This is a genomic window from Kluyvera ascorbata (assembly GCF_023195735.1).
GTDB lineage: Bacteria > Pseudomonadota > Gammaproteobacteria > Enterobacterales > Enterobacteriaceae > Kluyvera > Kluyvera ascorbata.
Window position 1 is genome coordinate 918,842 of record NZ_CP096201.1, and the last position, 57,671, is coordinate 976,512.

At 54.9% G+C, this 57,671-nt stretch carries 47 protein-coding genes and 1 pseudogene (2 of these 48 running past the window's edge); 27 read left to right on the forward strand and 21 right to left on the reverse strand.

Annotated elements, in window-relative coordinates; translation table 11 throughout:
- A protein-coding gene (gene mqo / locus MY052_RS04445) for a malate dehydrogenase (quinone) (protein WP_123650665.1) crosses the window boundary here: on the forward strand, positions 1-267 show its final stretch. 1,389 nt of this gene lie to the left of the window's left edge; 267 of the gene's 1,656 nt are visible here — the last part of the coding sequence; its start codon lies off the left edge, out of view; the stop codon is at positions 265-267.
- Positions 268-410: 143 nt separating this feature from the next.
- Here mqo and MY052_RS04450 read toward each other — a convergent pair whose 3' ends face one another.
- Positions 411-1,640, reverse strand: coding sequence for an amino acid permease (locus tag MY052_RS04450; RefSeq protein ID WP_035897649.1), 1,230 nt, complete (start codon positions 1,638-1,640; stop codon positions 411-413).
- A gap of 111 nt (positions 1,641-1,751) precedes the next feature.
- Positions 1,752-2,213, reverse strand: coding sequence for a multidrug/biocide efflux PACE transporter (locus tag MY052_RS04455; protein WP_248538270.1), 462 nt, complete (start codon positions 2,211-2,213; stop codon positions 1,752-1,754).
- A 94-nt stretch (positions 2,214-2,307) separates the two neighbouring features.
- Here MY052_RS04455 and MY052_RS04460 point away from each other — a divergent pair, with 94 nt between their 5' ends.
- The 3 genes from MY052_RS04460 (at position 2,308) to MY052_RS04470 (ending at position 5,644) form a co-directional block, all read left to right on the forward strand.
- On the forward strand, positions 2,308-3,177 hold the full coding sequence (locus MY052_RS04460) for a LysR family transcriptional regulator (protein ID WP_248538271.1): 870 nt from the start codon (positions 2,308-2,310) through the stop codon (positions 3,175-3,177).
- 111 nt (positions 3,178-3,288) lie between these two features.
- Positions 3,289-4,473, forward strand: coding sequence for an acetyl-CoA C-acetyltransferase (locus tag MY052_RS04465; protein ID WP_035897652.1), 1,185 nt, complete (start codon positions 3,289-3,291; stop codon positions 4,471-4,473).
- A gap of 466 nt (positions 4,474-4,939) precedes the next feature.
- Positions 4,940-5,644, forward strand: coding sequence for an oligogalacturonate-specific porin KdgM family protein (locus MY052_RS04470; RefSeq protein WP_248538272.1), 705 nt, complete (start codon positions 4,940-4,942; stop codon positions 5,642-5,644).
- Between the two features lie 324 nt (positions 5,645-5,968).
- Here MY052_RS04470 and MY052_RS04475 read toward each other — a convergent pair whose 3' ends face one another.
- The gene (locus MY052_RS04475; protein WP_202217225.1) at positions 5,969-7,144 is read right to left on the reverse strand and encodes an oligogalacturonate lyase family protein; all 1,176 of its coding nucleotides are present in this window, start codon (positions 7,142-7,144) and stop codon (positions 5,969-5,971) included.
- Positions 7,145-7,617: 473 nt separating this feature from the next.
- On the opposite strand from MY052_RS04475, the gene kduI reads away from it, so the two are divergent.
- The 3 genes from kduI to araE all read left to right on the forward strand — a co-directional run bounded on the left by kduI (position 7,618) and on the right by araE (position 11,033).
- Positions 7,618-8,454: a 5-dehydro-4-deoxy-D-glucuronate isomerase gene (kduI, locus tag MY052_RS04480; RefSeq protein ID WP_115073724.1), complete on the forward strand. Its 837-nt coding sequence runs from the start codon at positions 7,618-7,620 to the stop codon at positions 8,452-8,454.
- A gap of 64 nt (positions 8,455-8,518) precedes the next feature.
- Complete coding sequence (kduD, locus tag MY052_RS04485; RefSeq protein ID WP_115073725.1) at positions 8,519-9,280, forward strand: 2-dehydro-3-deoxy-D-gluconate 5-dehydrogenase KduD; 762 nt, start codon at positions 8,519-8,521, stop codon at positions 9,278-9,280.
- 334 nt (positions 9,281-9,614) lie between these two features.
- Positions 9,615-11,033: an arabinose-proton symporter AraE gene (gene araE / locus MY052_RS04490; protein WP_202217226.1), complete on the forward strand. Its 1,419-nt coding sequence runs from the start codon at positions 9,615-9,617 to the stop codon at positions 11,031-11,033.
- 85 nt (positions 11,034-11,118) lie between these two features.
- On the opposite strand, the gene MY052_RS04495 is transcribed toward araE, so the two are convergent.
- The 9 genes from MY052_RS04495 to MY052_RS04535 form a co-directional block, all read right to left on the reverse strand.
- Positions 11,119-12,246, reverse strand: coding sequence for an oligogalacturonate lyase family protein (locus MY052_RS04495; protein WP_248538273.1), 1,128 nt, complete (start codon positions 12,244-12,246; stop codon positions 11,119-11,121).
- A gap of 69 nt (positions 12,247-12,315) precedes the next feature.
- On the reverse strand, positions 12,316-13,602 hold the full coding sequence (locus MY052_RS04500; protein ID WP_035897630.1) for an ABC transporter substrate-binding protein: 1,287 nt from the start codon (positions 13,600-13,602) through the stop codon (positions 12,316-12,318).
- A 14-nt stretch (positions 13,603-13,616) separates the two neighbouring features.
- Positions 13,617-14,744 (reverse strand): ABC transporter ATP-binding protein, encoded by a 1,128-nt coding sequence (locus tag MY052_RS04505; RefSeq protein ID WP_248538274.1) that lies wholly within the window; start codon positions 14,742-14,744, stop codon positions 13,617-13,619.
- A gap of 12 nt (positions 14,745-14,756) precedes the next feature.
- Complete coding sequence (locus MY052_RS04510; protein WP_035893992.1) at positions 14,757-15,659, reverse strand: carbohydrate ABC transporter permease; 903 nt, start codon at positions 15,657-15,659, stop codon at positions 14,757-14,759.
- Positions 15,652-16,542: a carbohydrate ABC transporter permease gene (locus tag MY052_RS04515; protein WP_035893990.1), complete on the reverse strand. Its 891-nt coding sequence runs from the start codon at positions 16,540-16,542 to the stop codon at positions 15,652-15,654. Before MY052_RS04515 ends, MY052_RS04510 begins: the two co-directional genes overlap by 8 nt.
- Before the next feature lie 501 nt (positions 16,543-17,043).
- Positions 17,044-17,685: an N-acetylmuramidase family protein gene (locus MY052_RS04520; protein ID WP_202217228.1), complete on the reverse strand. Its 642-nt coding sequence runs from the start codon at positions 17,683-17,685 to the stop codon at positions 17,044-17,046.
- 12 nt (positions 17,686-17,697) lie between these two features.
- Entirely contained in the window at positions 17,698-19,995 is a 2,298-nt protein-coding gene (locus MY052_RS04525) for a hypothetical protein (protein ID WP_156105148.1), read from the reverse strand.
- A gap of 67 nt (positions 19,996-20,062) precedes the next feature.
- Positions 20,063-20,971 carry a hypothetical protein gene (locus tag MY052_RS04530; RefSeq protein WP_248538275.1) on the reverse strand — a complete coding sequence of 303 codons (909 nt, stop codon included), beginning with the start codon at positions 20,969-20,971 and terminating at the stop codon, positions 20,063-20,065.
- Between the two features lie 198 nt (positions 20,972-21,169).
- The gene (locus tag MY052_RS04535) at positions 21,170-21,496 is read right to left on the reverse strand and encodes a cupin domain-containing protein (RefSeq protein WP_035893987.1); all 327 of its coding nucleotides are present in this window, start codon (positions 21,494-21,496) and stop codon (positions 21,170-21,172) included.
- A 143-nt stretch (positions 21,497-21,639) separates the two neighbouring features.
- On the opposite strand from MY052_RS04535, the gene MY052_RS04540 reads away from it, so the two are divergent.
- On the forward strand, positions 21,640-22,332 hold the full coding sequence (locus MY052_RS04540) for an aspartate/glutamate racemase (RefSeq protein ID WP_035893986.1): 693 nt from the start codon (positions 21,640-21,642) through the stop codon (positions 22,330-22,332).
- Here the strand turns inward: MY052_RS04540 and MY052_RS04545 are convergent.
- Complete coding sequence (locus MY052_RS04545; protein WP_248538276.1) at positions 22,329-23,255, reverse strand: LysR family transcriptional regulator; 927 nt, start codon at positions 23,253-23,255, stop codon at positions 22,329-22,331. The two genes, MY052_RS04540 and MY052_RS04545, sit on opposite strands and share 4 nt — an antisense overlap.
- 118 nt (positions 23,256-23,373) lie before the next feature.
- On the opposite strand from MY052_RS04545, the gene lysA reads away from it, so the two are divergent.
- A complete protein-coding gene (gene lysA, locus MY052_RS04550) occupies positions 23,374-24,630 on the forward strand; it encodes a diaminopimelate decarboxylase (RefSeq protein WP_248538277.1) in 1,257 nt (418 codons plus the stop codon).
- Positions 24,631-24,665: 35 nt separating this feature from the next.
- On the opposite strand, the gene MY052_RS04555 is transcribed toward lysA, so the two are convergent.
- Positions 24,666-25,676 (reverse strand): LacI family DNA-binding transcriptional regulator, encoded by a 1,011-nt coding sequence (locus tag MY052_RS04555; RefSeq protein WP_035893980.1) that lies wholly within the window; start codon positions 25,674-25,676, stop codon positions 24,666-24,668.
- Positions 25,677-25,979: 303 nt separating this feature from the next.
- Here MY052_RS04555 and MY052_RS04560 point away from each other — a divergent pair, with 303 nt between their 5' ends.
- The 4 genes from MY052_RS04560 to MY052_RS04575 are packed head-to-tail and all read left to right on the forward strand — an operon-like array spanning position 25,980 to position 30,049.
- The gene (locus MY052_RS04560) at positions 25,980-27,317 is read left to right on the forward strand and encodes a PTS sugar transporter subunit IIC (protein ID WP_248538278.1); all 1,338 of its coding nucleotides are present in this window, start codon (positions 25,980-25,982) and stop codon (positions 27,315-27,317) included.
- A gap of 7 nt (positions 27,318-27,324) precedes the next feature.
- The gene (locus MY052_RS04565) at positions 27,325-28,752 is read left to right on the forward strand and encodes a glycoside hydrolase family 1 protein (RefSeq protein WP_248538279.1); all 1,428 of its coding nucleotides are present in this window, start codon (positions 27,325-27,327) and stop codon (positions 28,750-28,752) included.
- Positions 28,753-28,799: 47 nt separating this feature from the next.
- Positions 28,800-29,573: a GntR family transcriptional regulator gene (locus MY052_RS04570; RefSeq protein WP_035893976.1), complete on the forward strand. Its 774-nt coding sequence runs from the start codon at positions 28,800-28,802 to the stop codon at positions 29,571-29,573.
- Positions 29,570-30,049, forward strand: coding sequence for a GNAT family N-acetyltransferase (locus MY052_RS04575; protein WP_248538280.1), 480 nt, complete (start codon positions 29,570-29,572; stop codon positions 30,047-30,049). The genes MY052_RS04570 and MY052_RS04575 overlap by 4 nt, the downstream gene beginning before the upstream one ends.
- Here MY052_RS04575 and galR read toward each other — a convergent pair.
- Positions 30,010-31,026: an HTH-type transcriptional regulator GalR gene (gene galR, locus MY052_RS04580; RefSeq protein WP_035893974.1), complete on the reverse strand. Its 1,017-nt coding sequence runs from the start codon at positions 31,024-31,026 to the stop codon at positions 30,010-30,012. The two genes, MY052_RS04575 and galR, sit on opposite strands and share 40 nt — an antisense overlap.
- Before the next feature lie 627 nt (positions 31,027-31,653).
- Here galR and aas point away from each other — a divergent pair.
- Both aas and lplT read left to right on the forward strand, forming a co-directional pair.
- Positions 31,654-33,813, forward strand: coding sequence for a bifunctional acyl-ACP--phospholipid O-acyltransferase/long-chain-fatty-acid--ACP ligase (gene aas, locus MY052_RS04585; protein ID WP_035893973.1), 2,160 nt, complete (start codon positions 31,654-31,656; stop codon positions 33,811-33,813).
- Complete coding sequence (gene lplT / locus MY052_RS04590; RefSeq protein ID WP_035893971.1) at positions 33,806-34,999, forward strand: lysophospholipid transporter LplT; 1,194 nt, start codon at positions 33,806-33,808, stop codon at positions 34,997-34,999. Before aas ends, lplT begins: the two co-directional genes overlap by 8 nt.
- Before the next feature lie 137 nt (positions 35,000-35,136).
- Here the strand turns inward: lplT and MY052_RS04595 are convergent, their stop codons facing one another.
- From MY052_RS04595 to MY052_RS04615, 5 genes and pseudogenes are all read right to left on the reverse strand, one after another.
- Positions 35,137-36,177 carry an NADP(H)-dependent aldo-keto reductase gene (locus tag MY052_RS04595; protein WP_035893970.1) on the reverse strand — a complete coding sequence of 347 codons (1,041 nt, stop codon included), beginning with the start codon at positions 36,175-36,177 and terminating at the stop codon, positions 35,137-35,139.
- Positions 36,178-36,303: 126 nt separating this feature from the next.
- Positions 36,304-36,522 (reverse strand): YgdI/YgdR family lipoprotein, encoded by a 219-nt coding sequence (locus tag MY052_RS04600; RefSeq protein WP_035893968.1) that lies wholly within the window; start codon positions 36,520-36,522, stop codon positions 36,304-36,306.
- A gap of 123 nt (positions 36,523-36,645) precedes the next feature.
- Positions 36,646-37,359: a TerC family protein gene (locus tag MY052_RS04605; RefSeq protein ID WP_035893966.1), complete on the reverse strand. Its 714-nt coding sequence runs from the start codon at positions 37,357-37,359 to the stop codon at positions 36,646-36,648.
- Positions 37,360-37,536: 177 nt separating this feature from the next.
- Positions 37,537-38,232 (reverse strand): DNA mismatch repair endonuclease MutH, encoded by a 696-nt coding sequence (gene mutH, locus MY052_RS04610; protein ID WP_035893964.1) that lies wholly within the window; start codon positions 38,230-38,232, stop codon positions 37,537-37,539.
- A 143-nt stretch (positions 38,233-38,375) separates the two neighbouring features.
- A pseudogene (locus MY052_RS04615) lies at positions 38,376-38,474 on the reverse strand (hypothetical protein); the annotation flags it as partial.
- Positions 38,475-38,915: 441 nt separating this feature from the next.
- On the opposite strand from MY052_RS04615, the gene rppH reads away from it, so the two are divergent.
- From rppH to recD, 12 genes are all read left to right on the forward strand, one after another.
- A complete protein-coding gene (gene rppH, locus MY052_RS04620; RefSeq protein WP_035893962.1) occupies positions 38,916-39,446 on the forward strand; it encodes an RNA pyrophosphohydrolase in 531 nt (176 codons plus the stop codon).
- Positions 39,447-39,458: 12 nt separating this feature from the next.
- Entirely contained in the window at positions 39,459-41,705 is a 2,247-nt protein-coding gene (gene ptsP, locus MY052_RS04625) for a phosphoenolpyruvate--protein phosphotransferase (protein ID WP_202217239.1), read from the forward strand.
- Positions 41,706-41,958: 253 nt separating this feature from the next.
- A complete protein-coding gene (gene lgt, locus MY052_RS04630; RefSeq protein WP_115073731.1) occupies positions 41,959-42,831 on the forward strand; it encodes a prolipoprotein diacylglyceryl transferase in 873 nt (290 codons plus the stop codon).
- 6 nt (positions 42,832-42,837) lie between these two features.
- Entirely contained in the window at positions 42,838-43,632 is a 795-nt protein-coding gene (gene thyA, locus MY052_RS04635) for a thymidylate synthase (RefSeq protein ID WP_123650647.1), read from the forward strand.
- A gap of 208 nt (positions 43,633-43,840) precedes the next feature.
- Positions 43,841-44,305 carry a prepilin peptidase-dependent protein gene (locus tag MY052_RS04640; protein WP_248538281.1) on the forward strand — a complete coding sequence of 155 codons (465 nt, stop codon included), beginning with the start codon at positions 43,841-43,843 and terminating at the stop codon, positions 44,303-44,305.
- Positions 44,299-44,853 carry a prepilin peptidase-dependent protein gene (locus MY052_RS04645; protein WP_248538282.1) on the forward strand — a complete coding sequence of 185 codons (555 nt, stop codon included), beginning with the start codon at positions 44,299-44,301 and terminating at the stop codon, positions 44,851-44,853. The genes MY052_RS04640 and MY052_RS04645 overlap by 7 nt, the downstream gene beginning before the upstream one ends.
- Positions 44,850-45,254: a DUF2509 family protein gene (locus MY052_RS04650; RefSeq protein ID WP_248538283.1), complete on the forward strand. Its 405-nt coding sequence runs from the start codon at positions 44,850-44,852 to the stop codon at positions 45,252-45,254. The genes MY052_RS04645 and MY052_RS04650 overlap by 4 nt, the downstream gene beginning before the upstream one ends.
- Positions 45,239-45,559, forward strand: a complete 321-nt coding sequence (locus tag MY052_RS04655; RefSeq protein ID WP_248538284.1) for a prepilin-type N-terminal cleavage/methylation domain-containing protein — start codon at positions 45,239-45,241, stop codon at positions 45,557-45,559. Before MY052_RS04650 ends, MY052_RS04655 begins: the two co-directional genes overlap by 16 nt.
- A gap of 12 nt (positions 45,560-45,571) precedes the next feature.
- On the forward strand, positions 45,572-48,943 hold the full coding sequence (gene recC / locus MY052_RS04660; RefSeq protein ID WP_248538285.1) for an exodeoxyribonuclease V subunit gamma: 3,372 nt from the start codon (positions 45,572-45,574) through the stop codon (positions 48,941-48,943).
- 153 nt (positions 48,944-49,096) lie between these two features.
- Entirely contained in the window at positions 49,097-51,982 is a 2,886-nt protein-coding gene (ptrA, locus tag MY052_RS04665; protein WP_248538286.1) for a pitrilysin, read from the forward strand.
- Positions 51,979-55,518 carry an exodeoxyribonuclease V subunit beta gene (recB, locus tag MY052_RS04670; RefSeq protein ID WP_248538287.1) on the forward strand — a complete coding sequence of 1,180 codons (3,540 nt, stop codon included), beginning with the start codon at positions 51,979-51,981 and terminating at the stop codon, positions 55,516-55,518. The genes ptrA and recB overlap by 4 nt, the downstream gene beginning before the upstream one ends.
- On the forward strand, positions 55,515-57,353 hold the full coding sequence (recD, locus tag MY052_RS04675; RefSeq protein WP_248538288.1) for an exodeoxyribonuclease V subunit alpha: 1,839 nt from the start codon (positions 55,515-55,517) through the stop codon (positions 57,351-57,353). Before recB ends, recD begins: the two co-directional genes overlap by 4 nt.
- An 89-nt stretch (positions 57,354-57,442) precedes the next feature.
- Here the strand turns inward: recD and argA are convergent, their stop codons facing one another.
- Positions 57,443-57,671: the 3' portion of an amino-acid N-acetyltransferase gene (gene argA / locus MY052_RS04680; RefSeq protein ID WP_035895350.1), read on the reverse strand. The gene runs 1,103 nt beyond the window's last position; 229 of the gene's 1,332 nt are visible here — the last part of the coding sequence; its start codon lies beyond the right edge, outside the window; the stop codon is at positions 57,443-57,445.

A 57,671-nucleotide genomic window follows, 5' to 3' on the forward strand; every position in this document is an offset into this window, starting at 1 on the left:
CCAATCACCCTGAACGTGATTAAGAAGCTGTTCCCGGAGCAGTTCAACTCACCGGAATGGCAGAGCAAAATTCGCAATATCGTACCGAGCTTTGGCCAGAACCTGAACGGCAACGTCGCGCTGACCCAGCAGGTTTGGGATGACACCGCCGCCACGCTGGAGCTGACCAAACCGCCGGTTATTCAGATGCCAGCGGCACCGGTTGCTCAGGCAAAACCGGCAGAACAGCCAGCGAGCGCGTCACCGCAGCACGACATGGCGCTGTAATCGCATCATGATTGCCGGATGGCGGCTCCGCCTTATTCGGCCTACAAAAAAGCCTGCCAGGTTACCCTGGCAGGCTTTTTTACATCCGCAATTACTAAACCGTAGCCCGTCCAGGCGGAGCGCCGCCGGGAACCGGAATTACCTTACCCGAAGAACATCACCGACACGCACAGCAGACCGACAATCAGCGTAATCAGGCTACCAATAGAACGGTAAGGCTTGAGCGACGGAATCAGGTAGGTCGACAGCGTCGGCATGATAAACAGAATCATGGCAATCAGCGGGCCGCTGATGGCGTAGATCATTGAGATAGCGTTCGGGTTAATGCAGCAGACGATAAAGGTCACCGCCGACACCAGCAGGATAGATAGCCCGCGGTTAAAGGAACGGCTTTTGCGAACGCCAACCTGGTTCAGCGAGGATTTCACCATCTCGCTCGCCCCTTCAATTACCCCAAAATAGGTGCCGAGGAACGATTTCGACATCGCCACCACGGCGACCACAATCCCGGAAATCGACAGCCAGCTCGGTGAGTTCGGCATCATCGACAGCGCAGAAAGAATGGTTACGCCTTCGGCCTTCGCCGTGTTGATATAGGACGGCGGAATCGACATCAGGCAACTGAACACGAAGAACAGCACGCTCAGGCAGATGACAAGATATGCCACCTTCATGATTTTTTTGCATTTACCCATGGCCTGCTCGCCATATTTCTCCCGCCGGTCAATAGCGAAGGTGGAGATAATCGGCGTATGGCTAAAAGCGAAAACCATCACGGGAATGGATAACCACACCTGGTGCAGCGTATGCGTGCTGACTTCCATCTGCGTGGTCAGCAGCGACGGCTGCCAGCTTCCGGTCAGGTAGATAGACAGGAACAGGAAGTAGGCAATCAGCGGGAAGACTAGCATGCCCATCACTTTGATGGTCGTCTGACGACCCGTCAGGAAGATCAGGTTCAGCAACAGTACAACGCCAAGACTCACTAACGCTCGCGTGGTGAGGTCGACCGGCATGTGGTGACCAATTTGCTCGGTGAGCGAGTTGGTAATGGCGACCGCGTAAATCAATACCACCACGAAGAAGGCCACGAAGTAGAGCGTGGTAATCAGGTTACCGATCTTCTTGCCGTAATAGTGGCTGACGGCACCGGTAATACCAACGCTTGCCGGGGTGTTAGCAGACAGGATGAACTGACATAGGGCGCGATGCGGCCAGTAGGTCAGGGGCCAGGCGACGAGGGCGGTAATAAACAGCACCACGGCACCGGCGGCGCCAAGCTGGATGGGCAGGAAAAGGGTCCCCGCGCCGACGGCTGTGCCATATAGGGCAAAGCTCCATAGCGTCTCTTCTTTAGACCAAATTTTAGACATTATCTGAATATATCAACCATAAAACCAAAAAAATGGCGGATAATTTACCATAATTAGCTTTTCGTGTGGCTGAACATTTTCAGACCGATTGTTATCGGCCTGAAAAGCAGATTAATTTTGCGCGTAAAGGTTCTGTTGACGGCGCTTGATAATGCGCTCGCGCAGCATGTCGTACACCCAGTTGTAGAGCATGGTGTAGGGCAGGAAGAACAGGAAGAAACCAATCTCCAGCGTGAGGGCCTGCAGAAGCGTTACCCCCAGCACCCACGACACGATGCTTACCCCGATAACGATAAACCCGAACTCAAAGCCGAGCGCGTGCAGCGCACGAACCTTAGCGGTACGGATAACACGGGTTACCGGCCAGAAGCGGTCGAATCCGGCGTTATAGATGATGTTCCAGATCATCGCGGTGGTAGCCAGAATCACCGTTAGCCCGCCCATTTCAAGTACGGAGCGCTGCATCAGGTAGGCCGCGGTAGGGGCGAGGATCGCGGTGGCGATCCCCTCGAAGCACACGGCATGGAAGATACGCTCCGGAAGTTTTCTGCGATGTAATGAATCGTTTTGCATTTTGTGACCTTTGATTTATGGAAGGCAATAGTGCGCATTTTATGGATAAATATGATAAGTAAAAGATAGAAACCATCGATAAAGTAGATACATCATGCGCTATTCTCCCGAAGCCCTGACGGCGTTTGTCGAAACCGTCTCCTGCGGCTCTTTCTCAGCGGCGGCGCGTCGTCTGCGAAAGAGTCAATCGACCATCAGCACCGCCATCGCGCATCTGGAGGCGGATCTCGGCGTGTCGCTGTTCGATCGCTCCACGCGCCAGCCGCTGCTCACCGCCGAAGGACAGCGGGTGCTGAGCTACGTGCAGGCCATTCTGAGCGCCAGCGAACGGTTGGATGAGCTGGCGGTGTCGCTGAGTGGCGAGACCGAGGCGCGGCTCACCTTCGTGCTTTCCGATACGCTGCATCCGGATGTGCTTGAAGATCTGCTGGCCCAGTTTGACCGCCGCTTCCCGCATACGGAGTTTGAGTGCCTGGTAGGGGAAGATGACGACGTTGTCGATCTCCTGCAAAAAGGGCGCGCGCAGGTGGGGTTGATTGAAGCGCGGGATAGCTATCCTACCGATATTGGCCATACCCGATTGCCGATGCAGACGCGCATGGCGATTTACGTGTCGCCTACGCATCCCCTGGCCGCCGAGCGGGGGCTGGAGTGGGAGCAGTTGAGCACCTGGCGTGAGCTGCGGCTCAACACCTATCTGGAAAACCACACCACGCCAGCGCGCGGGCCTGTGTGGTCTGCGCCAAACTATCTGATGCTGCTGAGCATGGCAGCACAGGGGCTTGGCTGGTGCGCGTTGCCCTGTGCGCTGGTGGACGAATTTGCGCGGTCCGCAGAGCTGACTATGCTGGATATTGTGGGCTGGCCAATTTCGGTATCAACCGATCTGCTTTGGCATAAGGCCTCACCGCTGGGCGCTGCGGGAAGCTGGTTGCGACAGTATCTACAGCAGGTTTCCGCCTAGCGGATTTGATATGAATTTCCTTTGTGATAAAACTCACTTTTTTTAAACAATTACGAAAATAGTTGATAACAATCATCTACTATACGCGGATAAATTTGCGCTGAGGTCGAGATGAAAGACGTCGTTATCGTAGGTGCTGTCCGCACGCCCATAGGCTGTTTTCAAGGGGCGCTTGCCCGTCATTCTGCCGTGGAGTTGGGGAGCCTGGTGATTAATGCTCTGGTTGAGCGTAGCGGCATTTCTGCTGCGACGATTGACGAGGTGATCATTGGTCAGGTGTTGACAGCGGGGACCGGACAAAACCCGGCACGACAGTCTGCGATTAAAGGCGGTCTACCCAATACCGTTTCGGCTATCACCATCAATGACGTTTGCGGCTCGGGGTTGAAGGCGCTGCACCTGGCGACACAGGCGATTCAGTGCGGTGAAGCCGACGTGGTGATTGCCGGTGGGCAAGAAAACATGAGCCGTGCTCCGCACGTGCTAACCGACAGCCGTACCGGCGCTCAGCTTGGCAACAGCCAGCTTATTGACAGCCTGGTGCACGACGGACTGTGGGATGCTTTCAACGACTACCATATGGGCGTGACGGCAGAGAATCTGGCGCGGGAATACGGTATCAGCCGCGAACAGCAGGATGCCTGGGCGCTCAGTTCCCAGCATAAAGCCCGCAGAGCTATCGACTCCGGACGTTTTCGCGATGAAATTGTGCCGGTGGTGAATCCGCAGCCGGGCGGCCCGCGAATTGTCGACACCGACGAGCAACCGCAAACTGATGCCAGCGCCGAAGCGCTGGCTCGCCTTGTTCCCTCTTTTGATCATGCAGGGTCGGTAACCGCGGGCAATGCGTCATCGATTAATGATGGCGCGGCGGCGGTGCTGATGATGAGCGAAAGCAAAGCGCTGGAGCTCGGGCTGCCGATCCTGGCGCGGATCCGCGCGTTTGCCAGCGTCGGTGTCGATCCTGCATTGATGGGGATTGCACCGGTTTATGCCACTCGTCGCTGTCTTGAACGTGCTGGCTGGCAGTTGAGCGATGTGGATTTAATTGAAGCCAATGAAGCTTTTGCAGCGCAGGCCATTTCGGTGGGCAAAATGCTGGAGTGGAACGAACAGAAGGTGAACGTGAACGGCGGAGCGATTGCATTGGGGCACCCTATCGGTGCTTCAGGCTGCCGTATCCTGGTTTCACTGGTTCACGAAATGGTGAAACGTGATGCCCGCAAAGGGCTTGCCACGTTGTGCATTGGTGGTGGTCAGGGCGTTGCGCTGGCCGTGGAACGAGATATTCAGTAATAACGCTTTAGCTTCCTCGTAATTACCCTATCCCAGAAAGGCCTCAACAGAGGCCTTTTTTGTTTCTCTGCACTGAGTTACGCGAACATCGCTGTGATTTTGTCTAGTTCATTCCTTTATGAATTTATGTTTATTTGTGTCGGTTGTAAATCTTATGCATGAGAAGATGCTTAGTCGAATTATTAGTTAAACATAAATTATTACTATTGCTAAGAATAACGTACGTTATTTTTATTCGAATAACTCATTGAAAATATTGTTTTTTATTTTTATAAAAATAAAAGTATGTGATCCATATTATATTTTTTGAGGCTGGTTTCTATTTTTTGTTGAGCTTTATCACGTCCTCTTTGTGCCACTTTTTCTGAAACAAATAATTACGATCCTGATCACTAAAATGCATATCCGGAAAAAATAAAATCAAATTTCATAAAAAAGAAACATAATTTTAATTGAGGGATGGCAAATGTTTAAGAAAACTCTGGCCCTGGCCGTATTAGCTGGCATGTCTTTCGCTGCTTCGGCGGTTACCGTTGACCTGCGTCATGAATATATTGACAGCGGATCTAACGCGGACCGTGTTGCGGTGTCTCATCGCTTTGATAATGGTCTTGGTTTTGGCGTGGAAGCAAAGTGGAAGACGGGCGGTGATACTGATAAGCAGGATCGTCCGTTTAACGAAATCGTCGGTAATGGTCATGAAGAGTCCATTAACTGGCGCTGGAAGGCGACGGATAATTTTGCCTTGAACCCAGGCTTTAACATTGAAAGTAAAGACAGCTTCTCAATCTACAAACCTTATCTGCATGCGCAGTACAGCTTTGATAACGGTTTCTATGTTGCGGCTCGTTACCGTTATGAATATACCCGCGTACCGGCAAGCGGTGGCGTTGACGATAAAGTCAATAAAGTGGATACCTGGGTTGGTTGGGCGATGGGCGACTGGCGCGTTGAGCTGAACTATGTGTACGCGCGTAGTACGGTGGCCGACGATCAGCATAAGAGCCTGTATCGTAACGACAACAAACCGTACAGCACCGAATATAACGGCAAGCTGGCGTATAAATGGGATAAGAACTGGTCCCCGTACTTTGAAGTGGGCAACGTGGGCGTGAAATCTACCGATGAGCGTCAGACCCGTTTACGTGTCGGTGTGGCTTATTCCTTCTAAATAAATTCGGACCCTCATCCGTTATCCCCCCGGAGCATTTGGCCGGGGGTTTTCGTTTTTGTGGGGGCTCTTATCTAAAAGGCGTGAATGCTCAGAAAGGCACAATGTATCCCCTCGCCCCTTTGGGGAGAGGGTTAGGGTGAGGGGAATGTACGCACGGAGTAAAACCCTCACCCCAACCCTCTCCCTTAAAAAGGGAGAGGGGGCAGTCCGTGCGAGGGAATAATATTGTGCGCTCTTTCTTCTTTCCTGAACAACAGGCAAAAAAAGGCCCTCCGAAAGGAGGGCAAGGCCAGTTACAGAAACACAAAACTCAGAAGGTAATTATGCTTTCACTAATACACGTTCAGAGGGCAGCTTAGCGATGTACAGCGCCGGCTTGCCGTCCTTGTCAGAGCTGAACAGCACCGCGCTATCATCCGGGGTAAAGGACGGATGCGGGTGAGTCACCTGACGGCTGTTTTGTACCGTTGCCCACGACGTATCGTGACGAGCAACGCGGAAGTAGGCCTGTTTCGCCACGTCAAAGGCGTACAGATATGGATCGTTATCGATGGTGTAGCCGCTGGTGTCTTTCACATCAACCGGCGTACCGGAACCGTCACCAACCAGCATGGTGCCGTCGAAGTTACTCATCAGGTGTGAGCAGGCAGGCATCTGCATCAGCGCTTCGTTAACGTTGGTATCCGGGTTGAAGCGGTAGATAGTGCGGCCCTGTTTCCCTTTCAGGTAGGAGACGTACACCAGCGCGGAGCCGTTTGGTACCCAGAATTCGTGCGTGCAGCTTTCGCCTTCCGCATGTTCTTTTACTTTGCGAACGTTAGTGCCGTCTTCGTTGACCAGCCACATGCGCGCGTCCACCAGGTCATGCGGGCCTTCATGGCAGAATGCGACGGTGCTGTCGTCAAACGGACGGTAAATTGGGTGACCAAGCCAGATTTTTTCTTCGTGGATCACCGCGCTTTCGCCGGTTTTCAGGTCAACGCGCAGCAGGCGGCAGTGCGGACCTTTATGGAAGAAATCGTGGAACAGCTGCCAGTCGTTCAGCGGCGTCCAGTCGCTTTTCGCAATCTCAATGCCAACCAGCTTGGTGCAGTCGCTGTTAGAGACCCAGGTGCCGTAGCCAACCCACTCTTCCGGCACGCGGTACACTTCGCGCTCGGCCAGGGTTTTCAGGTTCACTTCCAGCAGGGTGCGGTCGTTCTTCACGTAATAGAGTGATTTATCATCTGGAGAGAGGAAACCACCAAACGTATTGTCGCCCGCGCCTTCGGTAAGCTGTACCGCTTCGGCGTTAGCCACGTCCAATAAGTAGTAGTTCCAATGGCCATCGAACTCGCCGGCAAATAACAGATGACTGCCATCATTAAAGAAACACTTCTGATAGAAGTAGTTACGATGACAAGTTACCTCCGGTGGCGTTAAGCGGGTGACCTCCGCGCCGGTATCTGGGTCGCGGCTGACCTCATAGTTCAATTTAACCCGCATGCCTTTAGCCATGATGCTCTCCTTTTACTCAAGCGGTCTCGGGGTGCTATCTCCCTCACAGGCCGATTTAGATGTTATTTTAAAAACTGAGTGTCAATTTATCAAAACAGCGTTTCATTGTTTGTGATGTCAGACTCACTTTATACGAAAAATCATCATCTCTGCTACTTTTTTGAGTAGCCACTCAGCGCGTTGTCAAGCCCACCTTTGTTTTCACGTCGTCCTTTCCACTAAAGTGGTAATTTTTCAAAGAAACATGTAACTGAATGAATAATATTGTTTTTTATTTTTTCGCAACGCGGCTGAAGTGCGTATTCGTGATCGGTTTTGCATTTTTGAGAATATTACCCAGGAAAAATGAAACGATGTTTTATTTGCAATTGAAAACCCATTTCATCAGGGATAAGATACAAGCATTAAACAAATCGGAACGTAGTTTCGTTTCAATAAATAGAACATAAGACCACATTATCCTGGAGGTTCAGGTGGAAGTACGACAGAGCATTCATAGCGCTCATGCTAAAACGCTGGATACGCAGGGTCTTCGCGATGAGTTTTTAGTTGAGCAGGTTTTCAAGGCTGATGAATACACCATGGTGTATAGCCATATCGACCGCATTATCGTTGGCGGCATTATGCCGGTAGCGAAAACAGTCTCCGTCGGCGGTGAAGTCGGTAAACAGCTTGGCGTCAGCTATTTCCTTGAGCGTCGCGAGCTTGGCGTTATCAACATTGGCGGCGCGGGTACGATTACCGTCGACGGCCAGTGCTACGAAATTGGTCATCGCGATGCGCTTTACGTAGGTAAAGGCGCGAAAGAGGTGGTGTTTGCAAGCGTCGATGCGGCGAAACCGGCGAAGTTTTACTACAACTGCGCACCGGCCCATACGACTTATCCGACGAAAAAGGTCACGCCTGCGGACGTTGCGCCAGTGACGCTTGGGGATAACCTCACCAGCAACCGACGCACCATCAATAAATACTTTGTTCCTGATGTGCTGGAAACCTGCCAGCTCAGCATGGGCCTGACCGAACTGGCGCCGGGCAACCTGTGGAACACCATGCCGTGCCATACCCATGAGCGCCGCATGGAAGTGTACTTCTACTTCAACATGGATGAAGACAGCTGCGTGTTCCATATGATGGGGCAGCCGCAGGAGACGCGTCATATCGTCATGCATAACGAACAGGCGGTGATTTCACCGAGCTGGTCAATTCATTCCGGTGTCGGTACCAAAGCGTATACCTTCATCTGGGGTATGGTCGGCGAGAACCAGGTCTTTGATGACATGGATCACGTCGCAGTGAGGGATCTGCGCTAGTCGCGGACAGCATTAGATTAACAATGCCTGTCCGGTACAGGCGCAAAACGACAAGGAATTAAAAATGATTTTGGATTCATTCTCTCTGCAGGGCAAAGTTGCCGTAGTGACGGGTTGCGATACCGGTCTTGGTCAAGGTATGGCGTTAGGTCTGGCGGAAGCGGGCTGTGATATCGTCGGTATCAACATCGTTGAACCAACCGAAACCATCGAACGTGTTACCGCGCTGGGTCGTCGCTTCCTGAGCCTGACCGCTGACCTGCGTAAAATCGATGGCATCCCAGCGTTGCTGGAGCGTGCGGTGGCTGAATTCGGCCATATCGATATCCTGGTGAACAACGCGGGCCTGATTCGTCGTGAAGACGCGATCGACTTCAGCGAAAAAGACTGGGACGACGTTATGAACCTGAACATCAAGAGCGTGTTCTTCATGTCTCAGGCGGCGGCTAAGCATTTCATTGCACAGGGTAACGGCGGCAAAATCATCAACATCGCGTCCATGCTCTCCTTCCAGGGCGGTATCCGCGTGCCGTCTTACACCGCTTCCAAAAGCGGCGTTATGGGCGTTACCCGCCTGATGGCGAACGAGTGGGCGAAACACGGTATCAACGTGAACGCGATTGCGCCGGGCTACATGGCTACCAACAACACCCAGCAGCTGCGTGCGGACGAAGAGCGCAGCGCGGCTATCCTTGACCGTATCCCGGCGGGTCGTTGGGGTCTGCCAAGTGACCTGATGGGGCCAATTGTCTTCCTGGCGTCTCCGGCATCTGACTATATCAACGGTTATACCGTTGCGGTTGATGGCGGCTGGCTGGCGCGTTAAGTTCGCGTTTGGATGATAAAAAACCTGCTTCGGCAGGTTTTTTTATGTCTGCGGGATTCCCGGCGTCGCTTTGCTCGACCGGGCTCTTTAATCATCCATATCCATATATTCATTTAGTCCATGCTGTTCTGCCCGTCAGGAAATAGTAACGCATGTGTAATAGGGTTTTTTGCCGATGTGTAACGGGTTTCCCTTCCATGCGAAAGTCTAATGTCCATCACAAAACGGACCTGTGCAGCAATATAGTCCATATTAATAACGTTTCTCGCCTGACAGCCTGGCGTGGCTATCTCGTATTTTCATCTCATGTTTTATTTTGTCAGGCGGGAAAAAAATGACTTCAATCAGTAACGATTCAACGCTAGTACCGGGCGCGCAACGCGATACCCGGCGTATGAATATGTTTGTTTCCTTTGCTGCTGCGGTGGCGGGTCTGCTTTTTGGTCTGGATATCGGGGTCATTGCCGGGGCGCTGCCCTTTATCACCGACCACTTCGTGTTAACCAACCGCCTGCAAGAGTGGGTGGTGAGCAGCATGATGCTGGGTGCGGCGATTGGCGCACTCTTTAACGGCTGGTTGTCATTCCGCCTGGGACGTAAATACAGCCTGATGGTGGGTGCCGTACTGTTCGTTGCGGGTTCTCTTGGCTCTGGGTTTGCCGTCAATGTCGAAATGCTGCTGGCCGCCAGGGTTATCCTCGGGGTGGCCGTCGGGATTGCTTCGTATACCGCACCGCTGTATCTATCTGAAATGGCGAGCGAAAATGTGCGTGGCAAAATGATCAGCATGTATCAATTGATGGTTACGCTGGGCATTGTGATGGCATTCCTCTCCGACACCGCGTTTAGCTACAGCGGCAACTGGCGAGCGATGCTCGCCGTACTGGCGCTGCCTGCTCTGGTGCTGATTGTGCTGGTGGTCTTCCTGCCGAACAGCCCGCGCTGGCTGGCGGAAAAAGGCCGTCATATTGAAGCGGAAGAGGTGCTGCGCATGCTGCGCGACACTTCTGAAAAAGCACGTGACGAGCTGAATGAAATTCGTGAAAGCCTGAAGCTCAAGCAGGGCGGTTGGGCGCTGTTTAAGGTGAACCGCAACGTGCGCCGCGCGGTGTTCCTCGGCATGCTGTTACAGGCGATGCAGCAGTTTACCGGCATGAACATCATCATGTACTACGCGCCGCGCATCTTCAAAATGGCGGGCTTCACCACCACTGAGCAGCAGATGATTGCGACCCTGGTGGTCGGCTTAACCTTTATGTTCGCCACCTTTATTGCGGTGTTTACCGTCGATAAAGCCGGACGTAAACCGGCGCTGAAAATTGGCTTTACGGTGATGGCTATCGGTACGCTGGTACTGGGCTACTGCCTGATGCAGTTTGATAACGGTACCGCGACCAGCGGGCTCTCCTGGCTCTCCGTCGGCATGACCATGATGTGCATTGCGGGCTATGCGATGAGCGCCGCACCGGTGGTGTGGATCCTCTGCTCTGAAATTCAGCCGTTGAAATGCCGCGACTTCGGTATCACCTGTTCGACCACCACCAACTGGGTGTCGAACATGATTATCGGCGCGACCTTCCTGACGCTGCTGGATTCCATCGGTGCGGCGGGAACGTTCTGGCTGTATACCGCGCTGAATATCGCCTTTATCGGCGTGACCTTCTGGCTGATTCCGGAAACCAAAGGGGTTACGCTGGAGCACATTGAACGTAAGCTGATGAAAGGCGAGAAATTGCGGGATATCGGCGTCTGATTGAGTGCCCGGTGGCGCTACGCTTACCGGGCCTACAGGTAGCGCCAAATGCAGACCGGGTAAGGCGTAGCCCCACCCGGCTTTTTTACACCCTCGCTAGATACAGCGCCGGCATTCCCTCAGCGTCCGAGGTATACAGCACCCACTCACCGTCCGGTGAAAACGACGGATGCGGATGCGTCACCTGACGGTCGCCGTCCAGTACTTTCCAACTGCTGTTGTGCTGGCAAATCGCTTTTTTCTCACCGGTTTTCAAATCAAACACCCAAATAAACGGATCGTTCAGGCTGATATCACCGGTATTATGCGGCGCGCCGTCTCCGACCACCCGCGAGCCGTCGTGGTTGCTCATCAGGTGGGAGCAGGGCGGAATCTCCATCAACTGGCGGTTTTCCAGCGTTGCCGGGTCAGCGCTGTAGAGATAACGGTGTGGGCTGTTCTCCTGATGCGCCACGTAGTAAAGCGCAGAGCCGTCCGGCACCCAGAATTCATGGGTGAAGCTTTCCCCTTGTTGATGCTGGCGCACGCAGCGCATGTCGCTGCCATCTTCATTTATCAGCCACATACGTGCATCGATAGCGTCGCGCGGGCCCTCGTGGCAAAACGCGACGGTCTTATCGTCAAACGGACGGTAGATAGGGTGCCCAAGCCAACGTTTTTCTTGCAGGATGGTCCGCTGCTCCCCGGTTTTCAGGTCGATGTTAATCAGGCGGCATTCCGGGTTGGTAAAGTAGTAGGCGCGGAACTTCGACCAGTCGGTCAGCGGCTGCCAGTCGCTTTTTTTAATTTCGATGCCGACGAGCTTCGTGCAGTCTGCGTTCGCCACCCACGTGCCGTAGGCGACCCACTCATCGTCCACTTCGTAGACCACGTACTCTTCGAGCGTGGTGAGATCAACGCGTCGAAGCTGGCGCGTATCTTTGACATACCATAAGGATTTATCGTCGTCGGACAGGAAACCGCCGAAGGTGTTATCCCCTGCGCCATCGGTAAGCTGGGTTGCCTGTTGAGCGGCAATATCCAGTAAATAGTAGTTCCAGTGCCCCTCAAATGCGCCGCCAAAAATCAGCTTGCCGCCGTCGCGGGTAAAGCATTTTTGGTAGAAGTAGTTTCGGTGGCAAATAATGTGCGGTGGCGTCATCCGGATCACCTCGTGACCGGTTTCGCTGTCTTTCCGCGTGCGGAAATTCAGCGGGATGATTTTGCCTTTCATGTGCTTTCTCCTTGAATAAAAAAATACCCCGCAACCGGAAGTTGCAGGGTATCAATAGGTCAATCGCGATTAGCGCATGGCGCGTTTCAGAATACGCTCGCCCTGACGCTGGAAGTCAGTTGCCGCTTCTTCTACGGATTTCTGGCCGTAGTCGATGTACTGCAGCGTGGTACCGAACTGGGCAACGATCTGCGGGTCATCAAAGTAAGGAGAGACGCTCAACTTCGCTGGCAGAGACTGCGCCAGACGAAGGCCCGCAACAGAAGGATCGCTCTCTTTCAGGATGCCGTCTTCGGTCAGGTATTTCACCGCGACTTTGCTCAGCGGCACGCCACGCTCCAGACCCAACGTATCGACCCCTTCTTTGCTGTTCAGCAGGAAGTTGATCACTTTCGCCGCGGCTTCTGGGTTCTTGGTAGATTTGCCGATAGAGAGCATTTGCGCTGGTTTGAAGAACAGACCCGCGTCGGTAGCGCCCGGCAGCATTGGGTAGCTACCCAGTTCCAGCTTCGCAGGTGGCTTCAGGTTATCGGAGTACTTGTTAATGGTGGAGTTCCACATGTAAGTACCGCCCCATTCGCCCTGAATCCATGGCTTCATTTCATACATGTTGCTCTTACCGAAGGACGCGTAGTACTTGGTATCCGGCATCACGTGGCTGTCGACCAGCTTTTTATACATCTGGAAGAACTCAACCCACTGCTCTTTGCTGTAGGAGAATTTCTTGGTTTCCGGGTTGATGGCCGGAATGTTGTATTTCTGGGTCATGTAGGAGTTCAGCAGCGCCAGGGTATCCTGGTGCTCCAGCACGACCGGATAGTACTGTTTGCCCAGCTTGCTTTCGAAGGTTTTACCCGCGGCCATCAGGTCGTCCCAGGTTTTCGGGTATTCAACGCCAGCCTGTTTCCAGGTTTCATCGTTGAAGTAGAACACGCGCGCGGTAACGGAGATTGGGATCCCGTTCAGCTTGCCGTTGACGGTGGTGGACTGCAGTTCTTTCGCATCGAACTGGCTTAAGTCAATCACGTCTTTCATTTTGTTCAGATCGTAGAAGCCGTCGCCGTTTTTCGAGAAGATCGGCAGCCAGTTCCAGTTAGTCTGCATCACGTCTGGCTCGGTGCCACCGGCAATCTGGGTAGTCAGACGGGATAAGTGACCGTCCCAACCGGTGTATTCGGCTTTAACGTTAATATCTGGGTTCTGCTTATGGAACTCTTCCAGCGCCTTCAGAGTGACCTGGTGACGACCGTTACCGCCCCACCAGGACATACGAAGATCGACATCCTTTGCCATAGAAGGGAGGGCCGTGAGGCCCAGGGTGGCGGAGATTGCTGCGCTTAAAAGCACTTTTTTCATTTTAATACTCCAGATTAAAGGGAGAGGTTCTGTTCAGTTTTAGCATCAAAAATATGGCATTTATTCATATCAAACTTGAAGTACACCTTGCGATGAAGCCCCTTATCAATCATTGGCTTAGCTTCATCTGAAGGGATTCGCGCCGTCAGCTCGTAGTTCGCGACTTTCAGGTAAACGAAGAACTCGTGGCCCATGTTTTCCACGCGAACCATTTCACCGCTGCAGCCGCCTTCGGCAAACGGCTCGTCGGACAGCGAGACGAATTCAGGGCGAATACCGTAGAACACCTCTTCGTTGTCGTGACCGGCGAGCTTCTGGTTCAGCCCTTCGCTGAGCGGCATGAACTCATCGCCAATCGCCAGGTTTAAGGTGCCGTCTTTGTTCACCAGCTTGCAGGAGCGGATGTTCATTTCCGGCGCGCCGATAAAGCCCGCGACGAACATGTTTTTCGGTTTGTGGTACAGATTGTCCGGGGTGTCCACCTGCATGATGTGACCCAGTTTCATCACGCAGATACGGTCGCCCATGGTCATCGCTTCGGTCTGATCGTGGGTAACGTAGACGGTGGTCGCTGGCTTACCAGATTTTTTGAGCTGCTTGTGCAGGTCGGAAATACGGATACGCATCGATGCACGCAGCTTGGCGTCAAGGTTAGACAGCGGTTCATCGAACAGGAACACGTCTGGTTTTTTCACAATCGCACGGCCTACGGCCACACGCTGTGCCTGGCCGCCGGAGAGCTGACGCGGCAGACGGTCCAGCAGTTCTTCCAGTTCGAGGATTTTCGCTGCTTCATTCACCTGCGCTTCAATCTGGTCTTTCGGCAGCTTGCTAAGCTTCAGGCCGAACGCCAGGTTTTCACGAACGGTCATGTGTGGATAGAGCGCGTAGTTCTGGAACACCATCGCAATCCCACGCTCTTTTGGCGCGAGGTTGTTGACGATTTTCTCACCGATACGAACTTCACCGCCGCTGATGGTTTCAAGTCCTGCCAGCATACGCAGGGTGGTGGACTTGGCGCAGCCGGAAGGACCGACGATAACCATGAACTCACCTTCTGCGATTGAAAGGTCGATACCATGTACCGCTTTGAAGCCGTTGGAGTACACTTTTTCCAGTTTGTTGAAAATAACTTCAGCCATGATATATCCCTCTTAACCTTTAATTCCGCTGCTGGTAACGCCCTGTACGAAGTAGCGCTGTGCCAGGAAGAACACAATGATAGATGGCAGAATGGAGATGCTCGCCATTGCCAGAATTTCGTTCCACGGCGCGCCTTCGGTCACGTCGATGGACATTTTCAGTGCCAGTGCAATCGGATACTTATCAACGCTATAGACGTAGATCAGTGGGCCGATAAAGTCGTTCATAGACCACATGAACTGGAACAGTGCGACGGAGATAATCGCCGGCTTCAGAATCGGTACGACCACGTACCACAGCACCTGGATGGAGTTACAGCCGTCAATCTGCGCTGCTTCTTCCATGTCACGCGGCACACCGCGCAGGAACTGAATCAGCATGAAGACGAAGAACCCTTGCGTGGCGAAGGCCAGCGGCAGGTACAGCGGCATGTAGCTGTTCAGCATGCCCATTTCGCGGAACATCAGGTACTGAGGAATCAGCAGTACGGTGCTCGGCAGCAGCATGGTGGTGATGAGCGTGGCGAACCAGAATTTCTTCCATGGAATCTCGAAGCGGGCAAAGCCGTACGCCACGATAGTGGAGGAGATAATGGTCAGGATCACCTTAGGAATGACATACTTGAAGGTGTTCAGCATGTAATGACCGAAGGTGTACTCGGTACCGGTTTTCCAGCCGTTAATGAAACCGTCCCAGGTGGCATGTGCTGGCCACAGGCTCAGCGTGGTGAAGATCTCATGGTTCGGTTTGAACGACGCCGAGAACATCCACGCCAGCGGGTAAAGCATTAACAGACCGACGATCAGCAGGATGGTGTAGCGAATCCATGCGTTGATCTTCTCGCGACGAAGGGTGCGGGCAACCTCACGCTCTGCGATGGTTCTTGCGTCAGAGATTTGTTGGATATCAGCCATTTTTGCCTCCCTTATCGGCGGAGTAGAACACCCAGTATTTTGAAGACTTAAAGGCGATGCCGGCGAAGACCGCAACGACCAGGAACAGAACCCATGCCAACGCAGCGCCATAGCCCATATCGAAGTACTTGAACGCCGTGTCATAGATGTACAGCGAGAACAGATACGTCGAGTAGGTTGGGCCGCCACCGGTGATGACGTACGGTCCGGTGAACTCCTGGAATGCCTGGGTGGTCTGCATGATGAAGTTGAAGAAGATAACCGGCGTAATCAGCGGCACGGTCACTTTCATAAACATCTGCCATTTAGAGGCGCCATCGATCATGGCGGCTTCGTACTGAGACTGCGGAACGTTTTGCAGGGCCGCCAGGAAAATAACCATCGCGGAGCCGAACTGCCATACGCGCAGCAGGGTAACGGACATCAGCGCCAGTGAAGGCTCGCCCAGCCAGTTGACCGGGTCGAAGCCCAGTACGCCGATAAAGCTATTCAGCAGGCCGTCGATGGCGAACAGCGCACGCCATAAAACGGCGATAGCCACGGAGCTACCGAGGATTGACGGAATATAATAAGCGGTACGGAAGAAGCCGATACCGCGTAATTTAAAGTTAAGAACAAACGCAATCCCTAACGCAAAAGCGAGTTTTAAAGGGATGGTCAAAAATACGTAGGCGAACGTTACACCCATGGATTTCCAGAAGAGTGTGTCTTCTGTAAACATGTAGCGATAGTTTTCAATGCCGTTAAATACCGGCGGGCTCATCAAGTCATACTCAGTAAAACTGAGGAAGAAAGATGAAACGAACGGGAAGGCCGTGAAGATTATCAACCCAATGATATAGGGTGAAATCCAGGCCAATCCCAACATTCTGTTTTCATTCATACATACCTACCTGGCGAACAAGTGTGTCAAACGGATTGGGTGTCTGTTACATCCCCTGCGCCTGCTGGCGCCCGGGCGTTAAAGTCTTAGCTTGTTATAAGTCATGCAGCCTTTCCCTGTAAGTAGATATAATTCAGTGTCTTAAGTGCTATCCGTCGTTGGTTTTTGTTGCGTTTTAAAAACACACTCTCTAGAAGGTCTTTTTTATAAAACGCCGTTTTAAATTTATTTTATTGCGATTTGTTTCTGCGTCATTCGATTAATCATGAAAGTGTGATCGGAGTCGAAACGATGTTTCATTATAGTGATGTTGATGGCGTTTTTGCCGGTAGAGCGGGGGTTTTACGACGATCTGGTATGGAAGTTGGTGACCTGGTTGGTATAAAAAATATATAATTAACTATTAAAATGATTAACGAACTAATCTTTTGATATGTATGTAAAATATAAAGCCTCAACTAAAAAGATGAGGCTTCAGGTAGGGGCGAATTAATTATTCCATCAGCTTGCTTGCTGTATTCTCAGGCATTGCTGATAGGCGTTAGCCATTTTTATATCATAGTGATTTTGTGCGTATCCGGGGCCGTTGTAGCGTCTGGCAAAGCTGACCCAGTCTTTATTTTGCAAATAAAGATGAAGATTATTCGCCACCATTAATTGGCAAAGGGCTTCCAACTGCTCGTGGTTACCGCGGCTTTGCGCCGTGACAAAATCCTCCACTGAGCGAAATCCGCATAAGGCAAAATTAAACCCCATGATCTGGAATGCTCCCCATGACGTGGAGCATAGCGCCGCTTCACGGTGGAGGCTCATTGCCGTCTCGAGCCGGGCATGTTCTTTCTCTCCCCCCAGATAGTGCATTGCCGTCCATTGCCGATAAAGAATGGTGGGAAAACTGGCTGCCAGAATCTCGGGTTGATAGCGACGTTTTGCTAGCTCGCGCCAGAAAATATGTCCTTCAAATAAGATCTTTGGCTTTCCGGAAGGGAGAAACCCCTGTCCTGACGACTCCACGGTACAAACTGCCTGTAGCGCACAGGGCTCGATCTGTAGCCGTTTGGCGGCAGCGACAATCTCCTTCCAGCCAATCTTTTCCCGGTTAGACCCGTGGTCCAGAGAGGCTGATTCTTCATCTAACATCATGCTATTCCTCCGTTACTCGCTGGTTTCGGTCCTCGGGAGGTGCATTTGTAAGGCATCCCGGTTATAGGTTTTGTTGTAGTCGTCGAGCATAGACTGGAAGTTTTTAATAAAATCCAGGATGGAAATGTAGTCGTTGTTGGCGTTGCGTCCTTCGCTGAGGGTCCTGCTTTCGTCCGGCGGCGTCGCCTCCAGGTAATAGCCAAGAATTTGCGGGCTGGTAAAGCGCACGGTGACGCTGTTGGCCGTAGAGCTGGCGCGCGAGTTGCTGCGCGCGGAACTGGACGATGATGATGAACTGCCGCCAAAGATAAAGAAGCCACCGCCGCTTGCGGAGTGATCTTCAACGCTCTGGGCAAAGCTGCTCGACATTGCATTGTTAGATGAAAATTTGATGGTAACGTCGCGAGCGATGATAAATGCCACTGGGAAGCACGGGAATACACATTCGTTCATGGCATTAAAACGCGCGTCCTGGAACGGCTTACCTTTTTGGTCCGGGGCGATTTTTTTGCTGGACGTGTTGTACATATCTTTGGTGAGCAGGAATACGCCGGGGTTAAACCATTCCCGGCTGATGCTAACCTTCGCAATCGACATCCCTATCTGAATTTTGACATCCTGGGACTTCATTGTGCTGTTGTCCACAGACTCCCGGTGCGACCGACTGCTGCTGTAGCCGCCAAAGAAGAAGGATGAACGACATGAGGATGCGGAGGCCGAGCTGGCACTACTGGAGCTTTGCTCAACGGAAGCCATCGTTGATTGGATAATGACCTGGGTAAAGCGCTCGGGAACGGCGTTTGGCGTGACGTCACTGTCAATAGCGCCTTCCGCTTTGATGTTCTTCTGCATGACTGATGCCAGAGCAATATGTTGCCGTACTTCGGTAATATCGTTCTCGGTTCGGGCGAGCTGCGTTTGCAGCGGTAACAGCATTTGCTTGTACTGGAGCAAGTTATTTTGCTGGAAATACTCCAGCGCGCTGTCCGTTGCGCTTTGGGCTGCCGCGATTAAGTTATCCTGGGCCTCCATGCATTTGTTGGCGCTATTTATTAATGCGCCGATGATTTTGCCTGCGTCGTCAGGCTTGATGCCGGGGACTCTGGAAAGGGTGTTTTCCCCTTTATCCTTTTCATTGGATCGACCGACAATATCGACAACCAGCTTGAGCGTGTCATTGGTGATATTTTTATAGGTATCACCGAGAGCCGTCCTGGCCGCAGCAAGTGCATCGTCTGCCGCCTTCTGTTTCTCCTTGAGGTTAGCGAGTATCGCCTGGTCAGGAAGAATTTTTAGGAACGAGTCTAGCGTCATGGAGATATTGCTGCGCTGCACCAACAGCACGGACAGCTGCTGCGCCAGCGCTGCTGGGCTTTCTAACAGGTCGATAGGAGTGAACGACGTATCGAGTAGGTCGAACCAGTTTTCCGGATACAGCGTGACCGGGTAGACATAGCCACCGTCGGGGTTGAGCTTTTGTACATTGGCCAGCGTTTGCCGGGCCTCGGCGATTTCGCGCCCTGAGCCGCTATCGAGGATCCCGGTGATAATCTCCATATCGCCCGGTGAGAAAACGTTGAGCACTTTACCCAGCTTCTCCTGTACCTTCAGTAGCTGAGATTCGGCGGTGGTCTCATACCAGTCGAGATAGTCGTTTTGTTTGCTGCGATTATTTTCCTTCGTATCACCGGGATATCTGGCCTCCAGTTCCGCCTTTTTATCTAGTTGAACTTTAGCCCAGGCCTGCTTGGCATCAACGTATTCGCTGTACAGGCGGTAGAAGACCTGTTGTAGCGTGAAGCCGGTGGTTAACCCGTCGCCAAAATTATACGGATAGGGAGTCATCAGGACTTTACGCAGCTTGGATTTTGCGTCGAACAACTTGCCGTTAAGCTGCGGTGTCAGCATATCCAGCGCGCTTTTATACTGGGTTTGCAGGTGACGACCATTGTCAGAACCGGTCATCGTGCAGGCATCAAATAGGCGGTTAACCAGCTTTGATTCGTTAGCTTCTACTAGCGGTGGCTTCGGTTGATTTTCCTCAATATTGTAACTGTAGAGATTTTTATCAATCTGCATACCGGGAAGGCTCATGCAGAAAAATTGATTGGGGTTATTTCCGCCGATGACTGAGGTGATTTTTTCATAAAGCTGATCGGCAAAACTTGGTATCGTTTCGGCATTATCCAGCGCTGCACTTAACCTTGGGGTAGTTTCGGTTATTGAGATAGTCGTGTTGGTGGTAGTGACCTGTTGGCTTGATTCACTAATATGTGATTGTTGATCATCGGGATGTGTTTCATCAGTCATGATTAATACTCCTGAATAATAAAATAATCGTTAAGTATCTACTGATAAGCGATGTGTCCAATAATAATTAAATTATGACAATTCCAACTGGGGCTAAGTTATTGCAAGTACGCATTAAATCGCCCGGAGAGATAAACATATTATTATTCGACTGCAGTGCAGTCAGCGGGTGATAATTTTTGGCTGCGGTATCAATATTTATTAGCGCGGCGTGAGCTTCGGCAAACTGATAAATAGATTCTGCTAGCGCTTCGGTCATTGAAGGGGTTGGGGGATTGGTATTATCCATAAAAGCATTGTGCAATGCTTCGCATAGCGCTTCGTCGCTGGCGGTTTCCGGCGCGCTGGCCATATCATATTCGCCAAAAATAGGCTGGCGCTGCTTCGTCCAGTCAATGGCTTTATCAAGCAGCGTTTCGCCAAACGCGGAGTCCGTCATAGAGGCGTGGCGGAACTGCAGGCGGAATGGGGCGCCTGCGTCGTCAAAGCATTGAGCGACGAACTGCGAGCACACCATCGGCTGTTTACCTGGCGTCTGATGCTGCTGGATATAGTGTGAAATGGTGGCCGTCAGCTTTTTCAGAATCCGGATTATCACCTGCTGTTTCTGGCTGGTAATGGAGAATTTCTTATACATTAACAGCAGGCCAACCATGTAAAGTCCGGCATGGTCGTAAGGTTCCTGATTATTCAGATGCAGTCTTGCGGCGTCAATTACGGGCAAGAGAGGCGTGGTGCTGGTGTGACGATAAACATGGATAGTACGGCCATGAAAACGTTTTTGTGCCGGGTTTTCAGAAACCTGTGGAGGTGTTTCTTCAATAATCGTTGGCGGAGTGCTATTAAAATAAAGGGCAGCATGACTGACCGGCGCATCGGTCAGGAAAGTGATGGCCCATGAAATAAAACTCTTTTTCTCCGGCGAGAAAAGCAATCCGTCTGCGGGACGCAGATCGCTTAGCGATAGCATTTTCATATAAATTCCTTTTCATTCCAATATCTATTAATTGGGAGCGTTTATAGAATAGGCTTAGTTATTTGAAAGGAACTGTGATGGGACTCTTATTTAGCTATCGTAGGAATTAACTAATGTTTGAGGAATTATTAATAGAGGGTATTAAATATAATAAAAACAGCCGCCTGATGTTATCAGCGCAGCTGTTTTTTTATTCATTTATGCTTTAAGGAAATCCTGACGCATCGGCGTAAAGGTATCCAGCAGCGTACCGGCTTTCAGGCAAACGCAGCCGTGCATAATGTTCGGCTGTTTATACAGCGTATCACCCGCACCCACCACGTGCTTTTCGTCACCGATGGTGAATTCGAATTCACCGGATAACACATAGGTCAGCTGCTCGTGCGGGTGGTTGTGCATCGGGCCGATCGCGCCCTGCTCAAAGTTCACCTCAACGGCCATCATTTTGCCATCGTGCGCGAGAATGCGGCGGGTTACGCCATTGCCCAGATCTTCAAGGGTGGTTTCTTTATGAAAAATAAACATCAGGCGGTCCTGTTTGTATGTTGAAACGTTGTTTCATTAAATTTATCTCAGAAACGAACAAAAAGAAATCTATCGCCGCAGATGTGGAAAGTTGATCACAACTTTGGTTCACTGGGAGCACGACGCAAAACAAGGTGAATGACATGAAAACGATGGGTCTTCTGGGCGGAATGAGCTGGGAATCGACGATTCCCTACTATCGCTTGATTAACGAAGGGATAAAGCAGCAGCTAGGCGGCCTGCATTCGGCGCAAATTTTGCTGCACAGCGTGGATTTCCATGAGATTGAGCTTTGTCAGTCTCAGGGTGACTGGCAGAAAGCGGGCGATATTCTGGCGCAGGCGGCAGTGGGACTGCAGCAGGCTGGCGCAGAGGGCATTGTGCTCTGTACCAACACTATGCACAAAGTTGCTGAAGCTATCGAAACCGCCTGCGACGTGCCGTTCCTGCATATCGCTGATGCCACCGGCCGCGCCATCAGCCAGAAGAAGATGACCAACGTGGCGCTGCTCGGCACGCGCTACACCATGGAGCAGGACTTCTATCGCGGGCGCTTACAGCAGGAATTTGGCATTACCACGCTGATTCCGGAGCAGGATGCACGGCAGAAAATTAACCAGATTATTTTTGATGAACTGTGTCTGGGGGAGTTCAGCGACGCTTCACGTGATTATTACCTGAGCGTGATTGAAACCCTGGCGCGTCAGGGCGCGGAAGGGGTGATTTTCGGCTGTACCGAGATTGGCCTGTTAGTTCCGGCTGAACTTAGCCCGCTGCCGGTGTTTGATACCGCCGCGATTCACGCGGCGGATGCGGTTGAGTTTATGCTCTCTTAATGTGCGTCCAGTACCGCCTCAAGCGGTGTGGTAATGTGCGACAGGCTCTGCTGTAGATGAGCCATAAATGCCTCTACCAACGCCGAGCGGGGGCGGTGCATCGGGCGAATCAGGCTGACGGTAAACGGGACGTTGATGCTAAAGCGGCGAATGACTACGCCGCTGTTGACGTAGTCGAGCGCCGTCAGCGGGTTGACCACTGAAATACCGACCCCAGCTTTGACCATCGCGCATATTGACGCGGCACTGTGCGTTTCCACGACCATTCTTCTTTTCACCTGATGCTCATTAAACAACGTGTCCAGCAGTTGGCGATAGCTGTCGGTCCGCGACAGGCTGATATAGTTTTCGCCTTGAAAATCAGTAGGTGTCAGCACGGTTTTCGCTGACAGCGGGTGATCCTGTGGTAATACGCAGACTTCGTTCAGCGTCAGTAGCGGTATGCGTTCGGTGCCTGCGGGCGTGTGTATCGTCTCCGTGATGCCCAAATCATGGCGCTGCGCCGACAGCCATTCCTCCAGCAGCGGCGACTCCTGCGGCACTATCTGAATATTGACCTGCGGATAGCGGGCCAAAAACGGCTGCAACAGGGGTGGTAAAAAGGATTGTGAAAAGACCGGCAGGCAAACAATAGACAGCTCGCCCTGGCGGAACTCGCGCAGGCTTTCTGCCGCGCTGACGATTCTGTCTAATCCATACCAGGAACGCTGCACCTCTTCAAACAGCCGTAGCCCTTGAACGGTCGGGTGCAGACGCCCGCGGCTGCGTTCGAACAGCTTAAGCCCCAGTACCTGTTCAAACCGCGCCAACTCGCGGCTGACCGTTGGCTGTGAGGTATGCAGCATTCGGGCCGCTTCCGTCAGGTTTCCCGCCGTCATAATGGCGTGAAAGATTTCGATATGGCGCAGGTTAACGGCTGGCATGGGCATCTCTCAGGTTAAGTATCCATATCATTTTTGCATAGACTCGCGATAAAACGATATTTTTTATTCGCTTCAGGCTGTGGCGTAATCATAAAAAAAATGATTACCGGAGTCTGCTATGCCACGCCCGCTCAACAATACCGAAACCGATCTCACCGCTGATAACCTGCTGCGCCTGCCTGCTGAATTTGGCTGCCCGGTATGGGTGTACGACGCGCAGATTATCCGCGCCCAAATTGCCAAGCTGCACAAGTTTGACGTGGTGCGATTTGCCCAGAAGGCGTGCTCGAATATCCACATTCTGCGTCTGATGCGTGAGCAGGGCGTGAAGGTGGACTCCGTTTCTTTAGGGGAAATTGAGCGTGCACTGGTGGCGGGTTACGAAACGGGTAAAGACGAGATTGTTTTTACCGCCGATACCATTGACGACGCGACGCTTGCCCGCGTGCATGAGCTACAAATTCCGGTCAACGCCGGTTCTGTGGATATGCTGGAGCAGCTCGGCCAAATCTCTGCGGGCCATCGCGTATGGCTGCGTGTGAACCCAGGTTTTGGGCACGGCCACAGTCAGAAAACCAATACCGGTGGCGAAAACAGCAAGCACGGCATCTGGTATAGCGATCTCCCCGCGGCGCTTGAGGTCATTCAGCGTTATCAGCTGAAGCTAGTGGGCATTCACATGCACATTGGCTCCGGCGTGGATTATGGTCACCTGGAGCAGGTGTGCGGCGCGATGGTTCGTCAGGTGATTGAATTTGGTCAGGATCTGGAAGCTATCTCTGCGGGCGGCGGGTTATCTATTCCGTATCGTGAAGGGGAAGAGGCGATTGATACCGATCACTACTTCGGCCTGTGGAATGCGGCGCGTGAGCAGATTGCTAAACACCTGGGACACCCGGTCAAACTGGAGCTGGAGCCGGGTCGTTTCCTGGTGGCCGAATCCGGCGTGCTGGTCGCGCAGGTACGCAGCGTGAAGGCGATGGGCAGCCGTCACTTTGTGCTTATCGACGCGGGTTTTAACGATCTGATGCGTCCGGCGATGTACGGCAGCTATCATCATATTTCCGCGCTGGCGAGCGATGGTCGTGCGCTGGAAAACGCGCCGCAGATTGAAACCGTGGTGGCGGGCCCGCTGTGTGAATCGGGCGACGTCTTTACCCAGCAGGAAGGGGGTAAAGTGGAAACGCGCCTGCTGCCTGCGGTGGTGCCGGGAGATTATCTGGTGCTGCACGATACCGGCGCGTATGGCGCATCAATGTCGTCGAACTACAATAGCCGTCCGCTGCTGCCTGAAGTGCTGTTTGATAATGGCGTGGCGAAGTTGATTCGTCGTCGTCAGACGATTGAAGAGCTGCTGGCGCTGGAGCTTATCTGAGGGAATGCCCGATAAGCGCAGCGCCATCGGGCATGTTATTTGTAAAACGGCCCCGTCGTCACCGAATCGCGCAATACCAGCGTGCCGGTAAACGGCGGGATCGTTTCGATCTCTTCCCCGCTTGCCAGCTTAATCGCCTGATCGATAGCGGTCACGATCATATTATCGATCGGCAGATAAACGGTAGAAAGCCCCGGCTCCAGCCACTTCGCGCTAGGCGCATCATCAAAACCAAACAGTGAAATATCCTGCGGGATCCGTAGCCCCGCCTGATGCAGCGCTTTTGACGCGCCGAGCGCCATATCGTCGTTACAGGCAAAGAGGGCGCTGAACGTCACTTTCTCTTTCAACAGCGCATTGCACATGTCATAGCCGCAGTTCATGGTGGAATCACCGTGCTTCACTTTTGCCGGATCCCACGCAATGCCGTTTTGCTCCAGCGCCCGGCGATAGCCCTGTAAACGCGCTTTACCGGTTGGCGTATGGATAGGAACGGTGATACAGGCAATATCCCGATGGCCTTGAGAAATCAGGTATTCCACCGCCTGAAACGCCGCATCCTGTTGTTCGAAGAAGACGCAGCGTTCGCGTGCCTGGCTGACGTCACGGTTAATGACGACCAGCGGCATCGGCGTGCTATTCACCAGCGACATGATAGCCTTTTCGCTCATATGACGAGTGTAGAGGACGATGGCATCGCACTGGCGGTCGGCCAGCATCTGCACCGCCTGCTCCTCGCGTTCGGGAGTATCGTGGCCGTCGGTGACGATAAGCTGTTTGCCCCATGCTTCCGTCTGACGGGAAGCCTGCTGAAGCAGGCGGCCGAAGTAGAAACCATCAAAGGTGGAAACCACCAGGCCAATGCTGTTGCTGGTGCGGTTTGCCAATGAACGCGCCAGAAAGTTAGGGCGATAGCCTAACTCTTCCATTGCTTTGAACACCTGCTGACGGGTGCTCTCTTTAACCTGACCAGTACCATTCAGCACGCGAGAAACTGTCGCTTTCGAGACGCCTGCGCGTATTGATACATCCAGCATTGTTGCCATTGTTAATCCCTGAGACTTCGTGATGACCCGCAGTTTATCACAGACATTCATCGGTGATATGAACTCCACTGCGGCTAAAAAACCTATCGCGATCACGCTTTTGCAGTTAATCGTCGTAAAAAACGCGTCCCAATCATGTGGCATACCAATAACCCTACTTTTTTTGTTTTTGGAATACCAAATTAGAGGTTGGGAGTTAACTCACAGAACTTTCCAGCGATGATGATTATTTTTGGCATACCAAAAGGTGTTTGGCTGTACACCGAATGCGCGATAAAGCCCTTAAACTTGAGGTACTTTTCTATGGCATTGCAGGACAAATTGATCGATTCGCTGGGGAGTTTCGCCACGAAATTCAACAGCTATCGCTATATCATGGCGATCAAACACGCCTTTATTACGCTGATGCCGGTGATCATCGTCGGCGCCTTCTCCGTCTTGATCTCCAACATGGTGCTGGATCCAAAAAATGGCCTTGCCAGCTTCCAGTCTCTATCGTTCCTGGCGGCACTTAAGCCAATTACCGGCGCAATCAACTATGCGACGCTGAACTTTCTCAACATTGGCGCGGTGTTTCTTATCGGTATCGAGCTGGGGCGCATCAACGGCATAAAGACCTTGTTCCCCGGCCTGCTGGCGGTGATCTGCTTTATCTGCGTCACGCCGACCACCGTACAGATGATGGTTGATGGTCAGATGCATGAGGTAAAAGATGTGCTGCTGCGCCAGTTTTCCGATACCCGCAGCCTGTTCCTCGGCATGTTCATCGCCATTCTGTCCGTCGAGATCTACTGCTGGCTGGAAACGCGCAACGGGCTGAAGATCAAAATGCCGGACACCGTACCGCCAAACGTCGCCGCCTCGTTTTCTGCGCTGATCCCGGCGATCATCACCGTTACCGCGATCGCCACCTTCGGTTTTATCTTCCATCAGTTGACCGGCATGTACCTGTACGATGCGGTGTACCAGGTTGTGCAGCAGCCGCTGGAGCGGGTAATGCAGAGCTTACCGGGGATCTTGCTGCTGATGTTTGTAGCGCAGATTTTCTGGGTGATTGGGATTCACGGCAACCAGATGATCAAACCCATTCGCGAACCGCTGCTGCTGGGGGCGATTACCGTCAACATGAGTGCGTTTGAGCAGGGTAAAGAGGTGCCGAATATCATCACCATGCCGTTCTGGGATGTGTACATGAGCATCGGTGGTTCGGGCCTGACCATCGGACTGTTGATTGCGGTGATGATCGCCACCAAGCGCAAAGAGATGAAAGAGATCGCCAAGCTGTCGATTGGCCCTGGGCTCTTTAACATCAATGAGCCGGTGATCTTCGGGATGCCTATCATGCTTAACCCGATCCTCGCCATTCCGTTCATCATCACCCCGCTGGTCACCGGCAGCATCGGCTACTTCGCCACCGTCACCGGCTTTGCCGGAAAAGCGGTGGTGATGGTGCCGTGGACGACACCGCCTTTGATCAACGCCTGGCTTTCCACCGCCGGGTCGATGGGCGCGGTGGTGACGCAGCTTATTTGTATTGTGGTGGCGGTGCTTATCTATCTGCCGTTCGTCAAAATCGCGTCCCGCCGCGCCGAGATTTCCGAGCGCCTGGCGGAAAAAACACCGGCTACCGAAAACCTTTGAGGATGCTATGAGCATAAAACGGATGACCATTCCCGATGACTTTATTCTCGGGGCTGCCGCTTCGGCCTGGCAAACGGAAGGCTGGAGTGGGAAGAAACCGGGGCAGGATTCCTGGCTCGATCTCTGGTACAAGAACGATCGCCACGTCTGGCACAACGGCTACGGCCCGGCTGTTGCCACCGATTTTATCAACCGCTTTCGTGAAGACGTGCAGTTGATGAAGCTGGCGGGCTTAACCCACTACCGTACCTCGATTAACTGGTCGCGCTTTTTAACCGACTACGAGGCGGTCACGGTGGATGAAGAGTATGCCGCCTATTACGACCAGCTTTTTGATGAACTGCTGGTCAACGGTATCGAGCCGATGATCTGTCTTGAGCACTATGAGCTGCCGGGCTACCTGCTGGAACAGTACGGCGGCTGGGGCTCGAAAAAGGTGGTTGAGCTCTACGTGCGCTACGTTGAGCAGGTGTTTGCCCGCTATCACCACAAGGTTACGCGCTGGTTTACCTTTAACGAGCCGATTGTGGTGCAGACCCGCGTCTATCTGGACGCGCTGCGCTGGCCGTATGAACAAAATACGGGGAAATGGATGCAGTGGAACCACCACAAGGTGCTGGCCACGGCGAAAGTGGTGAAGCTGTTCCGCGAGAAAGGCTACCCAGGAACCGTTGGCTGCATTCTCAACCCTGAGGTGACCTATCCGCGTTCTCATGCCGTTCACGACCAGCGTGCGGCCGAGGTATATGACCTGTTCTACAACCGCGTATTCCTCGACCCGCTGGTGCACGGTACTTATCCTGCTGAGCTTTTCACGCTGCTGGAGAAACACGCGGTTACCTGGGACTACCACGCCGATGAGCTGGCGATTATCCGCGACAACACGGTCGATGAGCTGGGCATTAACCTCTATTACCCGCACAGGGTAAAAGCGCCCTCGCGTGCCTGGCACCCGGACACGCCGTTCCATCCGGCCTGGTACTACGAACCGTTTGAACTGCCGGGTCGTAAGATGAACAACTCGCGCGGTTGGGAAATCTACCCGCAGATTGTCTACGACATGGCGATGCGTATCAAAAACGACTACCGCAATATTCCATGGTTTGTCGCTGAAAGCGGTATGGGCGTGGAAAATGAAGGTCAGTTCCGTAACGCCGACGGCGTGATTGCCGATGACTACCGCATCCGTTTTATCAGCGAGCATCTGTGGCAGACGCTGCGGGCGAAAGAAGACGGGGCTAACTGCCATGGCTATATGCAGTGGGCTTTTACCGACAACGTCTCGCCGATGAACGCCTTTAAAAATCGCTATGGGCTGATTGAAATCGACCTCAATAACGACCGTGCGCGGCGGCCAAAAGCCTCAGCTAACTGGTTCCGGCAGCTACGGGACAGCCGCGAGCTGGTGGTGGATATCGATGATGAATGGCGCTAATTTTTGCTAAGATAGCGCCGATATTCGCATAACGTACAGGTGATATTGTGGAGAAGGCTACCGTCCCGCCGGAAAAGAAACCCTATCAGGAGATTGGCGATGATTTGCGCGCTCAGATTATGCAGGGCCGCTATCCCGTCGGGTCGCGCCTGCCGCCAGAACGCAATATCGCCGAAACCTACGGCGTCAGCCGCACCATCGTGCGTGAAGCGCTGTTGATGCTGGAACTTCAGGGAACGGTGGATATCCGCCAGGGGTCCGGCGTATACGTGATGCGCATTCCACAGGAGTGCGACGGTGAGGAAGAGCGGATGCTAAGCAGCGACGTTGGCCCGTTTGAAATTCTGCAGGCCCGCCAACTGCTGGAGAGCAACATTGCCGCCTTCGCCGCGAAGATGGCAACCCGCGCGGATATCGATAACCTCAAACAGATTATCGAGCAAGAACAACGGGCTATTGCACTGAATGATACCAGCCAGGACAACGGCCGCCTATTCCATCTGGTGCTGGCGGGAGCCACGCAAAACCAAATGTTACTGTCGACTATTGAACGCGTCTGGATCCAGATGGACAGCAGCCCGCTGTGGCAACAGTTCAATGCCCATATTGCTAGCCGTACCTACCGGCTGAAGTGGCTTGGAGACCGACAGACCATCCTGGCCGCGCTGCGTCGCCGTGATGTGATGGGGGCCTGGCAGGCGATGGGGCAACATCTTGAGAACGTCAAAAATAGCCTGATGGAACTGTCTGACGAAGACGCGCCGGATTTTGACGGTTATCTGTTTGAATCTGTGTCTATCTTCCAGGGAAAAGTAATGTGACCATCCTGCCGCTGCACGACTGTCCGCAGTTCGCCGGTCAGGTGACCGACTGGCTGTGGCACGCTTTTGGTGGTGAGAATCTGTCACGTGCCTTTTTTGCCAGCATCATCGAACACAGCCAGAGCCCTGGCGCACTGCCGCTTACCTTTATTGCCGTTGAAGATGAGAAAGTGGTGGGGACCGTAGGCCTATGGCGCTGCGATTTAATTAGCCGTCAGGATCTGTGGCCGTGGATGGCGGCGCTGTATGTCACGCCTGAAGCGCGCGGCTGTGGTCTGTCGGGTCAGCTTCAGCGCCACGTGATGACCTATGCCGCACGGCAGGGGTTTACGCAGCTGCACCTCTATTCGGCTTGCCGGGATTTTTATGAGCGCTTCGGTTGGCAGTACATCGGCGATGCCCTGGATTACCCGGACACCACCGTACACCTTTATCGCTACGACTTAACGTCTTCTGCCGGTGAGCTCACCGAGTGACGGCGCACCAGCGTCGGGCTGAACAGATGGGTGATATCCGGCAGCGGGCGCTTTTCTGCCAGCGCCAGCGCCAGCTCCGCCGCCTGAGTGGCCATGGTGACAATCGGGTAGCGGATGGTGGTCAAGCGCGGACGCACGTAGCGGGAAACCAACACATCATCGAAGCCAATCAGCGAAATTTCCTGCGGTACGTCGATACCGTTATCGTTGAGCACGCCCATCGCGCCAGCGGCCATCGAATCGTTGTAGCAGGCCACCGCGGTAAATTGCTTGCCGCGGCCTAACAGTTCGGTCATTGCCTGTTCACCGCCGCTCTCGTCCGGTTCGGCGAAGGTTACCAGCCGCTCATTGCACGGCAGGCCGCTCTCTTTCAGAGCATCGTAGTAGCCCTGCAAACGATCCTCCGCATCCGAAATCGTATGGTTCGAGCAAATATAGCCGATGCGGGTATGACCTTGCTGAATCAGATGGCGGGTGGCGAGCCAGGCGCCGTAGCGGTCATCCAGCGCCACGCAGCGCTTTTCAAAGCCGGGCAGAATGCGGTTTATCAGCACCATGCCGGGGATCTGCTTCATTAAATCAGCCAGTTCGGCGTCGGGGATGAGCTTGGCGTGCACGACCAGCGCCGCACAGCGATGGCGGATAAGCTGCTCAATGGCCTGACGTTCTTTGGTTTCGTTATGATAGCCGTTGCCGATCAGTAAAAAATTGCCGGTGTTATAGGCCACCTGCTCCACGGCTTTGACCATGGCGCCGAAAAAGGGATCGGACACATCGCCCACCACCAGGCCGACGGTTTCGGTCGACTGCTGGGCCAGCGCACGCGCGTTGGCGTTGGGATGATAGCTTAGCGTTTCCATAGCGGCGGAGACCGCCTGGCGCGAGGCATCGCTGGCTTTAGGGGAATTGTTGATGACGCGGGATACGGTGGCGACGGAGACGCCTGCAAGCCGGGCCACATCTTTTATTGTCGCCATAATATGCCTTAATCAAAAATTCTGAGGGTAAACGCTTACACCACAACAGTGTTACGGAAATCCCCGTGCTATTCAAGGATGGCGGTGTGGTGAATTGCACAATTATGATGCAGAAGTGACATTACCAGGAAAAGTGACACCGCGCTGTGCGAAACCCTGCAACGAAACGCGAGAATTCAAACGTTTGCTTACACTTTGCGAAATGCTGTTGCGAATGTCTGCTGGAGAACGCGTTAGGCGACTTGCTAATCTGATTATCCCAGAGGTATTGATAGGTGAAGTCGCCCCACAAGGTTGACCACTTGATTACACCAACCTGCGCAGATGCGCAGGTTTTTTTTTGCTTCGCGCCCGCCTGTTACAGTTCCCGACAATCGCAATACCTCGTTTCATTTGCGCTCATTCTCTTGCGCTTTTCCGCTGGTTGCGAGGTGTGGAGGGCGCGACAATAGCAGTCCCAGAGGTATTGATTGGTGAATGTTTCATGGTACGCCTTGCGTACTTCATCACTTACACCGACCTGCGCAGATGCGCAGGTTTTTTTTTGCCTGACTTTCGTCCCGGACTGCTTTTCCACAGTTTTCTCGTGTAACCTTCAATGACAAAACTATGGCAAAAGGAGTTTGTATGCTTCTCTGTTTTTTCCGACAGCTATTTAAGGTGCTCTTCCGGGTCAGGATGACGGGAAACACCGAGGCGCTGAGCCAGCCAAAGGTGCTGATTACGCCAAACCACGTCTCATTCCTTGATGGTATTCTGCTGGCGTTATTTCTCCCCGTTCGCCCGGTTTTTGCCGTCTACACCTCAATTTCGCAAAAATGGTTTATGCGGTGGCTGACGCCCATTATCGATTTTGTGCCGCTTGATCCCACTAAACCGATGTCAATCAAGCATCTGGTGCGCCTGATTGAACAAGGCCGCCCGGTAGTGATATTCCCGGAAGGGCGTATTTCGGTATCCGGCTCGCTGATGAAGATTTATGACGGCGCGGCCTTTGTGGCGGCGAAGTCTGGCGCGACGATTATTCCGGTGCGCATTGAAGGCGCGGAGCTGACTCACTTTAGTCGCCTGAAGGGGCTGGTGAAGCAGCGTCTGTTCCCACGGATCTCGCTGCATCTGCTGCCGCCAACGACGCTGCCGATGCCGGAAGCGCCGCGCGCGCGTGACCGGCGCAAAATCGCCGGCGAAATGCTGCACCAGATTATGATGGAAGCGCGCATGGCGGTGCGTCCGCGCGAAACCCTGTATGAATCTTTGCTCACGGCAATGCATCGTTACGGCGAGAAAAAACCGTGCGTGGAAGACATTAACTTCCAGCCGGATAGCTACCGCAAGCTGCTGACCAAAACGCTGTTTGTGGCGCGAATTCTGGAGAAATACAGCAAACAGGGTGAAAAGATTGGCCTGATGCTGCCGAATGCGGGCATCAGCGCGGCGGTCATTTTCGGCGCTATCGCTCGTGGGCGTATTCCGGCCATGATGAACTACACCGCCGGGGTTAAAGGGCTTACCAGCGCGATTACCGCCGCGCAAATTGGCACTATTTTTACCTCCCGCACTTTCCTTGATAAAGGCAAGCTCTGGCACCTGACCGAGCAGCTTACCCAGGTACGCTGGGTGTTCCTCGAAGATTTAAAAGGGGATGTCACCACCGCCGATAAGCTGTGGATCTTCTCTCGCGTGCTGATGCCACGTCTGGCGCAGGTTGCGCAGAAGCCGGAAGACCCGGCGATTATCCTCTTTACCTCGGGTTCTGAAGGCCATCCGAAAGGGGTGGTACACAGCCATAAAAGCATTCTGGCAAACGTCGAGCAGATTAAAACCATCGCCGACTTCACCGCCAACGACCGCTTTATGTCGGCGCTGCCGCTGTTCCACTCCTTCGGCCTGACGGTGGGGCTGTTCACGCCGCTGCTGACCGGCGCGCAGGTGTTCCTCTACCCAAGCCCGCTGCATTATCGCGTGGTGCCGGAGCTGGTCTATGACCGTAACTGCACCGTGCTGTTTGGTACATCTACCTTCTTAGCCAACTACGCGCGCTTTGCCAATCCGTATGATTTCTATCGTCTGCGCTATGTCGTGGCTGGTGCGGAAAAGCTGCAGCAGAGCACCAAAGAACTTTGGCAGGACAAATTTGGCCTGCGTATTCTTGAAGGCTACGGCGTGACCGAGTGCGCACCGGTGGTTTCCATCAACGTGCCGATGGCGGCCAAGCCGGGCACGGTGGGGCGTATTCTGCCGGGCATGGATGCGCGTTTGCTGGAGGTGCCGGGCATTGAGCAGGGCGGCCGTCTGCAATTGAAGGGGCCGAACATCATGGCGGGCTATCTGCGCGTTGAAAATCCGGGCGTGCTGGAAGTGCCGACGGCGGAGAATCAGCACGGCGAACTGGAAACCGGCTGGTATGACACCGGTGACATTGTCGCGTTTGATGCGCAGGGTTTTGTGCAAATTCAGGGCCGCGCGAAGCGTTTTGCCAAAATTGCCGGCGAAATGGTCTCGCTAGAGATTGTTGAGCAGCTAGCACTGGGCGTATCGCCTGAGAAGATGCATGCCACCGCGGTGAAAACCGACGCCAGCAAAGGCGAGGCGCTGGTGCTGTTTACCACCGATAATGAACTGACCCGCGACAAGCTATTGCAGTATGCGCGGGCCCATGGCGTACCGGAGCTGGCTGTGCCCCGCGATATTCGCTGGCTTAAACAGCTGCCGCTGCTTGGCAGCGGTAAACCGGATTTCGTCACCCTGAAGAGCATGGTTGCAGAGACGGAACATCCGAATGAGTGAGTCAGTACACACTAACAACTCCCTGCTGTCGAAAGGCATGATGGCGGTCATTGTCGCCCAGTTCCTTTCGGCGTTTGGCGATAACGCGCTGCTGTTTGCCGTGCTGGCGCTCATGAAGCAGCAGTTTTATCCCGAGTGGAGCCAGCCGGTGCTGCAAATGGTGTTTGTGGGCGCTTACATCATCTTTGCCCCGTTTGTCGGCCAGGTGGCGGATAGCTTTGGCAAAGGCCGGGTGATGATGTTCGCCAACAGCCTGAAGTTGATTGGTGCGGCAACAATTTGTGCAGGTATGAACCCGTTTATCGGCTACACGCTGGTGGGGATTGGCGCAGCCTCCTACTCGCCAGCGAAGTACGGCATCCTGGGTGAAATCACCACTGGCGATAAGCTGGTGAAAGCGAACGGTCTGATGGAAGCCTCCACCATTGCCGCCATCCTGATTGGCTCGGTGGCCGGTGGCGTGGTGGCTGACTGGAGTGTGGTGGGTGCGCTGGCGCTTTGTGCCGTGGTGTATGGCGGTGCGGTGGTTGCCAACATTTTCATTCCCAAATTACCGGCGGCCCGTCCCGGGCAGTCCTGGCGTTTTGGCCCAATGACCCGCAGCTTCTTCAATGCCTGCAACGTACTGTGGCATAACGGTGAAACGCGTTTCTCACTGCTCGGCACCAGTATGTTCTGGGGAGCCGGAGTGACGCTGCGTTTCCTGCTGGTGCTGTGGGTGCCGGTGGCATTGGGGATTACCGATAACGCGACGCCGACCTATCTGAATGCGATGGTCGCCGTCGGGATTGTGGTTGGCGCGGGGGCGGCGGCAAAGCTGGTGACGCTTGAAACCGTGGCTCGCTGTATGCCTGCCGGGGTGTTGATTGGCGTGGTTGTTGCCATTTTTGCGTTCCAGCAGGCGCTGCTGCCAGCGTACGTACTTCTATTTATCATCGGTATCTGCGGCGGCTTCTTCGTGGTGCCGCTCAATGCGCTGCTGCAGGACCGCGGCAAACAGACCGTGGGTTCAGGTAATGCGATCGCGGTACAAAACCTCGGTGAAAACAGCGCGATGCTGATTATGCTGGGGCTCTATTCGCTGGCGGTGGCGGTGAATATTCCGGTGGTCGGCGTGGGGATTGGCTTTGGCGTGCTGTTTGCGCTGGCAATTCTCGCGCTGTGGCTGTGGGGTAAACGCCGCTGATGTGAACCCGGCGGCGCTTCGCTTGGCCGGGCTACGGCTATAAATGTAGTCATTGCAGGCCGGATAAGCGTAGCGCCATCCGGCACGATGCAGCACCTTACCGGATGGCGGCGTAGCCGCCTTATCCGGCCTACATTTTAAGGCGCCGGGTAGGTATAAACCTGATGCACCGCCTCAATCTCCGCTAAAACGTCCGCGCTTAACTCCAGATGCAGACTCTCAACGTTAGTTTTCAACTGCTCCATCGTCGTCGCGCCTAACAGCGTACTGGCAACGAACGGCTGACGGCGAACGAACGCCAGCGCCATTTGTGCCGGGTCGAGGTTATGACGTTTGGCGATATCGACGTATGCCGCCACCGCCTTCTGCGTCTGCTCACCGCTGTAGCGGGTAAAACGGCTGAAGAGCGTATTACGGGCACCCGCAGGCTTCGCGCCGTTCAGGTACTTACCGGTGAGCGTCCCGAAGGCCAGGCAGGAGTAAGCCAGCAGCTCAACGCCTTCAAACTGACTCACTTCCGCAAGCGCCACTTCGTAGCTGCGGTTCACCAGGCTGTACGGGTTCTGGATGGTGACAATGCGCGGCAGATCGTGTTTATCCGCCAGATGCAGATAGCGCATCACGCCAAATGCCGTCTCGTTGGATACGCCAATATAGCGAATCTTCCCGGCGCGCTGATATTCGGTGAGCGCTTCCAGCGTCTCCAGCAGCGACACTACCGGCGCGGAGTCGGCCCAGGTGTAGCCCAGTTTGCCAAAGCAGTTGGTCGGGCGCTGTGGCCAGTGTACCTGGTAGAGATCGAGATAGTCGGTTTGCAGGCGCGTCAGCGAGTTGTGCAGCGCATCGCGAATGTTTTTACGGTCCAGCGCCTGGTTGGGGCGAATGCCGCTGTCGTTGTTGCGCGAAGGGCCGCTCACCTTGGAAGCAATCACCAGCTTCTCGCGGTTGCCATGCTTGGCCAGCCAGTTACCGACATAGGTCTCGGTAAGACCCTGAGTTTCCGGGCGCGGAGGAACGGGGTACATCTCGGCGACATCGATCAGATTGATGCCCTGGCTAACGGCATAATCAAGCTGTGCATGGGCGTCGGCTTCGCTATTTTGTTCACCAAACGTCATTGTGCCAAGCCCGAGGGTGCTTATCTCAAGCGAGCTGTGGGGGATACGGTGGTACTGCATAAGCCGGCTTCCTTTTATCAACAGCGTCAGGAAAGAGTCCTGACAAAGGAATATAAAAATGGCAGAGGGGGAGAAAAAGGGAAAGCAGAAAATGAAAAAAGGCCAGCAGGCGGCTGACCTCTCTGATTATCGTTTGATAATTTGCGACACGTCGTCGCGGTTGATCTGCATCTTATTACCTTGCTGATCTTCATAGCTGATAAGCCCGGTGTCGTCATCGACTTCCGGTTTACCGTCGGTCAGGATCATCCGACCGTCTTTGGTGGCCATCACGTAATCGCTGCTACAGCCGGAAACTGCAAAGGCTAAACCTACTGCGGAAATCAACACTGCCCATTTTGTCATCGTTATCCCCTTCATCGCCGCGCTCTTAATAGTTTAGTAATAACCGACCTAAGGCACAGCATAAAGCAGGAAAATCTTAAAAAAACCGGACACAGCCCTCAATTGAGGGCTGTTGATGATTGATTAATGTTTATTTTTCTTACTTCGCAGCAGATTAAGGCTCTCTACTGCCATAGAGAAGAACATCGCGAAGTAGATATAGCCTTTTGGCACATGGACATCGAGGCTTTCAAGAATCAGCGTGAAGCCCACCAGAATCAGGAACGACAGAGCTAGCATTTTTACCGATGGGTGTCTTTCGACGAATTCGCCAATTGAGCGTGCTGCGAACATCATCACGCCAACCGCAATAACCACGGCGGCCATCATAATAAACAGATGATCGGAAAGACCGACGGCGGTAATGACCGAATCAAGGCTGAAGATGATATCCAGCATCATAATCTGCACGATCGCGCCCAAAAACGAATGAACGTTCGTTTTTAGGCTCTCTTCATCGCCTTCGATAGACTCATGAATTTCCATACTGGCCTTCCAGATAAGGAACAGCCCGCCAAGCAGTAAAATCAGATCGCGAATCGAAATCGCCTGACCGAACAGGGTAAACAGCGGTTGGGTGAGTTTGACTACCCAGGCAATCGAGGCCAGCAGCGCAAGGCGCATGAGCATGGCCCCCATTAACCCCAAACGACGGGCATGCGCACGCTGCGCGGTAGGGAGCTTAGCAACAACCAGAGAGAGAAAAATAATATTATCGATCCCCAGAACGATTTCCAGAATCGTCAGCGTGCCGAGTGCAAGCCAGGCATTGGGGTCGGTGATCCATGCAAATAACATTAGATAAGTCCTGCCAAATAAAACGAAAGCGTTAATCGATATAGTTGAGGTGCGTTGCGACAACCGATGCAAAACCCTCCCCAGAAACGCATTCCAGGCGGTCAGAGGAAGGGTGAAGGCGTGCCGGTCGCGCACAGCGGGGGAAGTATAATCCCGCTGTGCGGCAGGACAAAAAAATTAATCGACCCGCAGCATAAAGTGGCGCGCCAGTAGGGCGGCGGTGAAGTTCTTTTTGAGATAGAAGCCGCGGGGTAGGGTCATGATGGGCTCGCCTTTCGCGCCAATGGCTTCGGTCAGCGCCTTGCTGTTCGCGGCCTTCGGCCTGAGCTGTAGCACTTCGCCGTGGCGGGCGGTAATACGCTCCACCTGACCAAGAACGATGAGATCCATTAGCTCTTCCCAGTCCATCTGTAACTGACGCTCTTCTTCTGCGCTTGGGGTCCACAGCAGCGGCGCGCCCACGCGGCGTTCAGCAAGCGGGATCGACCGTTCACCTTCCACCGGGATCCACAGCACCCGCTTGAGCTTGTGGCGCACGTGGCTATTTTCCCAGGTCACGCCGGAGTTACCGGTCAGCGGCGCGACGCACACGAAGGTGGTCTCCAGCGGGCGACCCTGGGAATCGATAGGAATGGTTTTCAGCTCAACGCCCAGCGCGGCGAAATCCTGTTCGGGCTTACTCCCGGCGCTGGCGCCCAGCCAAATCTCCAGCAGCACGCCAATCCAGCCTTTGTCTCGCTTTAAATCCTTCGGCGCGACGATGCCAGCCATCGCCGCCAGTTCACCCAACGAATAGCCCGCCAGTCGCTGCGCCTGAGCAAGAAGTTCAGCCTGGGTTTTAGGCGATTCGCGAAGTGGAGCAAGGGTGGACATGATGGTGCGCCTTGTGGTGAAAAAATGAACGACAATTTTACCGGGTGTGGATAGAGTTTAACTTTTTCTGGGTAAATATGACAACGTGATGATTATCATGCCTTTTTTTTGATAAAAAACGACGAAAAAATGACGTCGAAAAAGGTTTTCCAAATCTGGTCACTGACAATAAACAGGATCTTACACCATGTTATCCACAGAAAAGTGGGATAACTGGGGAAAAGCCCTACTACTGTTTCAATTTACAGCCTTGACGTGCGACGAAAATCGAATTTTCGCACAAAAGATGCCTAAGATGTTTGCACAATCTGTGGATAAAACCAACGTTGCTCGATCTTTCATCAATTGAAGGATCGCCTATGTGATGATCATCACGTTATGCGCTAATGCATCAGGATTAACTATAATAACATAATGAAAAATATCGTTTTACTGATTGAAGATGACATGCGATTATTCAGAGTACTCTGGGTTTTCCCTGGGTAATTCCGTACTTCTTCACAACTCTATCCACAGAAAAAGTGAATAAAATCGTCGGCAAGCGCGGTTCTCTGTTTATAACTCTGATGATTACTGTGAGTTATTCAAATGTTATTCGTTAGTCGTGGCGCAATAGAGTGGTTTACCGTTTCCAGCGAGTGTGAAACAATCATTCACATTGAAGCTTATTTTGAGGTAGTCCGGTGATTGATGACGATGGCTACCGCCCGAATGTAGGTATTGTAATTTGCAATCGTCAGGGCCAGGTAATGTGGGCCCGACGCTATGGTCAGCACTCCTGGCAATTTCCCCAAGGGGGCATAAACCCCGGTGAGACGGCAGAACAGGCGATGTATCGGGAACTGTTCGAAGAAGTTGGATTAAGCCGCAAGGATGTGCGGATCCTCGCTTCGACCCGAAACTGGTTGCGTTACAAGTTGCCAAAACGTTTGGTGCGTTGGGACACTAAGCCGGTTTGTATCGGCCAGAAACAAAAGTGGTTTCTCTTGCAGTTGATCGGCAATGACGCGGATATCAATATGCAAACCAGCAGCACGCCTGAATTCGACGGCTGGCGCTGGGTGAGTTACTGGTATCCGGTACGTCAGGTCGTCTCGTTTAAACGCGATGTCTACCGCCGGGTGATGAAAGAGTTCGCCAGTGTAGTGATGGCGCTTGCGGAGAGCGCCCCAAAACCGCAAAGCGCGCCTGCTTATCGACGCAAAAGAGGTTAAGCCACGCACATTATGCTCACGCGCTTACGCGAAATTGTTGAGAAGGTCGCGAGTGCGCCTCGTCTGAACGAGGCGCTGGATATTCTGGTCACTGACGTCTGCCACGCGATGGAGACGGAGGTTTGCTCGGTCTATCTCGCCGACAACGATCGACGCTGCTTTTATCTGATGGCGACCCGTGGTCTGAAGAAGCCACGGGGTCGTACCATTACGCTCGCCTTTGATGAAGGCATCGTTGGCCTGGTCGGCCGACTGGCCGAACCCATCAACCTTGCCGACGCGCAAAAACACCCCAGCTATAAATACATTCCCTCAGTAAAAGAAGAGCGCTTCCGCGCGTTTCTTGGCGTGCCGATTATTCAGCGCCGCCAACTGCTTGGCGTACTGGTGGTACAGCAGCGTGAACTGCGTCAGTTCGACGAAAGCGAAGAGTCATTCCTGGTGACGCTCGCCACGCAAATGGCGGCAATCCTCTCTCAATCTCAGCTGACGGCGCTGTTTGGTCAGTATCGTCAGACGCGCATTCGCGCGCTGCCTGCTTCACCGGGCGTGGCGATAGCCGAAGGCTGGATGGACGCGACCCTGCCATTAATGGAGCAGGTTTACGAAGCGTCCTCGCTGGACACCGCGCTTGAGCGCGAGCGCTTAACCGGCGCGCTGGAAGAGGCGGCGAACGAATTCCGTCGCTACAGCAAACGCTATGCCGCCGGAGCGCAAAAAGAGACGGCGGCGATTTTTGACCTCTATTCACACCTGCTCTCTGATGCCAGCCTGCGGCGCGAGCTGTTTGCGGAAGTGGATAAAGGCTCGGTTGCCGAATGGTCGGTGAAGAAAATCATCGAGAAGTTCGCTGAACAGTTTGCCGCGCTGAGCGATGGCTATTTGAAAGAGCGGGCGGGCGATCTGCGCACGCTTGGGCAGCGATTGCTGTTCCATCTTGATGACACCACGCAAGGCGCTAACGGTTGGCCGGAGCGCTTTGTGCTGGTGGCCGACGAGCTTTCTGCGGCGACGCTGGCTGAAGTTCCGCAGGATCGGTTAGCGGGCGTGGTCGTTCGTGACGGCGCCGCCAACTCCCACGCGGCGATCATGGTGCGCGCGCTGGGCATTCCGACGGTAATGGGGGCGGATATTCAGCCCGCGATCCTTCATGGGCGTACGCTGGTGGTCGATGGCTATCGCGGCGAACTACTGGTCGACCCCGAACCTATCCTGGTGCAGGAATACCAGCGCCTCATCAGCGAAGAAAATGAGCTGAGCCGCCTGGCTGAAGGGGACGTTGAGCGCCCGGCCGAACTGAAAAGCGGCGAGCGGGTGAAAGTGATGCTTAACGCCGGTTTAAGCCCGGAACATGAACAAAAGCTGGGTCGTCGCATTGACGGCATCGGCCTCTACCGCACTGAAATTCCGTTTATGCTGCAAAGCGGCTTCCCATCGGAAGAGGAGCAGGTCGCGCAGTATCAGGGCATGCTGCAGATGTTTAACGACAAACCCGTGACGCTGCGAACGCTCGACGTCGGCGCGGACAAACAGCTACCGTACATGCCGATTAGCGAAGAGAACCCGTGCCTTGGCTGGCGTGGCATCCGTATAACGCTCGATCAGCCAGAGATCTTCCTGATCCAGGTGCGCGCGATGCTGCGTGCTAACGCGGCAACCGGCAACCTCAGCATCCTGCTGCCGATGATCACCAACCTGGAAGAGGTGGACGAAGCACGCCGCCTGATCGACCGTGCCGGTCGTGAAGTGGAAGAGATGATCGGCTACGCGATTCCAAAACCGCGGATCGGGATCATGCTGGAAGTGCCATCGATGATCTTCATGCTGCCGAATCTGGTAAACCGCGTTGATTTCATTTCGGTGGGCACCAACGATTTGACCCAGTACGTGCTGGCGGTAGACCGGAACAACACGCGCGTCGCCAGCATGTATGACAGCCTGCACCCTGGCATGATTCGGGTGCTGTCGATGATTGTCCAGGAAGCCGATCGCTACGGCATTGATTTACGCCTGTGCGGCGAAATGGCCGGCGACCCGATGTGCGTCACCATTCTGGTGGGCTTGGGTTTCCGTCATTTGTCGATGAACGGCCGCTCGGTGGCGCGCGTGAAGTACCTGCTGCGTAATATCGACCTCGAAGATGCTGAAACCCTGGCGCGGCGCAGTCTCGACGCGCAGATGGCCACCGAAGTGCGCCATCAGGTGGCGGCGTTTATGGAGCGCCGTGGCCTCGGCGGCTTGATTCGCGGCGGCCTGTAGGCCACCCGACGCACATTGCCGGATGGCGCTACGCTTGTCCGGCCTGCATTTTGCACCACCTCGTAGCCCGGCCGAGCGCAGCGACGCCGGGATCTCCTATCGCTCCCCGTTTATACATATCTTTTACATCTTCTGCGCATCATCTCTCATCTCCCCTGTGCTATCATTCGCACCTTTGGAGCGCCAGAAATCTCCGGCGCGCATCTCTACCGCTGTCCACTTTCGGCGGAATAACAAGCATTTGTGGTGACAGATGAATAGTGGTTATCTGCGTTTCCCGGACTTTGATCCGGTAATTTTCTCCATCGGACCGGTTTCCCTGCATTGGTACGGCATGATGTACCTTGTGGGCTTTATCTTTGCCATGTGGCTGGCGACGCGTCGAGCGAACCGCCCAAACAGCGGCTGGACCAAAAACGAAGTTGAAAACCTGCTGTACGCGGGCTTCCTCGGGGTGTTCCTCGGCGGGCGCATCGGCTACGTCATGTTCTACAACTTCGACTCCTTCCTGCATGATCCGCTGTATCTGTTCCGCGTCTGGGACGGTGGGATGTCCTTCCACGGCGGCCTGATTGGCGTGATCGTGGTGATGATTATCTTCGCCAAACGCACCAAGCGTACCTTCTTCCAGGTGTCTGACTTTATTGCGCCGCTGATCCCGTTTGGTCTTGGCTGCGGACGTCTGGGGAACTTTATCAACGGCGAACTGTGGGGCCGCGTCGACCCGAGCTTCCACTACACCATGCTGTTCCCGGGCTCTCGTGCGGAAGACCTGGCGCTGCTGCCGTCTCACCCTGAATGGCAAACGCTGTTTGATACCTACGGCTCGCTGCCGCGTCATGCGTCTCAGCTGTACGAACTGGCGCTCGAAGGCGTGGTGCTGTTCCTGATCCTGAACTTCTTTATCCGTAAACCACGCCCGGCGGGCTCGGTCTCCGGCCTGTTCCTGATTGGTTACGGCCTGTTCCGCATCATCTCTGAATTCTTCCGCCAGCCGGATGCGCAGTTCACCGGTGAATGGGTGCAGTACATCAGCATGGGGCAGATTCTTTCGATTCCGATGGTGCTTGCGGGTATCATTATGATGGTCTGGGCGTTTCGCCGTCCGCAGAAACAGATCTCCTGAGGAAGCATGAAACAGTATCTTGAACTGATGCAGAAGGTGCTCGATGAGGGCACCCAGAAAAATGACCGTACCGGCACCGGCACCGTCTCCATTTTTGGCCACCAGATGCGCTTTAACCTGCAAGAAGGTTTCCCGCTGGTGACCACCAAGCGCTGCCACCTTCGCTCCATCATCCACGAACTGCTGTGGTTCCTGCAGGGCGACACCAACGTCGCCTACCTGCACGAAAACAACGTCAGCATCTGGGATGAATGGGCCGACGAGAACGGCAACCTGGGCCCGGTGTATGGTAAACAATGGCGCGCCTGGCCGACGCCGGATGGCCGCCATATCGACCAGATCACCACCGTGATGAACCAGCTGAAAAATGACCCGGACTCGCGCCGCATCATCGTTTCTGCGTGGAACGTCGGTGAACTGGACAAAATGGCGCTGGCACCATGCCACGCGTTCTTCCAGTTCTACGTGGCTGACGGTAAGCTTTCCTGCCAGCTCTATCAGCGCTCCTGCGACGTGTTCCTTGGCCTGCCGTTCAACATCGCCAGCTATGCGCTGCTGGTGCATATGATGGCGCAGCAGTGCGACCTGGAAGTGGGTGATTTTGTCTGGACCGGCGGGGATACCCACCTGTACAGCAACCACATGGAACAGACCGCGCTACAGCTGACTCGCGAACCGCGCGCGCTGCCGAAGCTGGTGATTAAACGCAAGCCGGAGTCTATCTTTGACTACCGCTTTGATGACTTCGAAATCGAAGGCTACGACCCGCACCCGGGTATCAAAGCGCCGGTGGCGATTTAACCTCACGGCAATGAATAACCGGCGCATTTGCGCCGGTTTTTTTATGTGCGTTCGTCAGCATTCCTGATGCTGAAAACGTCGCGTTTTGCGAAGCGCTGTCCACAGTTATCCTCGCGTTGCAGCAAACCGCTATTTTCCCCTGAAGACGACTCGTAAAAACTAAATCCCAGCCTCGTGCCTTATTGAAGCGCGCACCATACTGCCCGCCATGAACAGAGAAAGAGAACGAGGCTACACCCTCATTGAGACCCTGGTTGCGCTGACGCTGGTGCTTATTCTTAGCGCCTCCGGCCTTTACGGCTGGCGAAGCTGGCAACAGTCACAGCGCCTATGGCAAACCGCCAGCGAACTACGCGACTACCTGACAGCAATGCGTAGCGATGCCAACTGGCGTAACCACGATCGTCGATTTCGGGTTAATCGTAGTCCCGTGGCGTGGTGTCTGGTGGCAGATGATACGGTTCTGGACGGCTGTCCTGCTGGAAACCCTGCGGTCTATCGTTCGCAATGGGCCGAAGTTGGGTTAACGAAAATCACACCGAATCTGGCTTTCTTTGGCCTGCGTAATACGGCATGGGCCGGCAGCATTACGCTGGAAAGTGAGGCGGGAAGCTGGACGATGGTTATCTCGAGCTGGGGACGGGTACGTTTGTGTGAGGGGGCAACATGCTGATGCGCGGCTTTTCACTGCTGGAAGTGCTGATTGCGATGGCTATCAGCAGCATTTTATTGCTGGGGGCTTCCCGATTTTTGCCCGCATTACAGCGCGGCATATTCCAGCAGATGCGGCAGCAAGCGCTCGAAGACGATCTCTGGCAGAGCGCCTTCACCATAGCCAAGCATTTACAGCGAGCTGGCTACTGTGGCGGCGACGGTTGTTCAGGACAGGCGCTGCAAATCGCGCAACAGGGAGAGTGCGTCATTGCGCGCTGGGATGGTAACAGCAACGGCGTCTGGGAAACTACGCCGGCAGATAACGCTGATACGATAGGTTTTCGCCTGACCTCCGGCGTGCTGGAAACCCTGCGCGGGGTGAATACCTGCAATGATAAAGGCTGGAACAAAATGACCGACCCGAAAACGGCGACCGTTACGGCATTTCAGGTGACGCGTCATGTGAATGCAGGCTTCTCACCGGAGCTGTTTATTACGCTGTCCGCGATGGCCGCGGGCAACATCGCGGCTAGCGTGCAGTACGGCGTCACGGGATACAACCAGTGAACCGTGAACTCGGCGTTTCGTCACTGGCGATGGTGCTCATGCTGCTGGTCTTAGGAAGCCTGATGCTCCAGGGGTTAAATCAGGCGCAGCGCCAACAGACGCAGAAAGTGAGCAACGAAAGTCGCTTAATTCAACGTACTGCGAAGGTTCACTCCGCTCTTCAGTGGGGGAAGGTTCAGCGCTGGGCGGCAGAAGCCGGAGCGCAATGCCTGGTTTATGAATCCGACAGCCGGGTCTGCCTGCGGCGCTTTAGCGACGGCACGCTGCTGCTGATAGCAAAAAATGGCGCGCTCAGCCTCTGGCAGTCGGGCTCGTGGGCAGGCGGAAACCTCCATTTTTCACCACATGGCTGGAGTGATTTTTGCCCTTTAACGGAGGCCGCGTTATGCCAGATACCCTGAAAGCCAGAGGCTTTAGCCTGCCGGAAGTCGTGCTAGCGATGTTTCTGATGGTGAGCGTAGTGACGGCGCTTGGCGGCTATTATCGCGTGCTGGCAACCAGCAGCGTGACGCTTAATCACTACCGCCAGATGTGGCGCTACGCCTGGTTGCAAACGCAGCAGCAGACGCAAGCGGTTCCTGACGGCTGGACGAGTGAGCGGGGGCAGACATCGTCACAACGTTGTGTCAGCATCAATGCTACTATTACCACCCCCATGGGCAGGCAGGGGCGTTTGTCTCGTCTGCATTGCCCGGTCAGTCAGTAGTCAGGAGCGATTATGTTAAGGGTCTATCATTCCAACCGTCTGGATGTGCTGGAAGCATTGATGGAGTTCATCGTTGAACAGGACCGGCTGGCGGACCCTTTCGAGCCTGAAATGATTCTGGTGCAGAGTACCGGGATGGCGCAGTGGCTGCAGATGACGCTATCACAGCGTTTTGGCATTGCCGCGAATATCGATTTCCCGCTACCTGCCAGTTTTATCTGGGACATGTTTACTCGCGTTCTGCCTGAAATCCCCGCCGAGAGCGCTTTTAACAAGCAGAGCATGAGCTGGAAGCTAATGACCCTGCTGCCGGGCATGCTGGATGACGAGGCCTTTACCCCGCTGCGCCACTATCTCACCGATGATGCCGACAAGCGTAAGCTGTTCCAGCTTGCCTCCCGCGTAGCTGACTTATATGACCAGTATCTGGTCTATCGCCCTGAATGGCTCACGGAGTGGGAAGCTGGAAGATTAGTTGACGGCGTAGGCGAGGCGCAGGCGTGGCAAGCGCCGCTGTGGAAAGCGCTGGTGGAACATACTGCCGCACTGGGTCAGCCGCTGTGGCATCGCGCCAACTTATACCAGCGCTTTATCGACACGCTGGAAAACAGCGACCAACCGCCTGCAGGGCTGCCGCCGCGGGTCTTTATCTGCGGAATCTCTGCGTTACCGCCGGTCTACCTGCACGCGCTGCAGGCGCTGGGCAAGCACGTCGATATTTACGTGTTGTTCACCAACCCGTGCCGCTACTACTGGGGTGATATTAAAGACCCGGCGTTTCTGGCGCGGCTGATGGCACGCCAGCGTCGCCATTACCGGGAAAAGCGTGAACTGCCGCTGTTCCAGGATGCCAGCCACGCGCCGGGACTGTTTAACGATGACGGCGAGCAGGACGTTGGCAACCCGATGCTGGCCTCCTGGGGCAAGCTGGGACGCGACTACATCTACCTGTTGGCGGGGCTTGAACGCTATCAGGAACTGGATGCGTTCGTCGATATCGAACCTGACAATCTGTTGCACAACCTTCAGTACGACGTACTGGAGCTGAAAAATTCTGCCATCGCCGGGCGCAGCGCGGAAGAGTTCGCCCATAGCGGCGACAAGCGCCCGCTGGCGCGAGACGACCGCAGCCTGACCGTTCACGTTTGCCACAGCCCGCAGCGCGAAGTCGAAGTATTGCATGACCGCCTGCTCGCCATGCTGGAAGCCGACCCGACGCTGACGCCGCGCGATATTATCGTGATGGTGGCGGATATCGACAGCTACAGCCCGTTTATTCAGGCCGTTTTTGGTAGTGCGACCGGCGAATGCTACCTGCCGTACGCTATTTCGGACCGTCGCGCCCGTCAGGCGCACCCGGCAATGCAGGCGTTTATTACTCTGCTGTCGCTACCCGATAGCCGTTTCACCAGCGAAGACGTACTTGCGCTGCTTGATGTGCCGGTGCTGGCGGCGCGCTTTAACATTGATGAAGCGGGCCTGCTGCACCTTCGCCAATGGGTGAGCGAGTCCGGCGTACGTTGGGGGATGGACGATGATAACGTCCGCGAAATGGACCTGCCCGCCACCGGGCAGCATACCTGGCGCTTTGGTCTTACGCGTATGCTGCTGGGCTACGCGATGGAGAGCGAACAGGGCGAATGGCAGGAAGTGCTGCCGTATGATGAGTCTAGCGGCCTGATTGCCGAGCTGGTCGGGTACCTGGCTTCTTTGCTGATGCAGCTAAACCGCTGGCGGCAGGTATTGACGCAGACTCGCTCGCTGGAGGAGTGGCTGCCGGTGTGTCGTGAGATGCTCAACGACTTCTTCCTGCCGGATCAGGACACAGAGGCCGCGCTGACGCTGATCGAGCAGCAGTGGCAGGCAATCATCGCCCAGGGCGTACAGTCGCAGTACGCCGGAGAGGTACCGCTGACGCTGCTGCGCGATGAACTGGCGCAGCGTCTCGATCAGGAACGTATCAGCCAGCGCTTCCTGGCGGGGCCAATCAATATTTGTACCCTCATGCCGATGCGCTCCATTCCGTTCAAAGTGGTGTGCCTGCTAGGCATGAACGACGGAATTTACCCACGCGCGCTGGCACCGCTCGGCTTTGATCTGATGAGCCAGAAGCCGCTGCGCGGCGACCGTAGCCGCCGCGACGACGACCGCTATCTGTTCCTTGAAGCGATGATGTCGGCGGAAAAATCACTCTATATCAGCTACATCGGCCGTTCTATTCAGGATAACAGCGAACGCTACCCGTCGGTGCTGGTACAGGAGCTGCTGGATTACATCGGCCAGAGCCACTGCCTTGAGGGCGACGAAGCGCTCAACTGCGATGAAAGCGAACAGCGGGTGAAGCGCCATATCATGCAGCTGCATCCGCGCATGCCGTTTGATGCCGACAACTACAAAGCCGGTGAACAGCAAAGCTATGCCCAGGAGTGGCTGGCGGCGGCGAGTCAGCAGGGCGAAGCGCATTCCAGCTTTATCCAGCCGTTGGAACCACTGACGTTAACCACACTGCCGCTCGAACAGCTTCAGCGCTTCTGGGCGCACCCGGTGCGCGCCTTTTTCCAGATGCGCCTGCAGGTGAACTTCCGCAATGAAGAGAACGATATCCCGGATACCGAACCGTTCACCCTCGAAGGGTTAACGCGCTATCAGCTTAATCAGCAGTTGCTTAATACCCTGATTGAGCAGAAGGATGCCGGGCAGATGTATCGACGCTATCGCGCGGCCGGTGAACTGCCCTACGGACCGTTTGGTGAAATTGCCTGGGAGGCCCAGTATCAGGAAATGACCGCGCTGGCGAGCCGGGTGATTGAGTATCGCCGCACGGCGCAGAGCATGGAAATTGATCTCGACTGTGACGGGGTGAATATCACCGGCTGGCTGCCTCAGGTTCAGGAAAATGGCCTGCTGCGTTGGCGTCCTTCTTTGCTTAGCGTTTCACAGGGAATGCAACTTTGGCTGGAACACCTTGTCTACTGTGCAAGTGGCGGAACGGGTGACAGCCGTCTGCTGTTGCGTAAAGAAGGGGAGTGGTGCTTCCCGCCGCTGGCGGCAGATGAAGCGAAAGCGTATTTGTCACAGCTGGTTGCAGGCTATCGTCAGGGAATGTGTCAACCGTTGCTGTTCCTGCCGGAGAGCGGCGGAGCATGGATAAAAGCCTGTTACGATGCCGAAAATGATGCCATCTTAGAAGACGAAGACTCGCAGCAGAAAGCCCGCAGTAAATTTTTACAGGCTTACGAAGGCAACATGGTAGTGAGTGGTGAAGGGGCTGACGTCTGGTATCAGCGCTTATGGCGTACTCTGGAACCTGCGCAATATGAAGCGATTATCGCGCAGACGACACCGTATCTGCTGCCGGTATTCCGTTTCAACCAGTCATCGTGATTGTATAAAAATTGCGCAAGTTAATGGGTTCATTTACTATGCGCAGAAGTCACGGACTGATGAGTGGCAGCAGACGAAGCGGTAAGCTGAGGCTGAAACTGCCCACAAGAGCATGCTGATTTTTGAAGTATCTGTTAATGGTGAGGTCCGTGAATGCCCCGCAGTATCTGGTTGAGTATTGTTGTTTTCGTCACCGCCTTTTGGGCGACCGTAGGTCAGGCAGACACCGGATGGCAACCGATTCAGGAAACCATCCGCAAAAGCGAAAAAGACACCCGTCAGTATCAAGCGATTACGCTCGACAATAAGATGGTCGTCCTGCTGGTTTCAGACCCGCAGGCGGTGAAATCGCTGTCGGCGCTGGTGGTGCCCGTCGGCTCGCTGGAAGACCCCGACTCCCATCCGGGCCTTGCGCACTTCCTCGAACACATGACGCTGATGGGCTCGAAAAACTACCCGCAGCCTGACAGCCTCGCCGAATTCTTAAAAATGCACGGCGGCAGCCACAATGCCAGTACCGCGCCGTATCGCACCGCGTTCTATCTGGAAGTCGAAAACAATGCCTTGCAGGGGGCGGTCGACCGCCTGGCCGACGCGATTGCCGCGCCGCTGCTGGAAAAAAAATACGCCGACCGCGAGCGTAACGCCGTCAACGCTGAGTTGACTATGGCGCGTACTCGTGACGGTATGCGTATGGCGCAGGTGAGTGCAGAAACCATCAACCCGGCGCACCCCGGCGCACGTTTCTCCGGCGGTAACCTCGAAACGCTGAGCGACAAACCCAATAGCCCGGTGTATGAAGCGCTGCTGGCGTTTCGCAACAAGTATTATTCCGCTAACCTGATGAAGGCGGTGATTTACAGTAACAAACCGCTGCCTGAACTGGCGCAGATTGCCGCCCAAACCTATGGTCGCGTCCCGGATAAATCCATCGAGCGCCCGGAAATTACCGTCCCGGTGGTCACTGACGCACAGAAAGGAGTCATCATTCATTACGTTCCCGCGCTGCCGCGTAAGGTGCTGCGCGTTGAGTTCCGTATTGATAACAACTCCGCGCAGTTCCGTAGCAAAACCGACGAACTGATTACCTACCTGATTGGTAACCGCACGCCGGGCACCTTATCCGACTGGCTGCAAAAGCAGGGGCTGGTGGAAGGCATTCGCGCGGACTCTGACCCGGTCGTCAACGGCAACAGCGGCGTGCTGGCGATTTCTGCCACCTTAACCGATAAAGGGCTGGCCCACCGCGATGAAGTGGTCGCTGCCATCTTTAGCTATCTCGATACGCTGCGTCAGAAAGGCGTAGATAAAAGCTACTTTGACGAGCTGGCGCACGTGCTGAACCTCGATTTCCGTTACCCGTCCATCACCCGCGATATGGGTTACGTAGAGTGGCTGGCGGATACCATGATTCGCGTGCCGGTAGCGCATACGCTGGACGCGGTGAACATTGCCGACCGCTACGACGCGCAGGCGGTCAAAGATCGTCTGGCGATGATGACGCCGCAAAACGCCCGTATCTGGTATATCAGCCCGAAAGAGCCGCACAACAAAGTGGCCTACTTTGTGGATGCGCCTTACCAGGTTGATAAAATTAGCGCCGATACTTTTGCCAAATGGCAGAAGGACGCCAGCGGCATTGCGCTGAATCTGCCGCAGCTTAACCCGTATATACCGGACGACTTCACGCTGATTAAAAGCGAGAAAAAGTACACCCATCCGGAGCTGATTGTTGATGAGCAAAACCTGCGTCTGGTCTATATGCCGAGCCGCTACTTTGCCAGCGAACCTAAGGCCGATATCACGCTGATTCTGCGTAACCCCAAAGCGATGGATAGCGCCCGTAATCAGGTGATGTTTGCGCTGAATGATTACCTGGCCGGCATTGCGCTTGATCAGTTAAGTAACCAGGCCGCCGTCGGCGGGATTAGCTTCTCTACCGGTGCGAACAATGGCCTGATGCTTAACGCCAACGGTTACACTCAACGTCTGCCGCAGCTGTTTGATGCACTGCTGCAGGGCTACTTCAGCTACACGCCAACCGAAGAGCAGCTGGAACAGGCGAAATCCTGGTACCTGCAAATGATGGATTCCGCTGATAAAGGCAAAGCGTACGAACAGGCGATTATGCCGGTGCAGATGCTGTCGCAGGTGCCTTATTTCCAGCGTGAAGATCGTAAAGCGCTACTGCCTTCCATTACGCTCAAAGAGGTGATGGACTACCGCGACCGTCTGAAAACCGGGGCGCGACCGGAGTTTATGGTCATTGGCAACCTGAGCGCCGAGCAGTCTACGACGCTTGCGCGCAGCGTTCAGACCCAGCTTGGGGCCAACGGCAGCGAGTGGTGTCGCAACAAAGATGTGCTGGTGGATAAACAGCAAAACGTCATCTTTGAGAAAGCGGGCGCCAGCACCGATTCCGCGCTGGCGGCAGTGTTCGCGCCGCCAAACGTCGATGAGTTCTCAAGCTCAGCGGCAAGCGCCATGCTGGCACAAATCGTCCAGCCGTGGTTCTACACCCAACTGCGCACCGAAGAGCAGTTAGGCTACGCCGTCTTTGCCTTCTCGATGAACGTGGGTCGCCAGTGGGGCATGGGGTTCCTGCTGCAAAGTAACGAAAAACAGCCGTCCTTCCTTTGGGAACGCTTCAAGGCTTTCTTCCCGACCGCAGAACAGAAGCTGCGCGCGATGAAGCCAGAAGAGTTTGCCCAGATCCAACAGGCAGTCATAGCCGACATGCTGCAAGCGCCGCAAACGTTGAGCGATGAAGCCTCGCAGCTGAGCAAAGATTTCGATCGCGGTAATATGGCCTTTGATTCACGTGATAAAGTAGTCGCCCAGATTAAGCTGCTGACGCCGCAAAAGCTGGCCGACTTCTTCCACCAGACGGTTGTTGACCCGCAGGGTATGACGGTGCTGTCTCAGGTCTCCGGTAGCCAGAATGGCAAAACGGACTACGCGCATCCTGAGGGCTGGAAAGTATGGCAGAGCATAACTGAGCTGCAGCAAACCTTACCTATACGAAGAGAGAACGAATGACCGGAACCGCCGAGTCCCTTGATCCCCTGCGCTTGCCCCTGATTGGTGAGCGCCTGATTGAAGCCTCTGCGGGCACTGGAAAAACCTTCACCATAGCCGCACTCTACCTGCGGCTGTTGCTGGGGCTGGGCGGCGAGGCCGCCTATCCTCGACCCGTTAACGTCGAAGAGCTGCTGGTGGTGACCTTCACCGAAGCCGCCACCGAAGAGCTTCGCGGACGTATTCGTAGCAACATTCACGAGCTGCGCGTCGCCTGCCTGCGTAACGCCACCGACAACCCGCTCTATGCCAGCCTGCTGGCGGAAATTGACGACCTTCAACAGGCCGCCAACGTGCTGCTGCTGGCGGAGCGTCAGATGGACGATGCCGCCGTCTTTACCATTCACGGTTTCTGCCAGCGGATGTTGAGCCTGAACGCCTTTGAGTCCGGCATGCTGTTTGAACAGCAGCTGATTGAAGACGAATCCCAACTGCGTTACCAGGCCTGCGCCGACTTCTGGCGTCGTCACTGCTACCCGCTCAATCGCGAGATTGCACAGGTGATAGTCGAATCGTGGAAAGGGCCGCAAGACCTGCTCAAATCTATCGATCGCTACCTCCATGGCGAAGCGCCGGAGCTTAAAGTACCGCTCGGCGAGGCCGAAACGCTGGCGTCGCGACACCAGCAGATCCTCACGCAGATAAACGACATTAAACAGCAATGGCTGGCGAGCGTGGGCGAGCTGGACTCACTGCTGGAAAACTCCGGGATCGACAGACGCAAATTCAACCGCGGCAACCAGGGAAAGTGGATCGAAAAGATCAGCGTTTGGGCCCAGGAAGAGACCAAAAACTACCAGTTGCCTGATGCGCTGGAGAAATTCAGCCAGCCATTTCTTGCCGACCGCACCAAAGCGGGTGGTGAAGTGCCGGCCCATCCGCTGTTCAGCGCGATTGAACATCTGCTGGCCTCGCCGCTGACGTTGAACGATCTGGTGATCGCCCAGGCGATGAAAGAGATCCGTGAAGCGGTCGCCCGTGAGAAGCGCCGACGCGGTGAGCTGGGCTTTGACGATATGCTAAGCCGTCTCGATGAAGCGTTAGAGAGCGACAGCGGTGACGCGCTGGCCGCCGCTATTCGCCAGCGTTTTCCGGTGGCGATGATCGATGAATTCCAGGATACCGATCCACAGCAGTACCGCATTTTCCGCCGCATCTGGCGGCAGCAGCCTGATACCGCGCTGCTGCTTATCGGTGACCCGAAGCAGGCGATTTACGCTTTCCGCGGCGCGGATATCTTTACCTATATGCGCGCGCGCAGCGACGTGGCCGCCCACTACACTCTCGACACCAACTGGCGTTCCGCGCCGGGCATGGTCGAAAGCGTCAACCGCCTGTTCGGGCTGGTTGATAATCCCTTTATGTTCCGCGATATTCCGTTCCTGCCGGTGAAATCAGCGCCCAAAAACGCCTCGCTGCGCTTTGAAGTTGACGGTGAGAATCAGCCGGCCATGAACCTGTGGCTGATGCCTGGTGAAGGCGTTAGCGCGGGAGATTATCAAACCTTTATGGCCCAGCAGTGCGCGGCGCAAATTCGCGACTGGCTGACGGCCGGACAACAGGGTACCGCGCTGCTGTGGCGTGGCGATAACGCCCGCCCGGTGCAAGCATCGGACATTACCGTGCTGGTGCGTAACCGTCAGGAAGCGTCACTGATTCGCGATGCGCTCAACGCGCTGGCGATCCCATCGGTCTACCTCTCCAACCGCGACAGCGTGTTTGAAACCCCGGAAGCGCAAGAGCTGCTGTGGGTGCTTCAGGCCGTGTTAACGCCTGAACGGGAAAACACGCTGCGCAGCGCGCTGGCAACGGCGATGTTTGGCCTGAATGCGCAGGACATTGAACGCCTCAACCAGGATGAGAACGCCTGGGATGCGCTGGTGGAGGAGTTCAGCGACTACCGGCTTATCTGGCAGCGACGCGGCGTGATGCCGATGATTCGCGCCCTGATGAGCGCACGTTCAATGGCGGAAAACCTGCTGGCGACCCACGGTGGCGAGCGGCGGTTAACCGATATTCTGCATCTGAGCGAACTGCTTCAGGAAGCGGCGACTCAGCTTGAAAGCGAGCATGCGCTGGTGCGCTGGCTCAATCAGCAGGTCGCTGAGCCAGATACCAACGCGTCCAGCCAGCAAATGCGCCTGGAGAGCGATAAGCACCTGGTGCAAATAGTCACTATCCACAAATCGAAAGGGCTGGAGTACCCGCTGGTCTGGCTGCCGTTTATCGCCCGGTTCCGTAAAGAGAAACAGGCGTTCTACCACGACCGTGAATCCTTCAAGGCGGTGCTGGACCTCAACGAAAGCGACGAGAGCCTGGAGCTCGCGGAAGCGGAACGCCTGGCGGAAGACCTGCGTCTGCTGTATGTGGCCTTAACGCGCGCCATCTGGCATTGCAGCCTGGGCATTGCCCCGCTGACGGCACGGCGCAGCGATAAACCGACCGATACCGAATTACACCACAGCGCGCCGGGCAGGCTGCTGCAAAAAGGCGAAGTGCTGGATGCCGCTGGCCTGAACGCCTGCCTCCACGCGCTGCGCGACGAACATATATCCTTAACGCTGGCCACCGCGCCGGACGACGCTCGCTGGCAGGCGACGCAACCCGAGATGCCGGAGCTGGCGGCGCGTCAGGTGTTGCGCCGCGTGGTTGATGACTGGCGGGTCACCAGCTACTCCGGCCTACAGCAGCGCGGACACAGCGTGGCGCAGGACCTACTACCGCGTATCGATATTGACGCCTCGGGCATCGCGGACGCTCCAGTTGAGCCGGAGATGACGCCGCACCACTTCCCCCGCGGCGCGTCGCCGGGGACATTCCTGCACAGCCTGTTTGAAGACCTCGACTTCACCCAGCCTATCTCACCCGAGTGGATGCGTGAAAAGCTGCAAAACAACGGCTTTGATGAAGTCTGGGAACCGGTGCTGACCCGCTGGATTACCCAGGTGCTGGCCGCGCCGCTGGGGGATACCGGCGTTGCGCTTAACCAGCTTAGCGCGCGACAAAAGCAGGTGGAGATGGAGTTTTATCTGCCGATTTCCCAGACGCTGGACGCGCGCGCGCTGGACGCCGTGACCCGTCGCTATGATCCGCTGTCGGCGGGCTGTCCGGAGCTCGATTTCCGCCAGGTGCGCGGCATGCTGAAGGGCTTTATCGACCTCGTGTTCCGCCACGACGGACGCTATTACCTACTGGATTACAAGTCCAACTGGCTCGGCGAGAGCGGCGAGGCCTATACCCAGGAGGCGATGGCGGAGGCAATGCAGTCACACCGCTATGATTTGCAGTATCAGCTCTACAGCCTGGCGCTGCATCGTTATTTACGTCACCGCATTGCCGACTATGACTATGAACGCCATTTCGGCGGCGTGATTTATCTGTTCCTGCGCGGCGTGGACGGCGAAGCGGGGCAGCAGGGAATATTTGCCACCCGGCCCGACCCCGCGCTGATTATGGCAATGGACGCGCTGTTTGCCGGCGAGGAGAGCAACGTATGACGCTCGAACAACGTTTACTGGAAGCGGCCGAACTGAAGCTGCTGCGCCCGCTCGACGTGCAGTTTGCGCTGATGGTGGCGAAAGATGAGCATCCTGCCGTCATGCTGGCCGCCGCGATGCTGAGCCGCGATACCGGGGAAGGGCACGTCTGTTTGCCGCTCTCCCATCTCAGCCCATCTATGCAGCCGAAAGGCCGCGCTCGCGAGTTCTGGCAGCAGCTGTTTGCCGAAGCGAACGCGCCGCAGGAGTGGGAAACGTTATTGCTAAGCTCAGACGCCGTCAGCGGTGGGGAACGCCCGTCGCCGCTGATCCTGAGCCGTGGCAGACTGTATCTCAACCGCATGTGGCGCAACGAACTCACCGTGGCGCGCTTCTTTAGCGAAAACAACGCGCCATTTGTTGTCGATGAAGCCCAGCTTGCTGCGACGCTCAACGCGCTGTTCCCGGTAAGCGATACGATCGACTGGCAGAAAGTGGCTGCCGCCGTGGCGCTGACTCGCCGTATTTCGGTTATCTCCGGCGGCCCCGGCACCGGGAAAACCACCACCGTTGCGAAACTACTGGCGGCGCTGGTGCAGATGGCGGGGACGGATAAATGCCGTATTCGTCTGGCTGCGCCAACCGGTAAAGCCGCAGCGCGTCTCACTGAATCGCTGGGCGCGGCGCTGCGAAAACTCGATTTAAGCGACGCGCAAAAAGCCATGCTGCCCACCGATGCCAGCACGCTGCACCGCCTGCTCGGCGCGCAGCCGGGCAGCCAGAAAATGCGCTACCATGCTGGAAACCCGCTGCATCTGGATGTGCTAGTGGTGGATGAAGCCTCAATGATTGACCTGCCGATGATGGCGCGGCTGATTGACGCCCTGCCGCCGCACGGGCGGGTTATCTTCCTTGGCGACCGCGACCAGCTTGCTTCGGTAGAAGCCGGTGCGGTGCTTGGCGATATCTGTAGCTGGGTGAACGCAGGCTACACCGCAGAGCGCGCGGCACAGTTAAGCCGCCTGGCGGGTGCCACGGTTCCCGCCGGTGACGGTCAAACCGCAGGAGCCCTACGCGACAGCCTTTGTCTGCTGCGTACCAGCTACCGTTTTGGTAGCGACTCCGGTATCGGCCAGCTTGCCAGCGCGGTGAACCGGGGGGATAAAAAAGAGATCGACGCCGTATTTGCCCGCGGTTTTAGCGATATTGAACTGAAGCCGCAGCACTCGACGGACGACTACGCCGCGATGCTCGACGACGCGCGAGTGGGCTATGGCCATTATCTCCAACTTTTACGTGATCGGGCTGACCCTGAAGTTGTGCTGGCGGCGTTTGGTGAATATCAACTGCTGTGCGCGCTGCGCGAAGGGCCGTGGGGCGTCAGTGGGCTTAATCAGCAGTTTGAACAGTTGCTTACGCGCCACCGACAGATTGTGCCGCAGCGCCACTCCCGCTGGTATGAAGGCCGCCCGGTGATGATTGCGCGAAACGACAGCGCGCTGGGGCTGTTTAACGGCGATATCGGCGTGGCGCTGGATCGCGGAGAGGGGATGCGCGTTTGGTTCCCGATGCCGGATGGCACGATTAAATCTGTGCAGCCAAGCCGTTTGCCCGAGCACGATACCGCGTGGGCAATGACGGTGCATAAATCACAGGGCTCCGAGTTCACCCACGCCGCGCTGGTGCTGCCGACGCAGATTGTCCCGGTGGTGAGCCGTGAGCTGGTCTATACGGCGATAACTCGCGCAAAAGTGCGGCTGTCGATGTACGCCGATAAAAACCTGCTCGCGCAGGCGATTGCCACGCGCACTGAACGACGCAGCGGCCTATCGGCGATTTTTGCAGAGATGGAATAGGTTAGCACGGTGCCTCGTGTAGCGCGGGCGAGCGTTCAGCGACCCCGGGGTCAGCGCAAGCGCTTCGCCCGGGCTACGTAATATATCGCTTACACCAAATCCGTCATCAGCACCTTCGACCGGCGCTGATAGTTATACAGCTGCTTCTTACTCTCCGGCAGCAGCTCCACGTCCACCGGCTTAAACCCGCGCTCCTGGAACCAGTGAATGCTGCGCGTCGTCAGCACGAACAGATGGTTAAGCCCCATCTGCTTCGCCTGGGAGGCAATCCGCTGTAGCAGCACTTCTCCGCGTGAAGAACTTCGGTAATCTGGATGT

Bases quoted from the DNA above. Each gene is read 5' to 3' on its own strand.
- MY052_RS04450 (WP_035897649.1), bottom strand. From the start codon at position 1,640: ATGTCTAAAATTTGGTCTAAAGAAGAGACGCTATGGAGCTTTGCCCTA.
- MY052_RS04455 (WP_248538270.1), bottom strand. From the start codon at position 2,213: ATGCAAAACGATTCATTACATCGCAGAAAACTTCCGGAGCGTATCTTC.
- MY052_RS04460 (WP_248538271.1), top strand. From the start codon at position 2,308: ATGCGCTATTCTCCCGAAGCCCTGACGGCGTTTGTCGAAACCGTCTCC.
- MY052_RS04465 (WP_035897652.1), top strand. From the start codon at position 3,289: ATGAAAGACGTCGTTATCGTAGGTGCTGTCCGCACGCCCATAGGCTGT.
- MY052_RS04470 (WP_248538272.1), top strand. From the start codon at position 4,940: ATGTTTAAGAAAACTCTGGCCCTGGCCGTATTAGCTGGCATGTCTTTC.
- MY052_RS04475 (WP_202217225.1), bottom strand. From the start codon at position 7,144: ATGGCTAAAGGCATGCGGGTTAAATTGAACTATGAGGTCAGCCGCGAC.
- kduD (WP_115073725.1), top strand. From the start codon at position 8,519: ATGATTTTGGATTCATTCTCTCTGCAGGGCAAAGTTGCCGTAGTGACG.
- araE (WP_202217226.1), top strand. From the start codon at position 9,615: ATGACTTCAATCAGTAACGATTCAACGCTAGTACCGGGCGCGCAACGC.
- MY052_RS04495 (WP_248538273.1), bottom strand. From the start codon at position 12,246: ATGAAAGGCAAAATCATCCCGCTGAATTTCCGCACGCGGAAAGACAGC.
- MY052_RS04500 (WP_035897630.1), bottom strand. From the start codon at position 13,602: ATGAAAAAAGTGCTTTTAAGCGCAGCAATCTCCGCCACCCTGGGCCTC.
- MY052_RS04505 (WP_248538274.1), bottom strand. From the start codon at position 14,744: ATGGCTGAAGTTATTTTCAACAAACTGGAAAAAGTGTACTCCAACGGC.
- MY052_RS04510 (WP_035893992.1), bottom strand. From the start codon at position 15,659: ATGGCTGATATCCAACAAATCTCTGACGCAAGAACCATCGCAGAGCGT.
- MY052_RS04515 (WP_035893990.1), bottom strand. From the start codon at position 16,542: ATGAATGAAAACAGAATGTTGGGATTGGCCTGGATTTCACCCTATATC.
- MY052_RS04520 (WP_202217228.1), bottom strand. From the start codon at position 17,685: ATGATGTTAGATGAAGAATCAGCCTCTCTGGACCACGGGTCTAACCGG.
- MY052_RS04525 (WP_156105148.1), bottom strand. From the start codon at position 19,995: ATGACTGATGAAACACATCCCGATGATCAACAATCACATATTAGTGAA.
- MY052_RS04530 (WP_248538275.1), bottom strand. From the start codon at position 20,971: ATGAAAATGCTATCGCTAAGCGATCTGCGTCCCGCAGACGGATTGCTT.
- MY052_RS04535 (WP_035893987.1), bottom strand. From the start codon at position 21,496: ATGTTTATTTTTCATAAAGAAACCACCCTTGAAGATCTGGGCAATGGC.
- MY052_RS04540 (WP_035893986.1), top strand. From the start codon at position 21,640: ATGAAAACGATGGGTCTTCTGGGCGGAATGAGCTGGGAATCGACGATT.
- MY052_RS04545 (WP_248538276.1), bottom strand. From the start codon at position 23,255: ATGCCAGCCGTTAACCTGCGCCATATCGAAATCTTTCACGCCATTATG.
- lysA (WP_248538277.1), top strand. From the start codon at position 23,374: ATGCCACGCCCGCTCAACAATACCGAAACCGATCTCACCGCTGATAAC.
- MY052_RS04555 (WP_035893980.1), bottom strand. From the start codon at position 25,676: ATGGCAACAATGCTGGATGTATCAATACGCGCAGGCGTCTCGAAAGCG.
- MY052_RS04560 (WP_248538278.1), top strand. From the start codon at position 25,980: ATGGCATTGCAGGACAAATTGATCGATTCGCTGGGGAGTTTCGCCACG.
- MY052_RS04565 (WP_248538279.1), top strand. From the start codon at position 27,325: ATGAGCATAAAACGGATGACCATTCCCGATGACTTTATTCTCGGGGCT.
- galR (WP_035893974.1), bottom strand. From the start codon at position 31,026: ATGGCGACAATAAAAGATGTGGCCCGGCTTGCAGGCGTCTCCGTCGCC.
- aas (WP_035893973.1), top strand. From the start codon at position 31,654: ATGCTTCTCTGTTTTTTCCGACAGCTATTTAAGGTGCTCTTCCGGGTC.
- lplT (WP_035893971.1), top strand. From the start codon at position 33,806: ATGAGTGAGTCAGTACACACTAACAACTCCCTGCTGTCGAAAGGCATG.
- MY052_RS04595 (WP_035893970.1), bottom strand. From the start codon at position 36,177: ATGCAGTACCACCGTATCCCCCACAGCTCGCTTGAGATAAGCACCCTC.
- MY052_RS04600 (WP_035893968.1), bottom strand. From the start codon at position 36,522: ATGACAAAATGGGCAGTGTTGATTTCCGCAGTAGGTTTAGCCTTTGCA.
- MY052_RS04605 (WP_035893966.1), bottom strand. From the start codon at position 37,359: ATGTTATTTGCATGGATCACCGACCCCAATGCCTGGCTTGCACTCGGC.
- mutH (WP_035893964.1), bottom strand. From the start codon at position 38,232: ATGTCCACCCTTGCTCCACTTCGCGAATCGCCTAAAACCCAGGCTGAA.
- ptsP (WP_202217239.1), top strand. From the start codon at position 39,459: ATGCTCACGCGCTTACGCGAAATTGTTGAGAAGGTCGCGAGTGCGCCT.
- lgt (WP_115073731.1), top strand. From the start codon at position 41,959: ATGAATAGTGGTTATCTGCGTTTCCCGGACTTTGATCCGGTAATTTTC.
- thyA (WP_123650647.1), top strand. From the start codon at position 42,838: ATGAAACAGTATCTTGAACTGATGCAGAAGGTGCTCGATGAGGGCACC.
- MY052_RS04640 (WP_248538281.1), top strand. From the start codon at position 43,841: ATGAACAGAGAAAGAGAACGAGGCTACACCCTCATTGAGACCCTGGTT.
- MY052_RS04645 (WP_248538282.1), top strand. From the start codon at position 44,299: ATGCTGATGCGCGGCTTTTCACTGCTGGAAGTGCTGATTGCGATGGCT.
- MY052_RS04655 (WP_248538284.1), top strand. From the start codon at position 45,239: ATGCCAGATACCCTGAAAGCCAGAGGCTTTAGCCTGCCGGAAGTCGTG.
- recC (WP_248538285.1), top strand. From the start codon at position 45,572: ATGTTAAGGGTCTATCATTCCAACCGTCTGGATGTGCTGGAAGCATTG.
- ptrA (WP_248538286.1), top strand. From the start codon at position 49,097: ATGCCCCGCAGTATCTGGTTGAGTATTGTTGTTTTCGTCACCGCCTTT.
- recB (WP_248538287.1), top strand. From the start codon at position 51,979: ATGACCGGAACCGCCGAGTCCCTTGATCCCCTGCGCTTGCCCCTGATT.
- recD (WP_248538288.1), top strand. From the start codon at position 55,515: ATGACGCTCGAACAACGTTTACTGGAAGCGGCCGAACTGAAGCTGCTG.